This window comes from Streptomyces sp. NPDC033177 (assembly GCF_055577715.1).
In genome coordinates, this window is sequence record NZ_JBVIPS010000002.1 from 737210 (window position 1) to 794880 (window position 57671).

The 57671-nt window shown below is 71.1% G+C and carries 46 protein-coding genes (2 of these 46 running past the window's edge); 24 read left to right on the forward strand and 22 right to left on the reverse strand.

The genetic code is table 11. The features are described from left to right. Both pepN (ACZ5U5_RS09350) and ACZ5U5_RS09355 read left to right on the forward strand, forming a co-directional pair. On the forward strand, positions 1 to 1230 hold the final stretch of the coding sequence (gene pepN, locus ACZ5U5_RS09350) for an aminopeptidase N (RefSeq protein WP_469018464.1). It extends 1347 nt beyond the left edge of the window; only the last 1230 of its 2577 coding nucleotides appear in the window; its start codon lies off the left edge, out of view; its stop codon occupies positions 1228 to 1230. Between the two features lie 184 nt (positions 1231 to 1414). Beyond that, positions 1415 to 2470, forward strand: a complete 1056-nt coding sequence (locus ACZ5U5_RS09355; protein WP_469018467.1) for a hypothetical protein — start codon at positions 1415 to 1417, stop codon at positions 2468 to 2470. A gap of 49 nt (positions 2471 to 2519) precedes the next feature. Here ACZ5U5_RS09355 and ACZ5U5_RS09360 read toward each other — a convergent pair whose 3' ends face one another. From ACZ5U5_RS09360 to ACZ5U5_RS09380, 5 genes are all read right to left on the reverse strand, one after another. Further along, positions 2520 to 3668 (reverse strand): serine hydrolase domain-containing protein, encoded by a 1149-nt coding sequence (locus tag ACZ5U5_RS09360; protein ID WP_469018469.1) that lies wholly within the window; start codon positions 3666 to 3668, stop codon positions 2520 to 2522. 90 nt (positions 3669 to 3758) lie between these two features. Next, entirely contained in the window at positions 3759 to 5540 is a 1782-nt protein-coding gene (locus ACZ5U5_RS09365) for a TIGR03767 family metallophosphoesterase (protein ID WP_469018472.1), read from the reverse strand. 247 nt (positions 5541 to 5787) lie between these two features. Beyond that, positions 5788 to 6243 (reverse strand): NUDIX hydrolase, encoded by a 456-nt coding sequence (locus ACZ5U5_RS09370; RefSeq protein WP_469018476.1) that lies wholly within the window; start codon positions 6241 to 6243, stop codon positions 5788 to 5790. Positions 6244 to 6252: 9 nt separating this feature from the next. After that, positions 6253 to 7146: a pyridoxamine 5'-phosphate oxidase family protein gene (locus ACZ5U5_RS09375; protein WP_469018480.1), complete on the reverse strand. Its 894-nt coding sequence runs from the start codon at positions 7144 to 7146 to the stop codon at positions 6253 to 6255. Positions 7147 to 7381: 235 nt separating this feature from the next. Beyond that, a complete protein-coding gene (locus ACZ5U5_RS09380; RefSeq protein WP_469018483.1) occupies positions 7382 to 7834 on the reverse strand; it encodes a VOC family protein in 453 nt (150 codons plus the stop codon). A 126-nt stretch (positions 7835 to 7960) separates the two neighbouring features. Here ACZ5U5_RS09380 and ACZ5U5_RS09385 point away from each other — a divergent pair, with 126 nt between their 5' ends. Together ACZ5U5_RS09385 and ACZ5U5_RS09390 are read left to right on the forward strand one after the other, a co-directional pair. Beyond that, positions 7961 to 8515 carry a CGNR zinc finger domain-containing protein gene (locus ACZ5U5_RS09385; RefSeq protein WP_469018485.1) on the forward strand — a complete coding sequence of 185 codons (555 nt, stop codon included), beginning with the start codon at positions 7961 to 7963 and terminating at the stop codon, positions 8513 to 8515. A 193-nt stretch (positions 8516 to 8708) separates the two neighbouring features. Further along, entirely contained in the window at positions 8709 to 12002 is a 3294-nt protein-coding gene (locus ACZ5U5_RS09390) for a S8 family serine peptidase (protein WP_469018488.1), read from the forward strand. A gap of 72 nt (positions 12003 to 12074) precedes the next feature. Here ACZ5U5_RS09390 and ACZ5U5_RS09395 read toward each other — a convergent pair whose 3' ends face one another. Both ACZ5U5_RS09395 and ACZ5U5_RS09400 read right to left on the reverse strand, forming a co-directional pair. Then, on the reverse strand, positions 12075 to 12827 hold the full coding sequence (locus ACZ5U5_RS09395; protein ID WP_469018490.1) for a hypothetical protein: 753 nt from the start codon (positions 12825 to 12827) through the stop codon (positions 12075 to 12077). Between the two features lie 2 nt (positions 12828 to 12829). Next, entirely contained in the window at positions 12830 to 13357 is a 528-nt protein-coding gene (locus tag ACZ5U5_RS09400; RefSeq protein WP_469018493.1) for a sigma-70 family RNA polymerase sigma factor, read from the reverse strand. Between the two features lie 184 nt (positions 13358 to 13541). Between ACZ5U5_RS09400 and ACZ5U5_RS09405 the strand changes: the two genes are divergently transcribed. Beyond that, positions 13542 to 14558, forward strand: a complete 1017-nt coding sequence (locus tag ACZ5U5_RS09405; RefSeq protein WP_469018496.1) for an aspartate-semialdehyde dehydrogenase — start codon at positions 13542 to 13544, stop codon at positions 14556 to 14558. Here ACZ5U5_RS09405 and ACZ5U5_RS09410 read toward each other — a convergent pair. Continuing rightward, positions 14548 to 15807, reverse strand: coding sequence for an MFS transporter (locus tag ACZ5U5_RS09410; protein WP_469018498.1), 1260 nt, complete (start codon positions 15805 to 15807; stop codon positions 14548 to 14550). The genes ACZ5U5_RS09405 and ACZ5U5_RS09410 overlap by 11 nt on opposite strands. A 57-nt stretch (positions 15808 to 15864) precedes the next feature. Here ACZ5U5_RS09410 and ACZ5U5_RS09415 point away from each other — a divergent pair, with 57 nt between their 5' ends. Beyond that, positions 15865 to 16767 carry a LysR family transcriptional regulator gene (locus tag ACZ5U5_RS09415; RefSeq protein WP_469018501.1) on the forward strand — a complete coding sequence of 301 codons (903 nt, stop codon included), beginning with the start codon at positions 15865 to 15867 and terminating at the stop codon, positions 16765 to 16767. A 16-nt stretch (positions 16768 to 16783) separates the two neighbouring features. On the opposite strand, the gene ACZ5U5_RS09420 is transcribed toward ACZ5U5_RS09415, so the two are convergent. Both ACZ5U5_RS09420 and ACZ5U5_RS09425 read right to left on the reverse strand, forming a co-directional pair. After that, the gene (locus ACZ5U5_RS09420) at positions 16784 to 17290 is read right to left on the reverse strand and encodes a DUF1203 domain-containing protein (RefSeq protein ID WP_469018504.1); all 507 of its coding nucleotides are present in this window, start codon (positions 17288 to 17290) and stop codon (positions 16784 to 16786) included. Positions 17291 to 17525: 235 nt separating this feature from the next. Next, a complete protein-coding gene (locus tag ACZ5U5_RS09425; RefSeq protein WP_469018507.1) occupies positions 17526 to 18773 on the reverse strand; it encodes a flavin-dependent oxidoreductase in 1248 nt (415 codons plus the stop codon). Positions 18774 to 19000: 227 nt separating this feature from the next. Here ACZ5U5_RS09425 and pepN (ACZ5U5_RS09430) point away from each other — a divergent pair, with 227 nt between their 5' ends. Next, positions 19001 to 21568: an aminopeptidase N gene (pepN, locus tag ACZ5U5_RS09430; protein WP_469018510.1), complete on the forward strand. Its 2568-nt coding sequence runs from the start codon at positions 19001 to 19003 to the stop codon at positions 21566 to 21568. Between the two features lie 758 nt (positions 21569 to 22326). On the opposite strand, the gene ACZ5U5_RS09435 is transcribed toward pepN (ACZ5U5_RS09430), so the two are convergent. The 3 genes from ACZ5U5_RS09435 to ACZ5U5_RS09445 all read right to left on the reverse strand — a co-directional run bounded on the left by ACZ5U5_RS09435 (position 22327) and on the right by ACZ5U5_RS09445 (position 25883). Next, positions 22327 to 23247, reverse strand: a complete 921-nt coding sequence (locus ACZ5U5_RS09435; RefSeq protein WP_469018513.1) for a LysR family transcriptional regulator — start codon at positions 23245 to 23247, stop codon at positions 22327 to 22329. A gap of 50 nt (positions 23248 to 23297) precedes the next feature. Beyond that, positions 23298 to 24248, reverse strand: a complete 951-nt coding sequence (locus ACZ5U5_RS09440) for a DMT family transporter (RefSeq protein ID WP_469018516.1) — start codon at positions 24246 to 24248, stop codon at positions 23298 to 23300. A 159-nt stretch (positions 24249 to 24407) separates the two neighbouring features. Beyond that, positions 24408 to 25883 (reverse strand): FAD-dependent monooxygenase, encoded by a 1476-nt coding sequence (locus tag ACZ5U5_RS09445; RefSeq protein WP_469018519.1) that lies wholly within the window; start codon positions 25881 to 25883, stop codon positions 24408 to 24410. 130 nt (positions 25884 to 26013) lie between these two features. On the opposite strand from ACZ5U5_RS09445, the gene ACZ5U5_RS09450 reads away from it, so the two are divergent. Beyond that, entirely contained in the window at positions 26014 to 26625 is a 612-nt protein-coding gene (locus ACZ5U5_RS09450; protein WP_469018521.1) for a TetR/AcrR family transcriptional regulator, read from the forward strand. Positions 26626 to 26716: 91 nt separating this feature from the next. Here the strand turns inward: ACZ5U5_RS09450 and ACZ5U5_RS09455 are convergent, their stop codons facing one another. Genes ACZ5U5_RS09455 through ACZ5U5_RS09465 form a run of 3 tightly spaced genes read right to left on the reverse strand, consistent with a single transcriptional unit; the run spans position 26717 to position 29481 of the window. Then, positions 26717 to 26956, reverse strand: coding sequence for a hypothetical protein (locus ACZ5U5_RS09455; protein WP_363309541.1), 240 nt, complete (start codon positions 26954 to 26956; stop codon positions 26717 to 26719). A 20-nt stretch (positions 26957 to 26976) separates the two neighbouring features. Further along, positions 26977 to 29244, reverse strand: a complete 2268-nt coding sequence (malQ, locus tag ACZ5U5_RS09460) for a 4-alpha-glucanotransferase (protein WP_469018525.1) — start codon at positions 29242 to 29244, stop codon at positions 26977 to 26979. Further along, the gene (locus tag ACZ5U5_RS09465) at positions 29245 to 29481 is read right to left on the reverse strand and encodes a hypothetical protein (protein ID WP_469018528.1); all 237 of its coding nucleotides are present in this window, start codon (positions 29479 to 29481) and stop codon (positions 29245 to 29247) included. A gap of 392 nt (positions 29482 to 29873) precedes the next feature. Here ACZ5U5_RS09465 and ACZ5U5_RS09470 point away from each other — a divergent pair, with 392 nt between their 5' ends. Then, the gene (locus ACZ5U5_RS09470) at positions 29874 to 32822 is read left to right on the forward strand and encodes a beta-N-acetylglucosaminidase domain-containing protein (RefSeq protein ID WP_469018531.1); all 2949 of its coding nucleotides are present in this window, start codon (positions 29874 to 29876) and stop codon (positions 32820 to 32822) included. Between the two features lie 66 nt (positions 32823 to 32888). Here ACZ5U5_RS09470 and ACZ5U5_RS09475 read toward each other — a convergent pair whose 3' ends face one another. Beyond that, positions 32889 to 33425: an HNH endonuclease gene (locus tag ACZ5U5_RS09475; protein ID WP_190080400.1), complete on the reverse strand. Its 537-nt coding sequence runs from the start codon at positions 33423 to 33425 to the stop codon at positions 32889 to 32891. Positions 33426 to 33694: 269 nt separating this feature from the next. Between ACZ5U5_RS09475 and ACZ5U5_RS09480 the strand changes: the two genes are divergently transcribed. The 14 genes from ACZ5U5_RS09480 (at position 33695) to ACZ5U5_RS09545 (ending at position 52624) form a co-directional block, all read left to right on the forward strand. Beyond that, on the forward strand, positions 33695 to 34774 hold the full coding sequence (locus tag ACZ5U5_RS09480; RefSeq protein ID WP_469018534.1) for a mechanosensitive ion channel family protein: 1080 nt from the start codon (positions 33695 to 33697) through the stop codon (positions 34772 to 34774). A 188-nt stretch (positions 34775 to 34962) separates the two neighbouring features. After that, positions 34963 to 36120 (forward strand): ROK family transcriptional regulator, encoded by a 1158-nt coding sequence (locus ACZ5U5_RS09485; RefSeq protein WP_469018537.1) that lies wholly within the window; start codon positions 34963 to 34965, stop codon positions 36118 to 36120. Between the two features lie 62 nt (positions 36121 to 36182). Beyond that, the gene (locus tag ACZ5U5_RS09490) at positions 36183 to 37523 is read left to right on the forward strand and encodes an extracellular solute-binding protein (protein ID WP_469018539.1); all 1341 of its coding nucleotides are present in this window, start codon (positions 36183 to 36185) and stop codon (positions 37521 to 37523) included. 18 nt (positions 37524 to 37541) lie between these two features. Next, positions 37542 to 38477, forward strand: a complete 936-nt coding sequence (locus ACZ5U5_RS09495; RefSeq protein WP_469018542.1) for a carbohydrate ABC transporter permease — start codon at positions 37542 to 37544, stop codon at positions 38475 to 38477. Between the two features lie 9 nt (positions 38478 to 38486). Beyond that, positions 38487 to 39404 carry a carbohydrate ABC transporter permease gene (locus tag ACZ5U5_RS09500; protein WP_469018545.1) on the forward strand — a complete coding sequence of 306 codons (918 nt, stop codon included), beginning with the start codon at positions 38487 to 38489 and terminating at the stop codon, positions 39402 to 39404. 8 nt (positions 39405 to 39412) lie between these two features. Then, positions 39413 to 40678, forward strand: a complete 1266-nt coding sequence (locus ACZ5U5_RS09505; protein WP_469018548.1) for a 6-phospho-beta-glucosidase — start codon at positions 39413 to 39415, stop codon at positions 40676 to 40678. A 2-nt stretch (positions 40679 to 40680) separates the two neighbouring features. Next, a complete protein-coding gene (locus tag ACZ5U5_RS09510; RefSeq protein WP_469018551.1) occupies positions 40681 to 41658 on the forward strand; it encodes an N-acetylglucosamine kinase in 978 nt (325 codons plus the stop codon). A gap of 258 nt (positions 41659 to 41916) precedes the next feature. Continuing rightward, positions 41917 to 43416: a hypothetical protein gene (locus ACZ5U5_RS09515; RefSeq protein ID WP_469018553.1), complete on the forward strand. Its 1500-nt coding sequence runs from the start codon at positions 41917 to 41919 to the stop codon at positions 43414 to 43416. A 17-nt stretch (positions 43417 to 43433) separates the two neighbouring features. Continuing rightward, positions 43434 to 44453, forward strand: a complete 1020-nt coding sequence (locus ACZ5U5_RS09520; protein ID WP_469018556.1) for a glutamate ABC transporter substrate-binding protein — start codon at positions 43434 to 43436, stop codon at positions 44451 to 44453. 39 nt (positions 44454 to 44492) lie between these two features. Beyond that, positions 44493 to 45812, forward strand: a complete 1320-nt coding sequence (locus tag ACZ5U5_RS09525) for a hypothetical protein (protein WP_469018558.1) — start codon at positions 44493 to 44495, stop codon at positions 45810 to 45812. Next, the gene (locus ACZ5U5_RS09530) at positions 45809 to 48421 is read left to right on the forward strand and encodes a serine/threonine-protein kinase (RefSeq protein ID WP_469018561.1); all 2613 of its coding nucleotides are present in this window, start codon (positions 45809 to 45811) and stop codon (positions 48419 to 48421) included. The genes ACZ5U5_RS09525 and ACZ5U5_RS09530 overlap by 4 nt, the downstream gene beginning before the upstream one ends. Before the next feature lie 2 nt (positions 48422 to 48423). After that, positions 48424 to 49797 carry a PP2C family protein-serine/threonine phosphatase gene (locus ACZ5U5_RS09535; protein ID WP_469018564.1) on the forward strand — a complete coding sequence of 458 codons (1374 nt, stop codon included), beginning with the start codon at positions 48424 to 48426 and terminating at the stop codon, positions 49795 to 49797. 92 nt (positions 49798 to 49889) lie between these two features. After that, complete coding sequence (locus ACZ5U5_RS09540; protein WP_469018566.1) at positions 49890 to 51233, forward strand: VWA domain-containing protein; 1344 nt, start codon at positions 49890 to 49892, stop codon at positions 51231 to 51233. An 89-nt stretch (positions 51234 to 51322) separates the two neighbouring features. Further along, entirely contained in the window at positions 51323 to 52624 is a 1302-nt protein-coding gene (locus ACZ5U5_RS09545; protein ID WP_469018569.1) for an FHA domain-containing protein, read from the forward strand. A 21-nt stretch (positions 52625 to 52645) separates the two neighbouring features. On the opposite strand, the gene ACZ5U5_RS09550 is transcribed toward ACZ5U5_RS09545, so the two are convergent. Continuing rightward, the gene (locus ACZ5U5_RS09550) at positions 52646 to 53620 is read right to left on the reverse strand and encodes a methyltransferase domain-containing protein (RefSeq protein ID WP_469018572.1); all 975 of its coding nucleotides are present in this window, start codon (positions 53618 to 53620) and stop codon (positions 52646 to 52648) included. 147 nt (positions 53621 to 53767) lie between these two features. Between ACZ5U5_RS09550 and ACZ5U5_RS09555 the strand changes: the two genes are divergently transcribed. Next, a complete protein-coding gene (locus tag ACZ5U5_RS09555) occupies positions 53768 to 54181 on the forward strand; it encodes a globin (RefSeq protein ID WP_469018575.1) in 414 nt (137 codons plus the stop codon). 36 nt (positions 54182 to 54217) lie between these two features. Here ACZ5U5_RS09555 and ACZ5U5_RS09560 read toward each other — a convergent pair whose 3' ends face one another. The 4 genes from ACZ5U5_RS09560 to ACZ5U5_RS09575 form a co-directional block, all read right to left on the reverse strand. Next, entirely contained in the window at positions 54218 to 54904 is a 687-nt protein-coding gene (locus ACZ5U5_RS09560) for a DUF8185 domain-containing protein (RefSeq protein WP_469018578.1), read from the reverse strand. After that, the gene (locus ACZ5U5_RS09565; protein WP_469018581.1) at positions 54901 to 55347 is read right to left on the reverse strand and encodes an acyl-CoA thioesterase; all 447 of its coding nucleotides are present in this window, start codon (positions 55345 to 55347) and stop codon (positions 54901 to 54903) included. The genes ACZ5U5_RS09560 and ACZ5U5_RS09565 overlap by 4 nt, the downstream gene beginning before the upstream one ends. Positions 55348 to 55379: 32 nt before the next feature. After that, complete coding sequence (gene ettA / locus ACZ5U5_RS09570) at positions 55380 to 57044, reverse strand: energy-dependent translational throttle protein EttA (RefSeq protein WP_469018583.1); 1665 nt, start codon at positions 57042 to 57044, stop codon at positions 55380 to 55382. A 151-nt stretch (positions 57045 to 57195) separates the two neighbouring features. Further along, on the reverse strand, positions 57196 to 57671 hold the 3' end of the coding sequence (locus ACZ5U5_RS09575; protein ID WP_469019388.1) for a Cys-Gln thioester bond-forming surface protein. 967 nt of this gene lie beyond the right edge of the window; only the last 476 of its 1443 coding nucleotides appear in the window; the start codon falls outside the window, past its right edge; it ends in the stop codon at positions 57196 to 57198.

A 57671-nucleotide genomic window follows, 5' to 3' on the forward strand; every position in this document is an offset into this window, starting at 1 on the left:
TCCTGGCTGCAGACGGCGGGGGTCAACTCCCTGACGCCGCAGGTCATTCTGAACGCGGAGGGCCGGATCACCGAGCTCTCCGTGCTCCAGGAGGCCGCCGAGTCGCACCCTGAACTGCGCCCGCACCGCGTGGCGGTGGGCCTGTACCGCCGTACACCCGAGGGTGAGCTGACGCGGTACGCACGCGCGGAGCTGGACGTCGAGGGGCCGCGCACGGTGGTGTCCGAGCTGGCCGGCGAACAGGCCCCGGACCTCGTCCTGGTCAACGACGACGACCTGACGTACTGCAAGATCCGCTTCGACGAGAACTCCCTCGACACGCTGCGGGCGCACCTCGGCGACATCACCGACCCGCTCGCCCGCGCGCTGTGCTGGTCCGCGCTGTGGAACCTCACGCGGGACGCACTCATGCCCGCCCGGGACTTCATCGGTCTCGTGCTGCGCTTCGCGGGGCGCGAGAGCGACATCGGGGTGCTGCAGATGCTGCACACCTGGGCGGACTCGGCCCTCACCTTCTACGCAGCCCCCGAGTGGCGCGAGGAGGGCGGGCGCGCGCTCGCCGAGGGCGCGCTGCGGGAGCTGCGGATCGCGGAGCCCGGCAGCCAGAACCAGCTGACGTGGGCAAGGTTCTTCGCCGCGGTGGCCTCGTCCGCGGCCGATCTGCAGCTGCTGCAGGGCCTCCTCGAAGGCACCGCGAAGATCGACGGCCTGGACGTCGACCAGGAGCTGCGCTGGTCCTTCCTCGGCCCGCTGGCCGCGCACGGCGTCGCCGACGAGCGGGTGCTCGCCGCCGAGCTGGTCCGGGACGACACGGCTTCGGGCAAGCGGCATCAGGTGCGGTGCCTGGCGGCGCGGCCCTCCGAGGCGGTGAAGGCGCAGGCGTGGGCCTCCGTGGTGGAGTCGGACTCCCTGTCGAACGCGCTGGCGGGGGCGACGATCTCGGGCTTCGCGCAGTCGTCGCAGCGGGAGCTGACCGCTCCGTACGCCTCCCGGTACTTCGCCGCCATCGAGCGGGTGTGGGCCGAGCGGTCCATCCAGATCGGGATGGACGTGGTGAGGGGTCTCTTCCCGCACCTCCAGGACAACCAGGGGACGCTGGACGCGACGGACCGGTGGCTCGCGTCGCACGAGGATGCGGCGCCCGCCCTGCGGCGACTCGTGCTGGAGGCCCGGGACGACCTGGCGCGGTCGCTGCGGGCGCAGGGCTGCGACGCGGCTGCCGCTTCCTAGGCCGAATTCCTGGGCCGACCTGGTGCGCCGCCCGCCGCGGGGCGGGCGGCCACCGGAACGTACCGAACACAAACGGACCTTTTCGGCAGTCGAACGTCTGCACTTTAGTGCAGGGTTGTCCGGTTATGTCGACGGGCGTGTAACAGCGGTTAGGGGGCGGATCGACAGCGGGAATGGCCCGGTCATGAACCACAACACCCCGCTCTCCCCCCGCCCCCTCCGCCACCTCGGCGACGTCCAGCGCCGCGTGATGAGCACCGCCCAGCTCCGCGCCCACGGCATCTCCCCCGCCGACGTCGCCGCCCACTGCCGCCCGGAAGGCCCCTGGCAGCAGCTGCTCCCGGGGGTCTGCCTGCTGCACCCGGGGCCGCCGACCAGTGAAGAGCGCCTGCACGGCGCCCTGTTGTACGCCGGACGGCCGCCGGCCAAGGCCGCCAGGACCGTGCCCGCGCAGCCCGGCGCCGGCGATCCCCACGCCCCCTACGCCGACGCCCTGATCACCGGGCTCGCGGCGCTCGCCCTGCACCGCTTCTCGTCGGCTCCCCCGCTGCTCTCCCTGGACCGCATCGACGTCCTGGTCCCGCGCACCCGGCGGCTGCGCTCCACCGGCTTCGCCCGCCTCGTGCGGACCCCGGCTCTGCCGACCGCCGTACAGATCGGCGGAGTTCCGGTGGCCCCGGTGCCGCGAGCGCTCGCCGACGCCGTGGCGGGGCTGACCGAGGCGGCCGCCGTGCGCAGACTGCTCACCGAGGCGGTGCGCGGCGGCCACTGCGAACCGGCGGCCGTCGTACGGGAGTTGAACCAGGCGAAGCTGCTCACCCGCCCGCATGTGGTGGACGCGGTGGACTCACTGCTTGCCGAGGGCCGGGCCATCGCCGAGGACCGGCTGTACCGGATGGTGACCGAGCACGGACTGCCCGATCCGCTGTGGAACGTCGACCTCCGATTGCCCGGCGGGCCGCACCTCGGGGGCGTCGACGCCTACTGGCCGGATCTGGCCGTCGCCGTCGAGCTGGACACCCGGGCGCCCCGGCAGGGGTTCCGGCAGGACGACGACGCCCTGTGGTCCGAATACGCCCGTAAGCGGGAGCACTTGGAGCGGCTCGGCATCACCGTCGTGCACCTGACGCCGAAGAAACTGCGCGAGTCCCTCGAACAGCAGGCGACCGTCGTACGGACGGCGTTGATGGCGTCGGGTGCTCGCGACCCGGCGGCGTATGTGGTCGTGCTACCGCGATAGCCGCCGCAGGAAGGGGGCGGGACCCGCACGCCGGGCCCCGCCGGCCACGTCACTTGCCGCAGAACTCCGCGTCCCGGATCGTGAACAGATCCCCCTCCAGGCTGTTGAAGTTCGCCGAGAGCGCGTGGCCGCCGCGCTCGGTGGCCAAGGTCATCGACGTCGAGCCCTGGACGTCGCCGCCGTTGCCCCAGAGCACGGTGCCGCAGGAGGTCTCGCGGCTCACCAGGCCGAGCCCGTACCCGTCGTTGGGCTTGTCCGGGTCCCGGCCGACGGTCGTCTTCATCTCGGCGAGCTGCTTCTTCGGCAGGAGCCTGCCGCGCAGCAGGGCCGTGTAGAAGCGGTTCAGGTCATCCGCGTCGGAGATCATCCCGCCCGACGAGCCCGCCATGCTCGGATTGAGCTCCGTCACGTCGTGCAATGGGGCGTCCGGGTCCTTCGACAGCTTCATGTATGCCCGTGAACTCGGTTCCGGCATCGAGGGGTCCGTCTTCGGCACGCTGGTGGCGTCCAGGCCGAGCGGCTCGATGATGCGGCGCTCGATCTCGTGCGCGTACGACTTCCCGGTCACCTTCTTGATGATCATGCCGGCGAGGATGTAGTTGGTGTTGGAGTAGTTCCAACCCTCGCCGGGATCGAAGTCCGGCTCGTGGCTCATGGCGATGGCGACCTGCTGCTCGGGGGTCCAGGTGTCGTAGCGGTGCGCCAGGAACTTCTCGGTGAACATCTTCTCCTGGTAGCCGGGGTCGGCCAGTACGTCGTAGATGCCGCTCGTGTGGTTGAGGAGTTGGCGCACCGTGATGGTGTCGCCGTCATGTCCGTTGCCCTCGACCACGCCCGGCAGCCACCGGCCCACCTTGTCGTCGAGGCTCAGCTCCCCCTCGGCCACCAGCTGGAGTATCACCGTCGAAACGAACGTCTTGGTGATGCTGCCGACGCGGTAGCGGTCGTGGGCGCCGCGCGGGCTCTGCCGTCGGAGGTCGCCGATGCCCGCGGCCGCGTTCCAGGTCCCGTGTTTGTCCCTGACCTGCGCGGTCACGCCGGGAGCGTTCTCGTTGACGGCGGCCTCCATCGCCTTCCGCGTCGCCGCATGCCGGTCGCCGGGCTGCGCGGCCGACGCGGGCGCCGCGAACGCTCCCGCCGTCACCGTCATGGCCACCCCCGCGGCCACGCCCATCAGGCCTCTTCTGCGCACAGACATGTCTCCCCCTCCGCTCACCACGTGCTGTTGGCCGGAGGGACCCACGGGCCTGGTGTGAAGGTTGACCGCCTCGCACGGGTTGAGCGGATTTCAGCCCTTCTTGAGGATGAGTTCGGTGTTCCGGTCGCCCGGCTCCCCGCCCAACGCGGGCTTCGCACCAGGGGCGTTGAAGGACAGCTCGCGGTAGAGCGCGGCGAGGCCGGTCTGGGAGAGATCGGCGTAATCCGTGCGGTGCGGGGCCGACGACTCGATGAGGGTGGTGAAGAGGGAGATCGTGCCGTCGTGGTTGTCGCTCAGCTCCACGACACGGGCCAGTTGCGGGAAATCGATGTGCGAGGCCGTGGATATCTCCCAGAAGGAGCCGTCCGGGGTCTCGCGCGCGGTGATGTCGTTCTTGTGGCTGTGTCCGTTGACCCAGGCCAGGACGGAACGGTGGCGGCCGAGCAGGGCGATGATCTCGTCGCCGCCGTGCCTGCCCTCGCGCGGGCGCGCCGGGTCCTGGCGCAGATTGCGCATGGTCCGGCTGGTGTGGTGGCTGAAGACGATGACGTACGACCCGCCGCCGTCCCTCTCTTCGTTGGCTTTCAACTCGCGTTCCAGCCAGTCCATTTGAGACGTGCCGAGCGATCCTTCGTAGTGGCCGCCGGGGTCCGTCGAGTCCAGGCTGATGCCGAGTACGTCGTCGCTGATGCGGAAGGAGTAGTACTGCGTTCCCGCGTCCAGGTTCTCCTGGGTGTAACCGTGCCCGGCGGGACCGTGGCCCTTGTACGCGGGGTCCAGGTGCGCCTCGACGTACTCGGCGGGCGTGAAGGGTGCGCGGCTCTCGTCCGGGGTGACCGAGCGCATCCGGCGCGCCTCGCTCTTCAGAAGCTCCTTGAACTGCGCGCCCTTGGGATCGCGGCCCTTCTTGACGGCTTTCCACAGGGCGGCGCCGCGCGACTCGTCCAAGGACATCAACTTCCGCCCGCCGACGGCGAATTCTGAGAAGTACGAGTCGCCGGGCCCCCAGCAGCCGCCGGGCAGCGCGTCATGGTTGCCGACGGTCGAGTACCAAGGGAGCCCGAGGCCGGGGCTGTTGACCTCACGGAGCGCGGCTTCGAGAAAGCCGTCGACCCGCGGGAAGCCGAGGGCCTTGTCGGAGTCGCGGAGGTCGTCGTCCGGGTGCCAGTACAGCTTCAGACCGCTGTCCTGGACGCCTTCGTAGCGGCGCGGGTCACCGGTGTTGGGGTTGATGCGCCCGCCGCTCATGGTCTTGAGGAACCAGTCGAGTTCGGAGCGGGAGTTGTTGTCCGTGTTGTCGCCCGTCGTGACCACGCAGTGCAGCGGCGATCCGGTGGCGGGCGCGCCGCGCAGCGCGTTGACCCGCTCGACGAGCGCGACCGCGCCGGCCACGGAGAGGGCCTCCTGCGGGCGCCAGGCGCTCGCGGTCTGGGCGCGCAGGTACTCGTACCGCAGCGGATGCTGTACGTCGACCAGGTGCAGGTCGGTGAACTGGACGAACGCGGCGAGGGGGGTGCGCCGCCCCTCGCGGCCATTCTTGGCGGCGGCCAGGTCACCGCGGACCACCCGGCCCCAGGCGGGCCCGTCGCCGAGCCGCCGGTAGCCGGAGGTGCCGCGCGGGGCGGCGACGGCAGCCAGCGTGGTGCCGCCCCGGTAGGGCATCAGGGGTGCGGCGGGCGCCTGGCGGGAGAGTGCGACGGGGGCGGGTCTGCTGGGGGCGGCATGGCTGGTGCCGGGCCGCAGGGCATAGCCGATGCCCGCGGAGAGGGAGACGGCTCCGGTGGTCGCGAGGAAGGCCCGGCGGTCCACGGCGGACAGGGCGGAGTGGGCGGCGGTCTGGGCGGCGGTGGCGACAGAGCGTGTGCGCGGCATGGCGCGGTCTCCCCGATTGCGAACGCGTCGGCAGTGGTCGCGGGAGCTGCGCACCAGGCGAATTTCCCGCTCGTACTGGATCGTTGGCATCCGGGATGACCTGCACGTTAACGAGACCGCAACGGGCAACGCCGATCACCGTACGTGGATCAGCCCGTACCCTCCGCGGTCACACACCCCTCTCCGGGGCGAGAGGAGGCGGTCACTCCATGTTCACCTTTCGGGGAAGGGGAGGCGCTGCGGAGCCTCAGGAGGGCGCCGCCAGGTGTCCGTCGGCGGGCCGGGTCCGCCACAGGTCGAGCCCGATGTCGACGAGGCCGACCCGGTCGAGTCCGGCGACGGCGTCGAGCGCGTGCCAGGCCGCGAGATCGGTGGAGCCGTCCTGCTCGTGACGCAGCTCGCCGCCGGTGATCCGCGCCTCGTAGACGATCCGCAGGCCGTGGAAGTCGGCGACGGCTCCGAGCTTGCGCGGGTAGCGGCGGCGCAGCGAGTCGACGCCGAGCAGCGCGCCGGGCTCGATGACGTACCCCGTCTCCTCGTCGGCCTCGCGGATCACCGTGTCGTACGGGTCCTCCCCGTGGTCCATCCCGCCGCCGGGCAGCGTCCAGCGCTTGCTGCCGTCGCCCGCCACCCAGCGAGCGAGGAGCAGCCGCTCGTCCTGCACGCATACGGCGTAGGCCGCCACCCGGAGCTCTTTGTGCACAGAGTGACGCTAGTCCTCCTGGGCGGGATTGGCAGGGGAGAACTCAGGGGTGGACCACCGCCAGGGGCTCGCGGAGGGCGTCTGGAGCGCTTCGGTGAGGGTGAAGCGGACCGTGCGGGACCCGTCGTCGGCGTGGGTGGTGCGGGCCGTGCCCGTGAGCTGGAGCGTGGTGCCGGTCGTCCAGTCGAGGAAGAGGAGGCCGGCGCGGGGGTCGGCGGTGAGATTGCCGAGGGTCAGGAACATGGAGTTGCCGGGGTAGTCCCGCCAGGTGAGTTCGGTGGGCGAGAGAACCCGGACGAAGCCGGGGTTGCCGCCCCGGTGGCTCGCGTCCGCGCCGTGCGCGTGGACGGTGGCGATGAAGAAGGTGTCGGCAGCGGCGACGAAAGCGCGCTGGTCCGGGGTGAGCGCCGCTGCCCGGGTGGTGGCGTCGGGGCCTTTCGCACTCCTGCCGGGCAGCACCTCACGCTTCTGCAGGTACTTGGGGCAGTTGGAGAAGACCTGGTCGGCCTCGATCGCCAGGCCGCGCGGCGTCGGGCGGGCCCTGCCGTTGAGCCGCATGCGGCGCCGGGTGCGCGGGTCGAGGGCGATGGTGCCCACGGGGGTGCCCTCCTGGGCGAGGGCGGTCGCGAGCGGGTCGGCGGCGCCGAAGCCGCCCGCGACCGACACCTGGCGCGGCCCCGTGGCCCGCACGAACCCGGGGTTGCCGGTGAGCAGCGAGGCCCATACGGCGCCCGCCCGGTCCACCCCGCCGATCACCAGCATGGGCTGGAGTTCGAGGAAGGCGGCGGCGACGGGGCGGATGCCGTCGCCTATGGACCGGCCCACGTGGTCGGCCAGTTCCCGCACGCCGACAAGATCCTGAACGGCGCGGGAGCCGTGGTGGTATGGGCCGTTCGGGGTCATGTCACTCCTGCCGGGAGAGCGCCCGAGGGGCGCCGGGTAAAGGCGCCCGAAGGTGCGCGGAGAAAGGCGCCCAAAGGGGCGCGAGGAACTGCGCGACCAACCAGAGACAACCCGCGGACGACACACACCATTCCGCCGGGTGAGCGCCCCGAAGGGGCGCGGGGAACTGCGCGATCGGCCAGAGACAGGCTGCAGACGACCACACTCCGCCGCGAAGCGGGCCGGGGGGCAGAACCTAGAAGAACCCGCAGGTAGGCGCAGCCGCCACCGGAGCCGACCCCGAGGCGCCCACGCCAGAAAAGATCTCAAGGCGGGTGCCGTCCGGGTCGTGGAAGAAGATGCCGCCGGACGCGGCGCCTTCGCCGTGCGGGACGACTCCGTCGTAGGCGAACTCCACGCCGTACGCGCGCAGGGCGCTCTCGTACGCGCGGACCTGATCGATGTCGTCCACCTCGATCGCCAGGTGGTGCAGCCCGGCGTTCCCCGCCGCGTACGCCGCGTCGGCCTGCTGCCAGAGCGTGAGGGCGAGCGTTCCGTCCTGCCCCAGGAAGGCGAATCTGCGGCCTTCCTCCTTGCCTTCGCCGAGCACGCCGTAGCCGATGACGTCGCGGTAGAAGGCGAGCGAGCGCTCGATGTCCGTGACGTTCAGACCGACGTGGCCGGTGCGGAGTGTGCTGGTCGCGGTCATGACTCTCCCCTTGTCGACGGTGGCCCGCCCCACGCGGGCTAACCGTTGAATGTGACGTTAGTGGTTAGAAGCAGGAGCGTCAACCGGTCACGTACCCTTTGCTGGTTAGCCTCGAAGGGAGTCACCATGACCGCCACGCCCCGCGACCCCCGCCCGCTCGTCGGCGAGCCGCTCTCCCTCGACCTGCTCAACACCCGGTGGATGGCGGACGGCGTACGCCAGGACCTGCTGACCGGCACCGAGGGCCTTGCCGTCTGGCTCGCCGCCAACGGACTCGACGGCCGGTTCGGCGCGGACGAGGCCACGCTGCAGAACGTGGTGCGGACGCGTGACGCGCTCTCCACCGTCGTGGACGGCCCGGACACCGCCGCGGGAATCGCCCGCGTCAACAAGATCCTCGGGCACGGGCGGATCCGGGCGACCCTGTCCGCCGAAGGGCCGGGCGAGGAGCCCGAGTTCAAGGACGCGGCCTGGGGCGCCGCCTGGCTGGCGGCACGGGACTATCTGACGCTGCTCGCCGCCGCGCCGGACCGGATCAGGCCCTGCGCCCACGAGGCGTGCATCCTGCACTTCTTCGACACGTCGCGGAACGGCACGCGCCGGTGGTGCTCCATGGCCGCCTGCGGAAACCGGGCGAAGGCCTCGCGCCATTACGCGCGCGGCCGTGAGGCCTGGACCTAGCCCCTCTGCCCCCTCTGCCCCCTCTGCGGCTGAGGAAATCACCCGCTATGTCGACGATGGCGCATGGCGGGATTGCGTCACGCGACGATCGCGGCCCGACAACTCTCCCCAAACAGCTGTCACTTACGTAAAGCTGAGCGGTCATCCGGTTCCGGATTCCGGACCTTTTCGACCTTTACGTACAGGGATGCTGATGCACAGATCCAGTGCTAGACGCACGACCCGTCTCGCGATAGCCGTCGGCCTGACCGCCGCGCTCTCCGCCGCCGGGCCCATACCCATGGCCCTCGCGGCCGACGGGGGCCCGGGCGACCCGGGGGGCCAGACCACCCCCAAGTCCGCCGCGAAGAAGCTGGGTTCGGCCGACGCCGACCTCCTCGCCGAAGCGCAGGCGGGCGGCGAGAAGACCGTCACGATGATGGTCGCCACCGCGCCCGGCGCCACCGAGCAGGTCGCCGACCAGCTCGACGCCGTCAAGGGCGGTTCCGTCGGCCGGACGTACGACAAGCTCGGCTACGTACGCGCTACCGTGCCCACGGGCAAGGCCGAGGCCGCCATCGAGGCGGCGGGCAAGCTGTCCTCCGTGCAGGGCATCGACCTGCGGCACGAGATCGAACTGGACGACCCGACGCCCGCCGCGGACCGCGCCAAGGGCGCGAAGAAGGCGGCCGAGGGGACATACGCCGGGCCCGGCAAGAACACTCCGGCGAAGAACCCGTACAACCCGTCCTTCGAGACGGGCGCCGTCGACTTCGTGAAGAAGCACCCGAAGGCGGACGGCCGCGGCACCACCATCGGCATCCTGGACTCCGGCGTCGACCTGGGCCACCCGGCGCTCCAGAAGACCACCACGGGCGAGCGGAAGATCACCGACTGGGTGACCGCGACCGACCCGATCGTGGACGCGGACGGCACCTGGCGGCGCATGACCAACCCCGTCACCGGCCCCGTGTTCACCTGGGACAGCGAGACCTGGAAGGCCCCCGCGGGCTCCTTCCAGGTCAACCGCTTCCGCGAGTCGGCCACTGTCGGCGGCGACGCCAACGGCGACATCAACCGCGACGGCGACACCACCGACAGCTGGGGCATGCTCTACGACCCGGCCGCCGGCACCATCCGTGTCGACCTGAACGACAACAACGACTTCACCGACGACGAGACGATGAAGCCGTACAAGGACGGCCACCAGGTCGCCTACTTCGGCAAGGACGACCCGGCGACCGACGTCGTCGAGCGCGTCCCGTTCGTCGTCGAGATCCGCAAGGACGTGCCGACCGACCCGTACGGCGGCGACTGGGTCGGCAAGAAGGCCGACTTCGTCAACATCGGCGTCATCGAGTCCGAGCACGGCACGCACGTCGCGGGCATCACCGCGGCCAACGGCCTGTTCGGCGGCAAGATGAGCGGCGCGGCGCCCGGCGCCAAGCTGGTCTCATCTCGCGCCTGCACCTGGAGCGGCGGCTGCACGAACGTCGCGCTCACCGAGGGCATGATCGACCTGGTGACGAAGCGCGGCGTCGACATCGTGAACATGTCGATCGGCGGCCTCCCGGCGCTCAACGACGGCAACAACGCGCGCGCCGCGCTCTACACGCGCCTCATCGACACCTACGGCGTGCAGCTGGTGATCTCCGCGGGCAACTCGGGCCCCGGCGCGAACACCATCGGCGACCCCAGCCTCGCGGACAAGGTCATCTCCGTCGGCGCCTCCATCTCCAAGGAGACCTGGGCCGCCAACTACGGCTCCGCCGTGGAGAAGAAGTACGCGATGATGCCGTTCTCCTCGCGCGGACCGCGTGAGGACGGCGGCTTCGCGCCGATCATCTCGGCGCCCGGCTCGGCCATCAACACCACGCAGACCTGGCTGCCGGGCTCCCCGGTCGCCGAGGCGGGCTACCAACTGCCCGCCGGTTACTCGATGTTGCAGGGTACGTCGATGGCGTCCCCGCAGGCCGCGGGCGCCTCGGCGCTGCTGCTCTCCGCCGCGAAGCGCGAGGACGTCGACCTGACCCCGGCGAAGCTGCGCACGGCGCTGACCTCGACCGCGGACCGCATCAGCGGCGAGCAGGCGTACGCGCAGGGCACCGGCCTCATCAACGTGGTCGACGCCTGGAACGCCATCGAGGACGACGCGAAGGCGCACACGTACACCGTGAGCGCCCCGGTCGACACCGCCCTGGAGCAGGAGCTGAAGAAGCCCGGCACCGGCATCTACGACCGTGAGGGCGGCCTGAAGACCGGCCAGAAGCGGACGTACGACGTCGCGATCACCCGCACCTCGGGCCCGGACCGCGGCATCCGCCACGAGCTTGACCTCGTCAACAACCACGAGCGCACCTTCGAGCTGCTCGGCAAGGGCGCGGTGACGCTGCCCCTGAACAAGCCGGTCACCGTCAAGGTCCAGGCGAAGGCCAAGTCCGCCGGTCTGCACAGCGCGATCCTTACCGTCGACGACGAGCGCTCCGAGGGCATCGACCAGCAGATCATGTCGACGGTCGTCGTCTCGAAGCCGCTCGCCAAGCCCGCGTACACGTTCTCGGCGTCCGACTCCGTGCAGCGCAACAGCACCGAGTCGTACTTCGTGACCGTCCCCAAGGGCGCCAAGTCCCTTGAGGTGGCGCTCGGCGGCCTGAAGGGCAAGAGCCAGACGCGGTTCATCGCGGTGCATCCGTACGGCGTTCCGGTCGACTCGACGTCGTCGCTGACGTGCTACGCGAACTACGACAACCCGGCCAACACCTGCCGCCCCGACCTGCGTTCGTACCCCGAGCCGCAGCCGGGCGTGTGGGAGATCGAGGTCGAGTCGCGCAGGACGTCCCCGCTCCTGGACAACCCCTACAAGCTGGACGTCTCCGCGCTGGGTGTCGCCTTCGACCCCGCCGTGCAGACCGTGCCGGAGGCGAAGGTCGGTACTCCGGCGCCCGTCTCCTGGAAGGTCACCAACAACTTCGCCGCGGTGGACGGCAAGTTGAAGGGCGGCCCGCTCGGCTCCGCGAAGGCGGCGAAGCCGTCGATCAAGCAGGGTGAGACGCAGACGACGACCGTGGTCGTGCCCGAGGGCGCGGACCGGCTCGACGTCGCCATCGGCTCGCCCGCGGACTCCGCCGCCGACCTCGACCTGTCGGTCTCCAAGGACGGGGCGGTCGTCGGTTCGTCGGCGGACGGCGACTCCGAGGAGTCGGTCAGCATCACCAAGCCCGAGGCAGGCACGTACGAGATCGAGGTGGCCGGCTACTCGATCCCGTCCGGCACCACCGCGTACGACTACCGTGACGTCTTCTTCTCGGGCGCGCTCGGCTCGGTGAAGGTCGACGAGTCGGCGCCGGTGAAGCTGGCGAACGGCGCGTCGGCCCAGGTGTCCGCCGAGGTCGCGGCGGACGCGCCCGCGGCCGAGGGGCGTCAGCTGTTCGGCGAGGTGTCGCTCCTGAACGGGCGCGGCACGGTCGCCGGCACAGGCAGCGTGCTCATCGAGAAGGTCACCCCGTAGCGGTCCCTTCCTGCCGAGAACGTCGGCCGGGCCGGAACTCTCCGGCCCGGCCGACGTGCGTTCAGCTCCCGCTCAGCACGTCATCTCCTTGCCCTTGCCCCGGTCCTTCTCCTGGCGCAGCTCGCGCTCGATCCAGGCCCGGTCCCGGGCGATGTCCGCCTTCTTGTTGGACCAGATGTCCGGCGACGCCGCCCCCTTGGGAATGCCGATCAGCGTCGGGTCGCCGGGCCGCAGGCGCGGGTCCACGTCCACGTCCATCACGAACGTGATCTGCTCGGCCCCTCGGCTCGGCTTGTAGTAGCGGGTCACGTCCAGGACGATCCGCTCCTGTACGCCGCCAGGGATCGGCTCGACGCTCTTCACCCTGCCCTCGACGATGAGCCGGGCGCAGGGCACGTAGACCCCGGACTTCTGGTCCTTGTCATCGCCCCCGCTCCCGGCCCCGTTCCCGGCCTCCGGAGCCGCCCCCTTCGCCGCGTCGGAGTCGGCGCTCTTGCTGATGCCGCCCCCGCTCTCGATCGCGAGCCAGGCGGCCCCGCCCACCAGCGAGACGGCGGCCGCGGCCGCGGCGAGGCCCAGCGCCATCGTGTGGCGCCGCCGGGCCCCCGCGGGGCGTACCGCCGCCGTCCTGCCCGGTTCCGGCACGGGAGCGGCGAGCGCGCGGCCGGCCACCCCGATGTGCTCCCGCAGCAGCGCGACATCCGCCACGGCCGCGGCGTGCTCTGCCGCGAGCGCCGGGTCCTGCCCCGAGGCGTCAGGCAGGGGCTCGTCCGTGAGGACGAGCATCAGAGCGTCGTCTTCGTAGGCGTACTCGTCCTCGGACACCCTCACACCACCTCGCCCTCATGCAGCCGCGTCCGCAGGACCCGTACCGCCGTGTGCAGCCTGCTCTTGACCGTGCCCTCCGGAATGCCCAGTTCGTCCGCTATCGCCCGGACCGGCAGATCGGCGTAGAAGCGCAGGACGACGACCTGCCGCTGAGTGTCGGGCAGGGTGTCGAGGCCCTGGGTCACGGCCATCGAGAGCGCCCGTGACTCCGCCCCGTCCTCGTCCGTCGCCTCCCGCCACAGCACGGCGAGCCGCTCCCCGAGCCGCTCCTGCCTGCGGCGCGCCCGGTGCCAGTCCATGGCGAGGTTGGAGGCGACCACCGCCGCCCACGCGGACACGTCACGCGGCGCGTCGCGCCCGTCCGCCGCCCGTTCCAGGAGCTTGAGCCTGACCTGCTGGACGCCGTCGGGCAGGTCCGCGTGCGGCACACCACCGAGCGCGAGCACCGCCCGCACCCGGTCCTCCTGGGCCGCGTCGAGCGGATCGGCTCTCTCCCGCCGGTCCCGTCGCGTCTTTCCGCGCAGCAAGACACCCCTCCCGTCCCCACGTTTCCCCTAGGACGCCGGGGCGGCCCGAAACGTTCGGCGGACGGCCGCGGGAATGTGACATCCCGAACTTCGGACAATGGATTGGACAAGGCGGCCGTGGACAGACGCATGATGGAACGCACAGGCCAACGCCTATGCCCATGCACATACGGAGGACATCCCTGTGAAGGTCGGAATCGTCGGAGCCACCGGTCAGGTCGGCACGGTCATGCGCAAGATCCTCGTCGAGCGGGACTTCCCGGTGGACGAGCTGCGTCTGTTCGCCTCGGCCCGCTCGGCCGGTTCACAGCTCGACGGTGTCACGGTCGAGGACGCCTCCACGGCCGACTACAGCGGCCTCGACATCGTCCTGTTCTCGGCGGGCGGCGCCACCTCCAAGGCGCTGGCCGAGAAGGTCGCCTCGCAGGGCCCCGTCGTGATCGACAACTCCTCGGCCTGGCGGATGGACCCCGAGGTTCCCCTCGTCGTCTCCGAGGTCAACCCGCACGCGATCGCGAACCGCCCCAAGGGCATCATCGCCAACCCGAACTGCACGACGATGGCCGCGATGCCGGTCCTGAAGCCGCTGCACCTTGAGGCCGGGCTCACCGCGCTCGTCGTGGCGACCTACCAGGCCGTGTCCGGCTCGGGTCTCGCCGGTGTCGACGAGCTGTTCGACCAGGTCAAGAAGGTCGGCGACGACGCCCCCAAGCTCACGCACGACGGTTCGGCCACCGAGTTCCCGGCGCCGAACAAGTACGTCGCGCCGATCGCGTACAACGTCCTGCCGATGGCCGGCTCCATCGTCGACGACGGCCTGAACGAGACCGACGAGGAGCAGAAGCTCCGCAACGAATCCCGCAAGATCCTCGAGGTCCCGGACCTCAAGGTCTCCGGCACCTGCGTCCGCGTGCCGGTCTTCACCGGGCACTCCCTCCAGGTCAACGCCCGCTTCGAGCGTCCCCTGAGCCCCGAGCGCGCCACCGAGATCCTCGCCGAGGCCGAGGGCGTCGTCCTCACCGACGTCCCGAACCCGCTGGTCGCCGCGGGCAAGGACGACGCCTTCGTGGGCCGCATCCGTAACGACGAGACGGTGGAGAACGGCCTGGCCTTCTTCATCTCCGACGACAACCTCCGCAAGGGCGCCGCGCTGAACGCGGTGCAGATCGCGGAGCTGGTGGCGGCCGAGCTCAAGGGCTGACGCGCTTCCCGTCACGTACGCCGCTGGGGGCGGGCACCGGCTTCTGGTCGGTGCCCGCCCCTTCGCGTACGCCACGAACCGCGTACGCCACGACGAGCAGCGCGAGCGCCGCGAGTCCGCCCCCGAGCCACAGCACGTCCGTGGTCCCGAGGCCGTCCGCGACCAGGCCGCCGGACAGCGCGCCCAGGGCGATCGCCGCGTTGAACACCCCGGCGAAGAGCGCCGACGCCGCCTCGCGGGCGCGGGGCGCGGCGGCCAGCACCCACTCCTGTGCGGAGACGGAGACCCCGCCGTAGGCCAGGCCCCACCCGACGAGCAGCGCCACCGACGCGAGGAGCGAGCCGCCCGCGGGCCCGAGCAGCAGGACCACGGCGGCGAGTCCCGCGGAGATGGCGAGCAGCGCCCGGCGCGGGTCGCGGGCCGCGAGCGCGCCGCCCGCGAAATTGCCGACGATGCCCGCGATCCCGTAGACGAGGAGCAGCCCGCTGATCAGTCCGGCTCCCAGGTCGGGCACCCGCTCCAGGACGGGACGCACGTAGGTGTACGCGGCGAAGTGCCCGGTCACCAGGAGCAGCACCACAAGCAGCCCCGCCCGCAGCCGCGCGTTCCGCAGCAGCCCGGGGAACGTGCCGAGACGTACGGCCGCCGACGCGGGCAGCGGCGGAAGCACGGCGGCGAGCAGCCCGGCGACCGCGAGCGCGAACGCCCCCATCGCCGCGAACGCCCAGCGCCAGCCCGCGAGTTCACCGAGGAACGTACCGGCCGGGACGCCGAGCACGGACGCCACCGCGATCCCACTGAAGATCACCGTGGTGGCCCGCCCGGCGGCCTCCTCGCGCACGAGCCTCGGACCGAGCCCGGCAGCGATAGCCCACACGCCCCCGATGCAGACCCCCACCAGAACCCGCGCGGCGAGCAGCACGCCGAAGGCGGGCGCGAGCGCGGAGAGGAGATTGGCGGCGGCGAGCAGGACCATCAGGACGCACAGCACCGTCCGCCGGTCGGCGCGCCGCACGGCGACGGGCAGCAGCAGGGCGGCGAGCGCCGCGACCACGCCGGGCAGCGTGACGGTCAGGCCCGCGGTCCCGTCGGAGACGCCGAGCCCCGAGGAGAGGGAGGTGAGGAGGCCGACCGGCAGCAGTTCCGTGGTGACGACGGAGAAGGTGGTGGCGGCGACGGCGAGGACGGACAGGGGCACGGAACGCTGCGGCTGGGCAGGTTCGGGGCGTGGGGTCGAGGTGGCTTTCATGAGCTCAAGCCTTCGCCGGGGCCCGGCCGGGAACAACGGCGAAGATCTCATCCTTGAATGAGCGAGGCTTATCGACGAGTGGGCGAGATGGGGGTGCCGGTGCTGGAGACACGGGAGCTGGAATGCTTCATCGCACTCGCCGACGAGCTGCACTTCGGCCGCGCGGGCGAGCGGCTCTACGTCTCGCAGAGCCGTGTCAGCCAGCTCCTGCGTGACCTGGAGCGGCGGATCGGCACCCGGCTCGTGGAGCGGTCGAGCCGCCGGGTGCGGCTGACCCCGGCGGGCGAGCGGTTCCTCGCCGACCTGCGCCCGGCGTACGAGGCGTTGAGCGCCACGGTGGACGCGGCGCGGGAGGCGGCGCGCGGGGTCAGCGGGCGGCTGCGGATCGGCTTCCAGGGGACGGCGGACGCCCGGCTGATGCGGGCGATCGCCGACTTCCAGGAGCGGCATCCGGGCTGTGTGACGGAGATCGTGGAGATCCCGTTCTCCGACCCCTTCGGGGCGGTGCGGCACGGGGACGTGGACACGGCGATCGTGCTGCTGCCCGTCGAGGAGCCCGACCTGGTGCTCGGCCCGCTCTTCTCCCGCCAGCAGCAGACGGTGGCGGTGTCGGTACGCCATCCCTTCGCGGGCCGCGTCTCACTGCACGTGGCCGAGCTGTCCGTGACCCCGCTGATCTCGGCGAGCGCTCCGGCACCCGCGTACTGGCGGGCGGCTCAGGCTCCGTCCTCCGTAGCGGCACCGGAGGTGCGCACCCTCCATGAGGGCCTGACGCTGGTGGCGGCCGAACGCGGGGCGATGCTGCTGTGCCGCCCCACGGCGGAGTACCACGGGCGGCGTGACGTCACGTTCGTGCCGGTGGAGGGCGTGCCGGACTCCGTCCTCGGGATGGTGTGGCGCGGGGACGCGGAGACGGAGCGGGTGCGGGCGTTCGCGCGGGCGTTGGGGGAGATTTCCTGACCGCTTCTGGTCGCCCCTAGGGTCGGCGGACCTCGAAGTGGAAGCAGCCGTACTCCACGGCCCTGACGTGCACGAGGGCGACCTCCGGGTCGGCGAAGGCCTCCGCGAAGGCGGTGTCGAAGCCTTGCGTCGCCGGGTCCGGGATCTCCATCAGGCGGCCACCGACGATGCGGCCGTCGGCGTTGTAGCGGCGGATGGTGCGCAGGGCTCCGGGCCGGGCGAAGGGGTACTCGGCGCCGCCCGCCGCCGGGCCCTCGCACTCCTCCGCGTGGATGAAGACGGGGCCCTGCTCGTCGTAGGCACCGGGGGTGGCGCCGGTCTCCGCTGCCCAGCGGCGCAGGGGCGCGTACGAGACGAGGGCGACGTTCTCGCCGGGGGCGACGGGGCGCAGGCAGCAGCGGAGGGGGTCGCCGCCCTCCTGGTCCACGTAGGGGAGGCAGGGGTTGCCGGCGTCGTCGGTGGTGCGGAGTTCTTTGAGGGCGGCGGGGTCGATCGGGAGAGGGGCGTAGGTCGTTGCGGTCATGGGTCGAGGGTCGCGCGTGGGGGTGGGTGAGGGCTGGCGCATTTCAGACGTTAAATTTCCCCAACCCCGCCCCTTCCCGAAAACTCGCTGCGCGAGGGCCTCCTCAATTGCCGGAGGGGCTGAAAGATTCAGCCCCTCCGGCAATTGAGGAGCGGGGTCTGGGGCGGAGCCCCAGGTAGGCCCCCGCGCCGAGCGGGTTTTCGGGAAGGGGCGGGGTTGGGGACGAAAAAGGCCACTACCAAGCCCCCCGCATACGCCGATACCCCTCCCCCAACCCCGCCAACTCCTCCCCCGTCAACACGTCCTCCACCCGCGCAAACCCCTCCGGCGCCCTCTCCGCGACGGCCCGGAGGACCTCGTCCACCGGCATCGCCCGATTGGCCAGGGCCACGGCATTGGCGGGGCCCCACCGCTCCGCCTCGTACGCGCGCAGCCCCGCCACCCGGTCCCCCCCGGCAAGGGCCACGCACCGCGCAAGCGCCCGCGCATCGAGCACCGCCTCCGAGCCACCGCTCGACCCCACCGGGTACATCGGATGAGCCGCGTCACCCAGCAGGGTCACGGACCCGCGCCCCCACCAGGGCAGCGGGTCCCGGTCCACCATCGGGTACTCGAGGATCCGTGCCGTCGACCCGGTCGCCGCAAGCAGCGCGGGCACGTCCAGGTCCCCGATCCGCCACCCGGAGAAGTGCGGCAGGACGTCGGAGAGGCGACCCGAGCGGTTCCAGTCCACCGGACCGGGCGCCCCGTGGTGATGGACCGGGAAACGCACCTCCGCCACCCAGTTGAGCAGCGCACGCCCCCGCGTCTCGGCCTCCCGCGAGATCGGGTAGACGACGAGCTTCGCGGTCGCGTTGCTGCCCGCGAACGCCATCGACCGGCCGCCGAGCACCGGATCCCACTCCGCGACGCCCCGCCACATCCGGATGCCGTTCCACAGCGGCGGCCCCTCCCCGGGATGCAGCCGGGCCCGCACCGCCGAGTACAGGCCGTCCGCGCCGACCAGGGCCCGCACGGGCACCGCGAACTCCCGCCCGCGCCGCACGTCCCGCAGGGTCACCCGCAGCGCCCCCGACCCCTCCGGCTCCGCGTACCGCACGAAGGCGATGCCGGTCTGGACGGCGTTCTCGCCGAGGCGGTCGCGCACCGCGTCGAGGAGGATGAGCTGCAGCGCCCCGCGGTGCAGGGAGTACTGCGGCCAGTGGTGGCCGCGCGCGAGGCCGAGCGGCTCGCCCCAGATGTAGTTGCCGTGCCGGTCGAAGTGCAGCGTCTCGGCGGTCGGCACGGCCGTGGCGGCCAGCTCGGCACCGAGGCCGAGCTCCGTCAACTCCCTTACCGCGTGCGGCAGGAGGTTGATGCCGACGCCGACGGGCCGCAGCGCGTCCACCGCGTCGATGACCCGTACCCCGATGCCCGCCGCGTGCAGGCTGAGCGCGGTGGTGAGCCCGCCGATACCCGCTCCCGCGACCAGTACGTCGATCATGCGGCGCACCCCGCACCGGGTAATCGCGCAGAGCGCGGTGGCCGTCGGTTTCCCATGGACGCTCCCCCCGGGGCGTGTGTCGACGCGCGGATGCTAGCGGCACCCCGGCCCGCGAACAATGCCGCATGGCGGTCCATGGACCATGCCCGGTCACGTTCGGGGACCCACGTGGAAGGATGGCCGGAAACGCCACAAGTCGTACCTGACGTTCCTGAGGAGATGACCGCGTGCCCGGCACCAATCTGACCCGCGAAGAGGCGCAGCAGCGGGCGAAGCTGCTCACCGTTGACTCGTACGAGATCGACCTCGACCTCTCCGGCGCGCAAGAGGGCGGCACCTACCGGTCGGTGACCACGGTGCGCTTCGACTCCGCGGAGGCGCACGCCGAGACGTTCATCGACCTGGTGGCCCCCGCCGTCCACGAGGTCGTCCTGAACGGCCACGCGCTGGACGTCGCCGCCGTCTTCCGTGACTCGCGCATCGCACTGAAGCACCTGGCGGCCGGGCCCAACGAACTGAAGGTGGTCGCCGACTGCGACTACACCAACACAGGCGAGGGCCTGCACCGTTTCGTCGACCCGGTCGACGAACAGGCCTACCTCTACACGCAGTTCGAGGTGCCCGACGCGCGCCGTGTCTTCGCGTCGTTCGAGCAGCCCGATCTCAAGGCCACGTTCCAGTTCACCGTGAAGGCGCCGTCCGGCTGGACGGTCATCTCGAATTCGCCGACCCCCGAGCCCAGCGGTGACGTCTGGGTCTTCGAGCCCACGCCGCGGATGTCGACGTACATCACGGCGCTCATCGTCGGTCCGTATCACTCGGTCCACAGCTCGTACGAGGGTCCTGGGGGCCAGTCGGTTCCCCTCGGCATCTACTGCCGTCCCTCGCTGGCCGAGTTCCTCGACTCGGACGCGATCTTCGAGGTCACCCGGCAGGGCTTCGACTGGTTCCAGGAGAAGTTCGACTACGCGTACCCCTTCGCGAAGTACGACCAGCTCTTCGTGCCGGAGTTCAACGCGGGCGCGATGGAGAACGCGGGCGCGGTGACCATCCGCGACCAGTACGTGTTCCGTTCGAAGGTGACGGACGCGGCGTACGAGACGCGCGCGGAGACCATCCTCCACGAGCTGGCCCACATGTGGTTCGGCGACCTGGTGACGATGGAGTGGTGGAACGACCTGTGGCTGAACGAGTCGTTCGCCACGTACACGTCCATCGCCTGCCAGGCGTACGCGGAAAACTCGCGCTGGCCGCACTCCTGGACGACGTTCGCCAACTCCATGAAGACGTGGGCGTACCGCCAGGACCAGCTTCCCTCGACGCACCCGATCATGGCGGACATCCGCGACCTCGACGACGTCCTGGTCAACTTCGACGGCATCACGTACGCCAAGGGCGCGTCGGTGCTCAAGCAGCTGGTCGCGTACGTCGGCATGGACGAGTTCTTCCGGGGCGTGCAGGCGTACTTCAAGGCGCACGCGTTCGGCAACACGCGCCTGTCCGACCTGCTCGGCGCGCTGGAGGAAACCAGCGGACGCGATCTCAAAACCTGGTCGAAGAAGTGGCTGGAAACGGCCGGCATCAACGTCCTGCGTCCGGTGGTGGATGTCGACACATCCGGCAGGATCACGTCGTTCGCGGTGAAGCAGGAGGCGCCGGCGCTGCCTGCGGGCGCGAAGGGCGAGCCGACGCTCCGCCCCCACCGAATCGCGATCGGCCTGTACGACCTCGACGACGCGTCCGGCAAACTGCTCCGCACGGACCGCGTGGAACTGGACGTGGACGGCGAACTGACCGCGGTGGACGAGCTGGTGGGCCGCAAGCGCCCCGCGGTGATCCTCCTGAACGACGACGACCTCTCGTACGCGAAGGTCCGCATGGACGCGGAGTCGCTCGCGTTCGTGACGGAGCACATCGGTGACTTCGAGGCGTCGCTGCCGCGGGCCCTGTCATGGGCATCGGCGTGGGACATGACGCGCGACGCGGAACTCCCCACACGGGAGTACCTCTCCCTCGTCCTCTCCGGCATCGGCAAGGAGTCGGACATCGGGGTCGTCCAGTCGCTGCACCGCCAGGTGAAGCTGGCCCTTGAGCTGTACGCGGCTCCGGCACGGCGGGACGAGGCGCTGGCCCGCTGGACGGAGGCGACACTCGAACACCTCCGCTCGGCGGCGCCGGGCAGTGACCACCAGCTGGCGTGGGCGCGGGCGTTCGCGTCGGCGGCGCGTACGGACGAGCAGCTGACGCTGCTGGAGGACCTCGTCTCGGCCAAGCAGTCGATCGAGGGCCTCGCGGTGGACACGGAGCTGCGCTGGGCCTTCGTGCACCGGCTCGCGGCGACGGGGCGGCTCGACGAGGCCGGGATCGCGGCGGAGCTCGACCGCGACAAGACGGCCGCGGGCGAGCGGCACGCTGCCGCGGCGCGGGCTGCGCGGCCCACGCCGGAGGCGAAGGCGGAGGCATGGGCCTCCGTCGTGGAGTCCGACAAGCTCCCGAACGCGATCCAGGAGTCGGTCATCGGCGGCTTCGTCCAGACGGACCAGCGCGAACTCCTCGCCCCGTACGCGGAGAAGTTCTTCGCGGCGGTCAAGGGGGCGTGGGACTCCCGTTCGCACGAGATGGCCCAGCAGATCGCGGTGGGCCTGTACCCGTCGCTCCAGATCTCCCAGGCCACGCTGGACACCACGGACGCGTGGCTCTCCTCGGCGGCCCCGTCAGCGGCCCTCCGCCGCCTGATCACGGAGTCCCGAGCGGGCGTGGAACGGGCGCTGCGGGCGCAGGGGGCCGACGCGTAGCCCTTGCCGGGCGGGGGCGGGGCGGGGGTCGTCGGGGCCGGGGGCTATCGCACCCCTGCCCCGCTCCTCCTCGGCCGAGGGGGGGCCATCCACCCGACGCCGGGGCCGGCCTTCCCCGCTCCGCGCGCGTTGCCGGACCGCCGGGAGCGCGCCCGTCCGGCCGTATTCGCCGTCGTCGCGCTTCGCGCAATTTTTTCCCACCCACCCACCCGAGCGCCCCGTAGCTGCGGGGCAATACGGGGGGCCGCATGGGAAAAATCTGCGCGGAGCACCCCCACCCACTGCCGGCCAGTCGCCCCCCGTCCACTGCCGGGCAAACGGGCGGGCGGGCGGGAAAGACCCGCGCGAAGCGCGGAAAGGGGCGCTACGGCCCGCCGACAAAAACCCACCCCCACCCGCCACCGGCCAATCGATCCCCTGGTCCGCTACCGGGCAAACGGGCGGGCGGGCGGGCGGGAAAGACCCGCGCGAAGCGCGGAAAGGGGCGCTACGGCCCACAGACAAAAACCCACCCCCACCCACCACCGGCCAATCGGCCCCCTGGTTCGCTACCGGGCAATCGGGCGGGTGGGTGGGGAAAAATCCGCGCGAAGCGCGGGAAGGGGCACCGCGGCCCGCAGACAACAGGCCCGCCCCCACCCCCCACCGGGCAATCGGTCCCCTGTCCGCCGCGGGGCAAACGGGCGGGTGGGTGGGGAAGACCCGCGCGGAGCGCGGGAAAGACGACGCAGGCTACCGGCGCCCAGGGTCAAGGCCCCCTACTCCGCCCCAGCCCCCCGCAGGGGAACCGCCCCCCGCAACGCCGACAAGACCCTGCTGACCCCCGCACCCCCCGCCGCCCCCCGACGAACCGCCGCCACGACATGCCGCCGGGGCCGATCCGCGGTCAAGTCCCGCATCACCACACCGTCACGGCGGACCGCCGCCATCCGTGGGACGAGGGCGACCCCCATCCCCGCCTCCACCATCGCGAGGATCGCCGTCCAGCCGGAGGCGGAATGCGCCTGCTCAGGCGTGAACCCCGCCCCCTCGCACGCCGCCCGCGTGATCTCCGACCAGGGCCCACTGCCCCCGAAGATCCACGGCTCCCCGGCCAGATCAGCGAGCCTGAGCCCCTCCACCGCCGCCAGCGGATGGTCCCCGGGAAGCGCCACGTCCAGCGGATCGGCGAGCAGCGACTCCCGCGTGAAGCGCGTGTCCGCGTCCGCCGCGACCGGCGCCGTCACCGCGAGCGAGAGGGCCACGTCCACCTCCCCCGCGGCAAGCAGCTCGTACGCCTCCGCCGCCTCCACCTCACGGACCCGCACCGAGATCCCCGGCGCCGCCGCCCGCAGCTCCCGCACCGCCGGCACGACGAGCGCGGGCACCGCCGTCGAGAAGGCCCCGACCCGCACCTCCCCCGCCTCACCCTGTGCGTACGCAGCCAACTCGGCGTCCGCTAGCTCCAGTTGGGCGAAGACCGCCTCCGCGTGCCGCAGCACGAGATGCGCCGCGTCGGTCAGGCGCACCCGCCGCCCGTGTGCCTCAAGGAGCGGTACCCCCAGCTGCTTGGCGAGGTTGGACAGCTGCTGCGACACCGCCGACGGCGTCATCCGCAGCGTCCGCGCCGTCTCCGTGACCGTGCCCCGCTCGCTCAACGTACGCAGGATCTGCAGCTTCTTGATGTCCCACTCGCTCATGGAGTCAACGTACCCAGAGGTCAGAAGCCCGGAGCCCCGCACCCCACGCGTCACCGCTTCGAGCGCGCCGCGCCCAGCACGACCCCGCCCAGGATCAGCCCCATGCACAGCACCTGCAGCCACCCCATCGCCTCACCGAGCACCGCGAAGGAGAGCAGGGCGACGCACACCGGCTGGAGGTAGTAGATGACCCCGGCGCGGGCGGCGCCGATGATCGAGATCGCCTTGTTCCAGGCGAAGAAGGCGATCGCGGACGAGACGACACCCACGTAGAGAAGCGGCGAGACCGTCCCGACGGTCGGCGTAAAGCCGCCCTGGAGCACAAAACTCGCCACGAACACCGGGAGCAGCATCAACGCGCCGAGCACGAACGTCGCGAAGAGGAACGGCAGTCCGCCGATCTCCGCGGGCTTCCGCTTGAGCAGCGCGCTGTACGAGCCGAAGGACAGCGCCCCCGCGATCACCCACAGGTCACCCACCGCGAAGTCCATGGAGAGCGAACCGCCCGACACCAGGATCAGGACGCCCGCGCAGGCGATCAGCATGCCCGTGACCCGGCGCGCCCCGAGCCTCGCGCCGCCGAGGCGTTCGTACACCGCCATCAGGACCGGCGACGCCGCCATGATCATGCCCATGTTGCCCGCGGTGGTGGTGACGCCCGCCTGGTTGACCAGCGTGTTGTAGATGGTGACGCCGAGGAGCGCGGCGAGGAGCAGGAAGCGGAGGTGCTTGCGGAGCACGGCCCGCTGCCGCCACGCCTGACGTGCCGCGAAGGGTGCCACCGCCACGATCGCGATGATCCACCGCCAGAACGCGTGCTGGACGGGGGGCACGCTGTCGGCGAGGGCACGCGAGGTGACGAAGCTGCCCGACCAGACGACGGTGGCGAGCGCCGCGAGCGCGAGACCGAGGCCGATGGGGCCCGCGGCCCGCTGCGCCTTGCTCGCCGCCGTCGGCCTCGACGCGGTGGGGGTGGGGGTCGTCCGGTCCAGGACAGTCACTGATATCCCTTGTCTCTCTCCCGGGGGTCCCGGGAACGCACGATCCCCGCCGGGGTGCACACCACCCGGCGGGGATCTCTTGGTTGGTTGCGGGACCACTTTCACACCCGCACACCCATCAGGTCCATCGAATCTTTTCGAGGCCTCTTTTCACTTTTGCTAAACATTCGCCTCCACGCCCCACCCCTCCAGCGCCACCCGCACGTCCCCCGGCTCCGCCTCGTCCGCCGCCCACGCCACGTACCCGTCGGGGCGTACCAGCACGGTCGTACGCCGGTCACTCGCCCAGTGCGCCACCACCGCGCGCCCCGCCCCGTCACTCTCCTTGTACTCCGCGCCCTCCGGAGCGATCAGCACGAACCTGCCCTCGCGCAGAGCCTCGTAGAGCCGCCCCTCCCTGAGCGCGATGTCCGGCGCGCGGCGACCGGTCATGCGGTGGGCGCCCTTCGGGGCGGGGTAGTTGTAGCCGATGCCGGTGATCTGGCCGATCGCCTTCTCGCGCACCGGGCGCACGACGTTGATGAAGGACGCGAGGACGGCGCGGCCCGCGATCGACCACGGCCGTTTGGCCATCGCGAGCCGCACGATCCCGCCGCTGCTGCGCAGGACCGCCTTGCCGATGGGGTGCCGCTCGGCCTGGTAGGTGTCGAGGAGGTCGTCCGAGGCGCGGCCCTGGACCGCCGCCACCAGCTTCCAGCTCAGATTCACTGCGTCCTGCAGTCCGGTGTTCATGCCCTGCGCGCCCGCCGGGGTGTGGACGTGCGCGGCGTCCCCGGCGAGGAAGACCCGGCCTACCCGGTACGCCGGTGCCTGGCGCTCGTCGCTGTGGAAGCGGGACATCCAGCGGGCGTCGTGCATGCCGTAGTCGCGGCCGAGCGCGAGCCGGGTGATCTCCTTGACCTCTTCGAGGTCGAGGGGCTCGCTGTCCGGGACGTTGCGCGAGCGGTTCCAGCCGATGACGCGGTAGTAGCCGTCGGCGAAGGGTGCGATGAAGGCGAAGGCGTCCCCGGCCGCGTTCACCGTGAGGACCGACGCGGGCTTCTCGGCGAGCTTCACGTCGGCGAGCACGAGCGAGCGGATGGCGGACTTCCCGGGGAAGGGCAGGCCGATGGCCTTGCGGACCGGGCTGTGGAGGCCGTCGGCGCCGACTGCGTACGCGGCCCTGTGCGTGCTCGACTCCCCGTCGGGGCCCCGGACTTCGAGGCTCACGCCGTCCGCGTCCTGGGCGAGTCCGGTGACCTCGCTCTCGTAGCGGAAGTCGACGCCGGCCGCGATCGCCCGCCGCTCCAGGACGCGCTCCACCTCGTACTGCGGCAGGACCAGGAGGTGGTTGTAGCGCGAGGGCAGCTTGTCGAGGCCGACCTCCAGGTGCGCGAAGAGGCGCAGGCGGTCCAGGGGCTTGCCCTTGGCCTCCAGCTCGTCGGCGAGACCGCGCGCGTCGAGCTGTTCGAGGGTGCGGGCGTGCAGCACCAGGGCGCGCGAGAGGTTGCTGATCCCGTGCGGCCGCTTCTCCAGCAGGGTGACGGGGACGCCCGCGGCGGCCAGGTCTCCGGCCAGCAGGAGCCCGGTGGGCCCGGAGCCGACGACGATCACGGCGGGGCTCGCGGTGCTGGTCGCGTCCTGTGTTCCGTTCATGACGGCCTCCTCGGCTCCCTTGTGCCAACAACTGTTGGTCTACGTGCCAACAACTGTTGGTCAACGCTTGTTGGCTAACGTAGGACCGCCGCCATGGACTGTCAACACATGTTGGCCTACGCTTGTTGGCATGACCGAAAGCGCACCCGATCCAGCGACCCGGACCACCGTCCGGGAACCCCCGCCACCGCCACGCCGCTCCGACGCGACCCGCGGCGCGATCCTCGCCGCCGCCCGCGAGCGGTTCGCCGCCGAGGGCTATGAGCGGGCCACCATCCGTGCCATCGCCAGGGACGCGCGCATCGATCCGTCGATGGTGATGCGCTACTACGGCAACAAGGAGGGCTTGTTCGCCGCGGCCAGTGCCATCGATCTGCGCCTGCCCGATCTCACCTCGGTGCCGCGCGAGGCCGTGGGCCGCGCCCTGGTGTCGCACTTTCTGGAGGTCTGGGAGAAGGATGACGTGCTGACGGCGATGCTCCGCGTCGGCGTCACCAACACGGCGGGCGCCGAGCGGATGCAGGGCATCTTCAGGGATCAGCTGCTGCCGGTCGCGCGCCGCGTCTGCCCCGATCCGGCCGAGGCGCCGACGCGGGCCGGGCTCTGCGCCTCCCAGATCCTCGGCATGGCGCTGACCCGTTATGTGCTGCGGTTCCCGCCCGCGCTCGCGCTGTCCGCCGAGGAGATGGCGGACTGGGTCGGACCGACGGTGCAGCGGTATCTCACGGCCGAGCGGCCGTGACACACGTAGGGGCTCTTTGCCGGCGCACGCATTGCGCGCGCCGGCAAAGAGCCCCTACGGAGAAATCCGGAAGTGCGGAAGTGAAGTGGCGTCAGCCCTTCTTCACCGGCTTGCGGGACTTGTCACCGACCATGACGAGACCCGCGATCACCAGGAACAGCACGATGGGCGCCACGACATAGAGGCCGAGCGTGTCGATCACACTCAGGCCGGGACCCGGGTCGTCGCCGTCGTCACGCGTGAGCGCGAGCGCGGGGGACGACATGAGCAGCATCATCAGCGTCGTACCGGAAGCCAGGGCGCCGGCGCGCAGGGCATTCTTCTTGTCCACGGTGCCAACGTAGCGAACAGCTAAACGGGCCGCGCGCCCGGGGGTGCCGTACGGGGCCTTTCGCGCGTACGGAACACCTCCATGAACGCGTGGACACGGGGTGAGGCGGCAAGCTCCTCCAGGGTGACGGGGCGGCCCGCGGCGTCGGCGACCGGCAGCCGCCAGTTCGGATACTGGTCCCAGGTGCCGGGGAGATTCTGCGGGCGGCGGTCGCCCACCGCGTCCGGCAGCCAGACGCCGACCATGCGGGCCGGGGTGGCGAGCAGGAAACGGTGGACGGCGCGGATCTCCTCCTGCTCGTGTCCGCCACCGCCGGGCAGCATCCCGAGGCGGGAGAGCAGCGCGAGCCACTCCGACACATCGGCCGCCGCCTCAGCCCGCTCGACGGCCACCGGGCGCGTCAACAGGTCCAGTCTGTCGCGGAGTTGCACGTGCTCGCCCGTGATGCGGGCCGCGGTGGAGGGCAGGTCGTGGGTGGTGGCGGTGGCCAGGCAGTCCGCGCGCCATCGCTCGGGCGGCAGCGGCCGTCCGGTGCCGGCCCAGTCCCGCTCGAACCAGAGCACGGAGGTGCCGAACACACCCCGCCGCTGCAGGGCCTCGCGGACGCCGGGCTCGACGGTGCCGAGATCCTCGCCGATGACGAGGGCCCCCGCGCGGTGCGCCTCCAGGACGAGGACGGCGAGCATCGCCTCCGCGTCGTACTGGACATACGTTCCCTCGGTGGGCGCGCGGCCCTCCGGGACCCACCAGAGCCGGAAGAGCCCCATGACGTGGTCGATGCGGATCGCGCCCGCGCGGCGGAGCAGGGCGCGCAGGAGGGCGCGATACGGGGCGTAGCCCGACGCGGCGAGGCGGTCGGGGCGCCAGGGCGGCAGGCCCCAGTCCTGGCCGCGCGCGTTGAACGCGTCCGGCGGCGCGCCGGTCGACATGCCCGCGGCGAAGTGCCGCCGCTGCGCCCATGCGTCGGCCCCGGCCGGGTGTACGCCGACCGCGAGGTCGTGCACGAGGCCGATGGCCATGCCCGCGTCCCGCGCGGAGCGCTGCGCGGCGGCGAGCTGGGCGTCGGTGAGCCAGGCGAGGCGGGAGTAGAAGTCCACGCGGTCCATCAACGCGCGGCGGGCACGGGCGACTTCGGGGGACGCGGGGTCGCGCAAGGGCTCTGGCCAGGTGTGCCAGTCGGGGCCGTGCCGCTCGGCGAGCGCGCACCACGTGGCGTGGTTTTCGAGGTCCTCGCCGTGCTCGGCAAGGAAGTCGTTGTAGGCGGCGCGCCGGCCGGGGCCGAGCGGAACCGCCCGGATCAGCTCCAGGGCCTGGACCTTGAGCGCCCAGACGGCGTCCCGGTCGATCAACTGGCCCTGCTGGAGGACGGATTCACGCAGCGTGGCGGCCCGACGGGTGAGGTCGGCGGCCAGGTCACGGGCCTCGCCGTCCAGGTGGGCGTACTCGGGGATGTCCTCGATCCGGAGGTGGACGGGATCGGGGAAGCGTCGCGAGGAGGGGCGGTACGGAGAGGGGTCGGAGGGCCCGTCCGAAGGCTTCGGAACCGCCGCGTGCAAGGGGTTGACCTGCACGAACCCGGCACGCAGGGCCCGCCCGGACCAGGCGGCGAGCTCGGCGAGGTCACCGAGGTCGCCCATGCCCCAGGAGCGGCGGGACAGGAGGGAGTAGAGCTGGACGAGAATCCCGTACGTCTTCTCGCGTGGGGGCGGCAGACGGTGCGGGGCGGCGATGAGGTGGGCGGTGGCTGTTCGGTTGTCCGGGGTCTTGGCTCGGAGCCGGTGTACGCCCAGTGGCAGGGCGGGCGCCACCCGTGGCTCTGTCTTTTCGCCGCTTCGCGGCGATGTCTCCCGCCTGCCCATCCGATTGCCCCGCGGCGCGTCAGCGAAGCCGGAAGGGTCCGCATCAGACGACGGCACATCCCACTCCAGCCGCTCCCCCTTCTCCGTCTCCACGCACACCCGCGTGCCCGGCGGCAGCACGGCCCAGGGTGGGGCCGCCTCAGGATCGCCGCCCTGCCACACCACCACCGTCGGAGGCAGCAGGCGGGCGCTCAGCTCGGCCTCGCGGGCCGTGAGGGCGCGCCGCACCGCCTCGGGAGTGCTCGCGTCCACGTCCAGGGCGGCCAGGGCCGCGATCACCGCGGCGTCAGTGGCCGGAACCGTGCGCTCCGGGGACGGGGAGTAAGAAGTCGCCACGCCGTGCAAAGCGGCAAGGCGGGAAAGTCCGGTGGGATCGGTGGGGCCCGTGGTGGGCCCGGAGGCGGGGCCGGTCGCTCCGGATGGGGCCATCTAGACCCCCATGTAAACCAGGCCCGACGCGGTGCCGGTGGAGGTGGGCTCGCTGGTCAGCGGGGCGGCGTCGGCGAGCGGAGGCTCGCTGGTCAGGGGTGCTGCGTCGGCCAGCGGGGGCTCGCTGGTCAGGGGCGGCTCGAGGCAGCCGCAGGAGCAGGATCCGTCCAGGCCCGAGTCCGGGCCGGAGACCTGTTTGGAGAGAGCGGAGAGAAGAAGATTCGCGGAAGCGGGCACGTAAGGCTCCATTGTCAGGGGGCAGGTGTCAGGGGCAGGTCTTCGGCAGCCCTACCCAATGCACGGGGTCGCAGACATATCCGTTGTATGAACGTGCGCGCACTCACATTCGTTTCCCTGAGTGGGGGGTCGAACGCAAGATCTTCCTTCCCTCCACCTTCGGTCCCCCCGTCCCTGCCCCCTTCCGGGCGATACATTCCGGCCCCGCCGATCTCGACACACGAATCCGCACGCGTGCCCGAGGGCGAACGGCCCATGTCACAGGGAAGAAAACCCCCACAACACCCACGCCCGTTGACACCCCCACCACGTGAGTGGTGGGCTCAGTGACACCCTGAGACAACTGAAGCACCACACGTGATCACCGGCACGAAGGACACGAGGAGAGGGCCGTGCAACTGCGGCGCAGGAAAGGCGCGGCGGCCATCGCCGTCGCCGTCATCGCGGGCGCGCTTTCCGGCGCCCCCGGCGCCGTCGCCGCCCCCGGCCTCCCCGGAAAGCCCGGCGCCCCCGCCACCTCCCCGGACGACGACCGGGAGAGTGACGGCACCCTCCCCCCGGTCTGGCCCCGCCCTCAGTCGATGACCGCGGCCGGGGCCCCGGTCACCGTCACCGAAGAGGTCGTCCTTGCCACCGGCAAGGACCCCGATCCGTACGCCATGGACGCGCTGCGCGCCCTTCTGCGCGACGCGGGTGTCCGCGAGACCACTGAGGTCAGGGACGGGGGGCAACTCCCCACCGGCGCCGGGAAGCTCGTCATCCGCGTCGAAGGCGCCGCCGCCGACCAGGCGCTCCGCACCCTCGGCGCCCGCCCCCGCGGCGACCTCCCCTCCGGCGGCTACCGCCTCGCGGTGGGCCGGATCGACGGCCAGGACACCGTCGCCCTCGCGGGCGCGGGCAGCGACGGCCTCTTCCACGGCGTGCAGACCCTGCGCCAGCTGCTCACCAAGGGCACCGGCGGCACCACCGTCCCCGGGGTCCAGATCCGCGACTGGCCCGGCACCGCGGTCCGCGGCATGACGGAGGGTTTCTACGGCACTCCGTGGACCCGCGAGCAGCGCCTGGACCAGCTGGACTTCATGGGGCGCACGAAGCAGAACCGCTACCTGTACGCCCCCGGCGACGACCTCTACCGCCAGGCGCGCTGGCGCGAGCCGTACCCCGCCGACCAACGCGCCGACTTCCGCGCCCTCGCCGAGCGGGCCAAGCGCAATCACGTGACGCTCGCCTGGGCCGTCGCCCCCGGCCAGGCCATGTGCATGTCGTCCGACAAGGACATCAAGGCCCTGAACCGCAAGATCGACGCGATGTGGGCGCTTGGCGTACGCGCCTTCCAGCTGCAGTTCCAGGACGTCAGCTACAGCGAGTGGCACTGCGGGGCGGACGCCGAAGCCTTCGGTTCGGGGCCCGATGCCGCCGCGAAGGCGCAGGCGCGCGTCGCCAACGCGGTCTCCGCGCATCTGGCCGAGCGCCACCCCGGCGCGAAGCCGCTCTCCCTGATGCCCACGGAGTACTACCAGAACGGCTCCACGGAGTACCGCGACGCCATCGCCGCCCGGCTCGACGAGCGCGTCGAGGTGGCGTGGACCGGCGTCGGCGTCGTCCCCAAGACCATCACCGGGCGTGAACTGGCCGGGGCCCGCAAGGCGTTCGGCTCGCATCCGCTCGTGACGATGGACAACTATCCCGTCAACGACTTCGCGCAGGACCGTATCTTCCTGGGCCCTTACACCGGCCGCGAACCCGCCGTGGCCACCGGCTCGGCGGCGCTGCTCGGCAACGCCATGGAGCAGCCCTCCGCCTCCCGCATCCCCCTCTTCACAGCCGCCGACTACGCCTGGAATCCGCGCGCTTACCGCCCGCACGAATCCTGGCTCGCCGCGATCGACGACCTGTCGGGCGGTGACGCGAAGGCCCGGGGCGCCCTGCGGGCCCTCGCGGGCAACGACGCCTCGTCCGTCCTCGGCGCCGACGAGTCGGCGTATCTGCGCCCGCTCATGGCCGACTTCTGGCGTGCGCGTACGACGACGGACTCCGCCCGCGTCGAGAAGACAGGACAGGCCCTGCGGGACGCCTTCACCGTCATGAAGGAGGCTCCGCGGCGCCTCGCCGACAGCGACCTCGACACCGAGGTGGGGCCCTGGGTCGAGCAGTTGGCGCGCTATGGGGAGGCCGGCGAGACAGCGGTCGACATGCTGCGCGCGCAGTCCACCGGCGACGGCGCGGCCGCCTGGCGCGCGTCGCGCACCCTGTCGGGGCTCCAGAAGGACCTGAAGGCCTCCCGGGTGACCGTCGGCGAGGGCGTCCTCTCTCCCTTCCTGACGCGGGCCCAGAAGGCGTACGGGTCGTGGGCGGGGCTCGACGGCGAGCAGGCGTCGGACCGCGCGACGGTCCGTTCCCCCCGCGCCCGCCCCCTCACGGCGGTGACGGCCCTGACCGACCCCGGCACCAAGGGCAGCATCGAGGCCCACGTCCCCGGCGAGGGCTGGCGCCGCGTCGGCGCCCTGTCCGGCACGGGCTTCACCGAGGCCAGGCCCAAGGACACCGGAGCCCCCCGGGCCGACGCCGTCCGCGTCACGGTCACCGAGGGCACCGTCCGCCACGTCGTCCCCTGGTACGCCGACTCCCCCGCCGCGCGCTTCTCCCTGGCCCGCACCGAGGCCGACGTGGAGATCGGCGGCGGCCCGCAGCGGATCACCGCGGAGCTGACGTCCCTGCGCCCCGGTGACGTACAGGGCAAGGTCACGGCGAAGGCGCCCAAGGGCGTCCAGGTGCGCACCCCGGAGAAGTCGACGCTGCCGCGCGGCACGCGCGTGGACGTCCCGGTCGACGTCACGGTCCCCGCGGGCACGCGCGCGGGGACGTACGAGATCCCGGTCACCTTCGACGGCCAGACCCGCACGGTGTCGGTCCGCGCCTACCCCCGCACGGACGGCCCCGACCTGGCGCGCGGCGCGAAGGCGTCGTCATCGGGCGACGAGACGAAGGACTTCCCCGCGTCGGGCGCCAACGACGGCGACCCGAAGACCCGCTGGTCGTCACCGGTCGAGGACGGCGCCTGGTGGCAGCTGGAGCTCGCGGAACCGGTCAGGCTCGGCCAGGTCGTCCTGCGCTGGCAGGACGCGTACGCGGCGGGCTACCGCGTGCAGACCTCCGCCGACGGCAAGACATGGCGCACGGCGGCCACCGTCAAGGACGGCGAGGGGGGCCGCGAGTCGATCCGCATGGACGCCCGCGACACCCGCTACATCCGCATCCAGGGCGACAAACGGGCCACCCGCTTCGGCTACTCGCTCTGGTCCGTCGAGGCGTACGCCGTGGCCGCGGCCGCCGGGGACTGACGGCGGCCGACGGCCACGCTCAGGCCCCGTGCGGGCGGCCGCGTACAACAGAGCCCGGATCGATTCCTAGGCGGAAATGCCGTCGATCCGGGCCATCGCGTCGTCCGCGCCGAACGGCTGCAAGTACGGCAGCCAGCGCGGATCCCTGTGCCCGGTCCCGATGATGCGCCACGCGAGCCCCGAGGGCGGCGCGGGCTTGTGACGCAGGCGCCACCCCAGCTCCAGGAGATGACGGTCCGCCTTGGTGTGGTTGCAGCGGCGGCAGGACGCCACCACGTTCTCCCAGGCGTGCTGACCGCCACGGCTCTTCGGAATGACGTGGTCGACGCTGGTTGCGACGCCACCGCAGTACATGCACCGACCGCCGTCACGGGCGAAGAGCGCCCGCCTGGTCAGAGGAACGGGCCCCCTGTAAGGGACCCGGACGAACCGCTTGAGGCGGACCACGCTGGGTGCGGGGACAGTGCGCGTTGCGCTGTGCATGAAGGCGCCGGATTCCTCGAGGCAGAGAGCCTTGTTCTCCAGGACGAGGACGAGCGCGCGGCGGAGCGGTACGACGCCGAGTGGCTCGTACGACGCGTTGAGGACCAAGACATGCGGCACGGCGGATGCCTCCTTGTACGCCGGCGGCGCGTGGCTCGCGCCGGGACGATCTGTAGCCAGTCTCCCCTCATGCCTGGTCCAAGCGCCACCATGTGCTGGTAACGGGCTCGGAGTGTTTTCGACCACACATGTACGACACCCTGTTCTTCCCCAGGTGAGCACCGTCTCTCCCTCGAACATCACAACGATCCACACACAATGCCCCGTTAGTGTGGTGTCTCTGCCCGGTGCATCTCCTGGGCAGGCCGCTATGCCTGGAGGTACCTGCCGTGTTCCTGTCCGCTCTGTCAGCAGCCGGAACGGACCCGGACGACAAGTCGACGCCGAAGCCCCCGACCCTGGAAGACGCCCAGGAGCACGCGACGAACGCCGCGAGCTGGGTGGAGCAGAACTGGTCGGCGTGGCTGGGCATCGGGCTCCGCATCCTGCTGATCGTCGCCGTGGCCGTCGTCCTGCGCGTGGTCATCCGGCGCTCGATCACCAAGCTCATCGAGCGCATGAACCGCACGGCCCAGTCCGTGAACGGCACCGCGCTCGGTGGTCTTCTTGTGAACGTGGAGCGCCGCCGCCAGCGCTCGCAGGCCATAGGTTCGGTGCTGCGCTCGGTGGCGTCGTTCCTGATCCTCGGCACCGCCGCGCTCATGATTCTCGGCACATTCCAGATCAACCTCGCCCCGCTGCTCGCCTCGGCGGGTGTGGCGGGCGTGGCGATCGGTTTCGGCGCCCGCAACCTGGTCACGGACTTCCTCTCCGGCGTCTTCATGATCCTGGAGGACCAGTACGGCGTGGGCGACTCGATCGACGCGGGCGTGGCGTCCGGCGAGGTCATCGAGGTCGGCCTGCGCGTGACCAAGCTGCGCGGAGACAACGGCGAGATCTGGTACGTCCGCAACGGCGAGGTCAAGCGCATCGGCAACCTCAGCCAGGGCTGGTCCACGGCGGGCGTCGACGTCACCGTCCGCCCGGACGAGGACCTGGAGAAGGTCAAGGCGAAGCTGGTCGAGGTCGGCGAGACCATGGCCAAGGAGGAGCCGTGGAACGAGCGCCTGTGGGGCCCGGTGGAGGTCCTCGGCCTGGACAGCGTCCTGCTCGACTCGATGGTCGTACGGGTCTCCGCGAAGACGATGCCCGGCAACGCCCTCAGCGTGGAGCGCGAGCTGCGCTGGCGCATCAAGCAGGCCTTCGACGAAGCGGGTATCCGCATCGTGGGCGGCCTCCCGCTCCAGGCCATGGAGGAGGCGGCGGACCCGTCGGCAGCCGTGGCGGCCCCGTCGGCGTACGCGTCCGCGACCTCCCCGCAGTCCCTGGCGGCCTCCCCGATCACCCCGCCGCCGAACCTGGCGAAGTAGCTCCCGCCGAGGAGATCCACCCCCTCAGACGCACCCCGTGCAACAGCATGCCCCCGCAGGTAACGACTTGGTTGCCGCGGGGGCGTTCGCTATTGACGCCTTATTCACGCCAGCCTTACCGTCCTCACGAATTGGAAAGTTTCCTAACAGTTAGCGGCCGACCGAGCCGACCAAAGTAAGGTGACGTCATGGCAGCAGCGGGCAGCACTCCGGGCACCCCGAGTGTCCTGCGTGCCATGAACGACCGGGCCGTCCTTGACCTCCTCGTCGCGCACGGACCCCTCACCCGCACCCGCATCGGTGAGCTGACCGGGCTGTCCAAGCCCACCACCTCCCAGCTCCTCGGGCGTCTCGAAGCGGCCGGGCTCGTGCACACCACCGGCAGCCTGAGCGGACGGCCGGGGCCCAACGCCCTGCTGTACGAGATCGATCCGGGCGCCGGACACGTCGCCGCGCTGTCCGCCGACCCCACCGGGATCACCGCACTCGTCGCCGACATCACGGGCACCGTCCTCGGCAAGGAGCGCGTGGAGGCCGAAGCCGTCGCCGAGGACGTGCGCCACCGCACCGCCCAGCTCGTCGCGGAGGCCGTCGACGGCGCCCTGCGCCAGGCGGGCCTCGGGCACGAGGATCTGCGGGCCGCCGTCATCGGCACCCCGGGTGCCATCGACCCGCACACCGGCGCCCTGCGGTACGCCCCACACCTGCCGGGCTGGCACTCACGGACGCTGCGCGACGATCTCGCCGCCGTCCTCGGCACCCCCGTCGTCATCGAGAACGACGTGAACCTGGCCGCCGTCGCCGAGCAGTACGAGGGCGCCGCCCAGGACCACGACAACTACGTGCTGACCTGGCTGGACGAAGGCGTCGGCGCCGCCATCGTGCTCGGCGGCACCCTGCTGCGCGGAGCGACCGGCGGCGCGGGCGAGATCGGCTACATGCCGCTGCCGGGTGCTCCCCTGCTGCGCGGAGACACGCGGGGCGGGGGCAGCGGCGGCTTCGAGAGCCTCGTCTCCGCGTACGTCGTGCGGGAACTCGCCGGCGGCGGGGCCACGTTGGCGCAGGTCATGGCCGACGACGCGGCGCTCGCCGAGGTCGCACGGCGGATCGCCACCGGCATCGCCGCCGTGGTCGCCGTCGTCGACCCCGAACTCGTCGTCCTCTCCGGCTCGGTGGCCCAGGCGGGCGGCGACAAGCTGCGCGCCCGGGTCGAGGAAGAACTGAGCGGGCTCGCACTCCCCCGCCCGCAGATCCGTATCAGCGAACTCGACGGCGACCCGATCCTCACCGGCGCCCTGCGCTCGGCCCTCACCCAGGCCCGCGACCAGGTCTTCGACACGGCCTGAGCGGGCCCCACCCCTCGCCCGGCCCCCCATCCCAACTCCCCTCCCCGTAAAGGAAGTCCGCCATGCCGCGATGGCGCATGCCCACCTGCGCGTCAGCGGCGCTCGCCGCAGCCGGTCTCCTGCTCTCCGGCTGCGCCAACCCGAGCGTCGGCAGCGCGAACGACGACCCGAGCAAGCCCGTCACCCTGAAGTTCTGGCACGGCTGGGCGACGCCCGGCGAGGTCAAGGCCGTCAACGACAGCATCGCCCGCTTCGAGAAGCTGCACCCGAACATCGACGTGAAGGCCACCGGCAACGTCTCCGACGAGACCGTCAACCAGGCCCTGCGGGCGGGCGGTGACAAGGCCCCGGACGTGGTGTCCTCCTTCACCACCAACAACGTGGGCCAGTACTGCGACTCCGGGATGTGGGCGGACCTCGATCCGTTCATGAAGAAGACCGGCCTGGACAAGGAGAAGGTCTTCCCCAAGACGCTTCTCGACTACACCAGTTACCGGGGCAGCCAGTGCGCCCTGCCGCTGCTCGCGGACGCCTTCGGCATGTATTACAACAAGGACGCCTACAAGAAGGCGGGCATCGAGCGGCCCCCGCGCACGATGTTCGAGTTCAAGGAGGTCTCCGAGAAGCTGACCGTGCGCAGCGGCAGGAACTCGTACAAGCAGGTCGGGTATCTGCCCAACTTCCGCTTCTACCAGAACAGTCCGGACCGCCTCTTCGCCCAGTGGGGACCGAAGTACTTCGACGCCGAGGGCAACGCGCGGCTCGCGGACGACCCCTCCACGTACGACTTCTTCAAGGCCACCGGGCAACTCGCTGCCGCGCAGGGTGGGTTCAACGACCTGGAGCGGTTCCGGCTGACCTTCGGCGACGAGATGTCCAGCCAGAACGCGTTCTTGACCGGCAAGGTCGCCATGCACCTGGACGGTGAGTGGCGCGGCCTGATGCTGGACGAGGCGAAGGCGAAGTTCGACTGGGGCGTGGCCCCGCTGCCCGTCCCCGACGACCAGGCCGACACCTACGGGCGCGGCTTCATCACCGGCACCGTCGCCGGCATCGCGCACAGCAGCAAGCACCAGAACGCCGCGTGGGAACTGGTGCGGTTCCTGACCGCTGACACCAAGCAGGTCGTGAACTTCGCGAACGCCATCCACAACGTGCCCTCCACGTTCGCGGCGCTCAAGTCCCCCGACCTGGACGCCGATCCGACCTTCCGGACCTTCTTCGACATCCTGGAGAACAAGCACAGCGAGGCCCTGCCGCCCTCGGTGAACGGTGGCGCCTACGTCGTCTCGCTGCAGGACTTCGCGTACTCCGTCGAGGCCGGGCGCATCGGTGACCTGCGCAAGGGCCTGAAGAAGCTCGACGAGCAGATCGACGCCGACACCCTCCAGTCGAAGAGCTGAAGAGCTGAGGACCCCGCCATGGCCATGACCCTCTCCAACCCCGCACGCCGCAGACTGCGCACGCTCGGCTTCCTCTCCCCCTGGCTCGTCGGCTTCAGCGTCTTCTTCGCGTACCCGCTGATCGCCACCGTCTACTTCTCGTTCATGCACTACAACCAGATCAAGGAGCCCTCGTACGTGGGCCTCCGCAACTGGAAGTACGTGTTCGAGCAGATGCCGCTGTTCGGCCCCGCCCTGTGGAACACCCTGTGGCTGGTCGTGATCATGGTGGCCCTGCGGGTGGTCTTCGGGCTCTCGCTCGGGCTGCTGATCACGAAGATCAAGACAGGCCCCGGGCTCTTCCGCACCGCCTTCTACCTCCCGTATCTCGCCCCGCCGGTGGCCGCCACCGTGGCCTTCGTCTTCCTGCTCAACCCGGGCACGGGCCCGGTGAACGAGATCCTCGGCGCGGTCGGGATCTCCGGGCCCAACTGGTTCAACGACCCGGACACCGCCAAACCCTCGCTCGTGCTGCTCTCCCTGTGGGGCATCGGCGACCTCATGGTCATCTTCATGGCGGCGCTGCTCGACGTACCGAAGGAGCAGTACGAGGCCGCCGATCTCGACGGCGCCGGGGCGTTCGCGAAGTTCCGTTACGTCACCTGGCCCGCGATCACGCCCATCGTGATGTTCGCGGTGGTCACGGGCGTCGTGCAGACCATGCAGTACTACACACAGGCCCTGGTCGCGGGAAAGGTCGCCTCCGGCGTCAACATCGGCCCCGGGTCGGTCATCCAGCCCGGCTATCCCGACCACTCGACCCTCACGGTCCCCCAGCTCGTCTACCAGATGGGCTTCCAGAACTTCAACACCGGCGCCGCGTGCGTGCTCTCGCTCGTGCTCTTCGCCATCGCCATGGCCGTCACGCTGCTCCTGATGCGCAAGCGCTCCGGGCTGCTCTCGGCGGAGGACTGAGGACTTTCGATGACTTCCACGACTCTCAGCGCGCCCACCGCGCCCACCGCGCCCGCCCCCGCCCCGCACAAGCAGCGCGGACCCGCCGCCGCCCGCGCCCGCCGCAAGCGGGCCCTGCACTGGATCGCCGTGCACAGCGTGGCGATAGCCGTGGCGCTCCTTTTCGTCCTGCCGTTCGTCTTCGTCTTCCTGACGTCGGTGATGAGCGATTCGCAGGCCATGAGCGGCGACCTGTGGCCCGACTCCTGGCACTGGTCGAACTACAAGGCCGTGTTCGAGACGCCGGGCTTCCTGGACTGGTGGCGCAACTCGCTCCTGTACGCGGGCCTCGGCACCCTCTTCACGGTCTGCTCGGCGATCCCCGTGGCGTACGCGCTCGCCAAGTTCCGCTTCCGCGGCCGGCGCACCGCGATGCTGCTCGTCATCTCCACGATGATGCTGCCGCCGCAGGTCATCGTGATCCCGATGTACCTGGTGTGGGCCCAGCAGTTCCACCTCTCGGGCACGCTGTGGCCGCTGATCATCCCGATGGCGTTCGGCGACGCGTACTCGATCTTCCTGCTGAGGCAGTTCCTCCTCACCATTCCCAAGGAGTACATCGAGTCGGCCAAGGTCGACGGGTGCGGCGAGTTCCGCACGATGGTCAAGATCGTTGTCCCGATGGCCAAGCCCGGCATCGCCGCCATCGCGCTCTTCCAGTTCTTCTACTGCTGGAACGACTACTTCGGACCGCAGATCTACGCCGCGCAGAACCCGGGTGCCTGGACGCTGAGTTACGGCCTGGAATCCTTCAAGAGCGCCCACAGCGTCAACTGGAACATGACCATGGCAGCGACCCTGCTCGTCATGGCGCCGGTCATCATCATCTTCTTCTTCGCACAGAAGGCCTTCGTCGAAGGCGTCACCCTCACCGGAGTAAAGGGCTGAGAACCGATATGAAGCTCGCAGTGGTCGGCGGAGGGTCGACCTACACACCCGAACTCATCGACGGATTCGCGCGGTTGAGGGACACCCTGCCGATCGAGGAGCTCGTCCTCGTCGACCCCGCCGCGGACCGTCTCGAACTCGTCGGGGGCCTGGCACGGCGCATCTTCGCCAAGCAGGGACACCCCGGCCGCATCGTCACCACGTCGGACGTGGACGCGGGCGTCGCGGACGCCGACGCGGTCCTGCTCCAGCTGCGCGTCGGCGGGCAGGCGGCCAGGCAGCAGGACGAGACGTGGCCGCTTGAGTGCGGCTGCGTCGGCCAGGAGACCACCGGCGCGGGTGGCCTGGCGAAGGCCCTGCGCACGGTCCCGGTCGTTCTCGACATCGCCGAGCGCGTACGCCGTACGAACCCGAACGCGTGGATCATCGACTTCACCAACCCCGTGGGCATCGTGACGCGGGCGCTGCTCCAGGCCGGGCACAAGGCGGTCGGCCTGTGCAACGTGGCGATCGGCTTCCAGCGGAAGTTCGCCAAACTGCTCGATGTCGCGCCGGGCGAGGTGCACCTCGATCACGTGGGCCTCAACCACCTCACCTGGGAGACAGGCGTACGACTCGGGGGTCCGGGCGGCGAGGACATCCTGCCCAAGCTGCTCGCCGAGCACGGTGACGCGGTCGCCGCCGACCTGCGCATGCCGCGCGAGATCGTCGACCGCCTCGGCGTCGTGCCCTCGTACTACCTGCGCTACTTCTACCAGCACGACGCCGTGGTCGAGGAGCTGAAGACGAAGCCCTCACGCGCCGCCGAAGTGGCCGCGATGGAGCGCGAGTTGCTGGAGATGTACGGCGACCCGACGCTCGACGAGAAGCCGGAGCTGCTCGCCAAGCGCGGCGGCGCCTTCTACTCGGAGGCGGCCGTGGACCTGGCGGCCTCGCTGCTGGGCAACGGCGGCAGCCCTTACCAGGTGGTGAACACCGTCAACAAGGGCACGCTGCCGTTCCTGCCGGACGACGCGGTCATCGAGGTGCAGGCCACGGTCGACGGCACGGGCGCCAAGCCGCTGGCCGTGCCGAAGCTGGACCCGCTGTACGCCGGGCTCATCGCCAACGTCACCGGCTACGAGGACCTGGCCCTCCAGGCCGCGCTGCACGGCGGCCGCGACCGCGTGTTCAAGGCGCTGCTCGCCCACCCGCTGGTCGGCCAGTACGCGTACGCGGAGCAGCTCACCGACCGCCTCATCGCGCACAACCGGGAGCACCTGGCGTGGGCGTAGGCATGAGCGTGCTCGCGATCGACGCGGGCAACAGCAAGACCGACGTCGCGGTGGTCGCGGCCGACGGCGCCGTCGTCGGCGCGGCCCGCGGCGGCGGGTTCCAGCCGCCCCAGGTCGGTGTCGAGACCGCGGTGGACATCCTTGAGGAGGCGGTGACGCGGGCCCTGGCCGAGGCGGGGACCGACTCCGTGGGGCATGTGTCCGCCTGCCTCGCGAACGCCGATCTCCCGGTGGAGGAGCGGGAGTTGGCGGCGGCCCTGCGCCGCCGCGCGTGGGGCCCTTCCGTGGACGTACGCAACGACACCTTCGCCATCCTGCGCGCCGGACTCCTGGAGGACGCCGAGCCGCGGGGCGTCGCCGTGGTGTGCGGGGCCGGCATCAACTGCGTGGGCATGCTGCCCGACGGGCGCACGGCACGCTTCCCCGCAATCGGCCGGATCTCCGGCGACTGGGGCGGCGGTGGCGGCCTGGCCGAGGAGGCGCTCTGGTACGCGGCGCGGGCCGAGGACGGCCGCGGCGACGCGACCGCGCTGCGGGAGACACTGCCCGCGCACTTCGGCCTTTCCTCCATGTACGCGTTGATCGAGGCCCTGCACCTGGGCTCCATCGCCCCCGTACGCCGGCACGAGCTGACGCCGGTGCTCTTCGCGACCGCGGCGGCCGGCGACCCGGTGGCGCGCGCCCTGGTGAACCGGATGGCGGACGAGGTCGTCGCCATGTCGACGGTGGCCCTGGACCGCCTCGACCTGCTCGGCGAGGAGACCCCGGTGCTCCTCGGCGGCAGTGTCCTCGCCGCCCGCCACCCGCAACTGGACGACCGGGTGAGGGCGTTGCTGGCCGATCGCGCACCCAAGGCGGTGGCGAGGGTGGTGGTGGCCCGTCCCGTGCTCGGCGCGGCGCTGCTCGGCCTGGATCAGGTGGGAGCGCCCACCGAGGTGCACGCGCGCGTGCGGGAGCACTACGAGACGGGGGCTTCCTGAAGGACGGCCGAGCCCATCCGCCCGGAGTTCATCGGCCCGGCAGGGAACCGATCCGCACGAAATCGCGTATTCAAGGGCAGGGGTGGTGTGCGATCTTCGCTTGATCCGGACAGGATTCGCATGATCCGGACAGGTCTCCCGACGCAGTGATCAGAACAAGATCCAGTCAAGACCTGTGCGGATGTCGGTCCCTGCGGCGATACTTGCCGCCGTGCACTTCTTCCCGCACCGCGCACGCCGGGCGGAAGTGAACGTCCGATGACCAAGGGGGAGGTCGAGGTCGAGGTGACATACCCGCCGAAGGGCAGCGCCGCGCCGCCGGGACAGGCCGCGCCGACGATGCCCGTCGTCCCACCGCAGGCAGGGCCGGACTCCGCGGCATCCGCACAGGCCACACCGGCCGTGCCGGGCGCGGCGCCCCGCAGGCCCGCGTGGATCGAGGGCCGGGACCGGCTGCGCGCGGCGGCGACGACGGAACCGGGAAAGCTGCGGATCATCGGCGCCTTCCTTGCGCTGCTCGTCGTGGCGTTCGGCGCGATCACCACCTGGCAGATGTCCGACCGAGCGGCCGCCGCGGACAGCGTCCTGAACCGCAGCCAGCCGCTGAGCGACGACGCCGCCGCCATCTACCGCTCCCTCGCCGACGCCAACACGGCCGCCTCCAGCGGCTTCCTGGCGGGCGGTCAGGAACCCGCCGAGGTGCGCGACCGGTACAAGGCCGACATCGAGCGGGCCTCCGAGAAGCTGGCGAACGCCGCGTCGAACGCGGGCTCGGGCTCGTCGGCCGCCGCCTCGGTCAGCAAGCTGAACAAGCTGCTCCCCGAGTACACCGGCCTGATCGAGCGCGCCCGCGCGAGCAACCGCCAGGGCCTGCCGCTCGGCGGCGCCTATCTGCGGTACGCGAACGACAAGATGCAGACCGAGATGCTCCCGGCCGCCGAGCAGCTCTACACCGCGGAGAAGCAGCGGCTGAACAGGGACTACGACGACGCGAAGCCGTATCCCTGGTTCGCCATCGCGCTCGGCCTGCTCGCGCTCGGCGCCCTGGTCTGGGCCCAGCGCCGCAACTACCACCGCACGAACCGTGTGTTCAACCACGGTCTGGTCGCCGCGACCGCCGCGGCCACGGTGGTCCTGCTGTGGCTCGTCGCCGGTCACACCTTCGCGCGCTCGGGCCTCAACGACTCGTATGACAACGGCGTGCAGTCCCTGAACGTCCTGAACGACGCCCGCATCAGCTCCCTCAAGGCCCGCAGCAACGAAAACCTCACGCTGGTCAGCCGGGGAGCGGAAACCGTAGAGGTAGGCGCGGACAAGACGGTCAAGGACAAGTTCGACGTCGCCTACCAGGCACAGATGAAGCAACTCGGCAGCGCCGACAGCGGCCTGCTCGGCAAGGCCGTCGCCGTCGCCGACAACGCCGCGGGCAAGAACCCCGTCGAGGAGGCCGCGAAGAACGTGTCGGTCTGGAAGGACCGGCACAAGACCGCGCGGGACAGCGACGACGCGGGTGACTACCAGGGCGCGCTCGCCAAGGTCGTCGGCGACAAGGACGACGAGCCCACCGGTGAGTGCTTCGACAACGTCGACGAAGCTCTCGAAGCAGCGCTGACGCACGAGCGGGCCGAGTTCAAGCAGGCCGCGAAGGACGGCAAGGGAGCCATGAGCGGACTCCCGGTGGGCGCCGCCGTCCTCGCCGTGCTCGCCGCGGCGGGCGCCGTGCTCGGCGTCGGGCGCAGGCTGTCGGAGTACAGGTGAGAGGGGGCGAGCGGACGATGCGTACGCGAGGACTGGCGAGGATGCGCGGCTGGGGCGGAGCTGCCGCCATGGCGGTGGCCTGCGCGCTCACGGGCTCCCTCGTGCTCGTGCTGCCGGAGGCCGGCGGTGCGGCCGAGTCCGGCAAGGACGAGAGCCGGGCCGTCCACGGCTCGTCGGCGGCCGCACCCGCGCGCGCCGAGGAGTGCAAGGCGCCGGAGGAGAGCCTCTCGCCGGACGACAAGGACGGCCCGACGATCGAGGCCATCCGCAAACGCGACGTCAAGAAGCTCATCGTCGGCGTCGACCAGAACAGCTACCGCTGGGGCTATCGCGACCCGAACAAGAAGACGGGGACGCTCGAAGGCTTCGACATCGACCTCGCACACAAGATCGCCGAGGAGATCCTCGGCGACCGCGACGCCGTCCTCTTCCGCGCCATCCCCACCAACCAGCGCGTGCAGGCGATACAGAGCGGCCAGGTCGACATGGTCGTACGGACCATGACGATCACCTGTGAGCGGGAGGAGGACGTCACCTTCTCCACCGCCTACTTCAAGACGGGACAGCAGGTCCTGGCCCCCAAGTCCTCGGACATCACCGGGTTCGACGACTCGCTCGACGGCAAGAAGGTCTGCTCCGCGAAGGGTTCCACGGCGCTCGCCCAGCTGGAGGAGCTCAAGAAGAAGGGCCTGGATGCCGACATCGGTACGACGGTGCCGAACCAACTCGACTGCCTGGTAAGGCTCCAGCTCGGTGAGGTGGACGCCGTCGTCACCGACAGCGCGCTCGCCGCGAGCCAGGCCGCGCAGGACCCGACGGTCGAACTCAAGGGCGACGCACCGCTCAACACCGAGTACTACGGCGTGGCGATGAAGAAGCCGGAGAACGGCGCGGACGACCTGGTGCGACGGGTCAACCAAGTCCTGGAGGACTACCGCGACGACGACAAGAACGGCTGGCAGGAGTCGTACGACAAGTGGCTGAAGCCGGGCCTCGGCACATCGGCGGGACCGCCCGCACCGAAGTACAGCGACTGATCCTGACATGCACGGCAACGCAGAGCGGAGAGGTGATCGATGAGCGTCGCGGGACCCGCCGGTCCTGTGATGGACCGGGACGAGGTGGACCGTGCGCTGGCGCGGCTCGACGCCGAGCACGAGGCGATCGAGACCTCGCTCCTCGCCCTTCAGGATCACGCCGGCCGCCGACTCCTCGAAGGTGCCGGCCTGACCGGCACCACACAGGAGCGCTGGCAGTCCACCGAACAGCGGATCACACTGCTGTGGGCCTACTTCGACGCGTACGCCGCCGCCCTGCGCGCGGCGCACGAGGTGCGAGCCCGCAGACGCTGGCCCAACCGGGACGATCTGGTGGAGCTGACCGAGCTGTTGCGCGGTGAGAGCGTCACCGTCGCCGGCGGCGCCGCCCCCGCGCCGTCGGCTTCGCTCACCGGGCCCGCCAAGCTCACCGAGCGCTTCACGCTCATCGACCTCGTCTCCCGGATGAACGACCTGTACGCGCACTCGCTCGACATGGTCGTCGCCGCCGACGCGGTCTGGTCCGCGCTGCCCGCCCGGATCGACCTCCTGGCCGCCGAGCTGCACCGCACTCGTCGGCTCGCCCACTCCGTGGGAGTGCGCCCGGGTGAGCACCCGGCGGGCGACGACCTGGAGCGCATCACGTCGGAGCTGACGCTGCTGCGCGAGCAGGTGGTGTCCGACCCGCTGGCCTTCTGGCAGCCCGCGAAGGGCAGTTCGGCCCCTGGCGGCGGCCGTCCGCACACCGAGCGGTACGACCGCGAGGCCCGCGCCCTGGAGGACGTACGCCGCGAGATCGACGCGGTGCTCACCGTCCGGCAGGACGCGGAGCTGCGGCTCGGCAGGCTGCGTGACGTGCTCTCACGCGCCGACCGCACCCTGGCCGAGGCTCGCTCGGCGCGCGGCGAGGTCCTCGCGAAGATCGCGGCGTCCGAGGTGCCCGCCGTCAGCGGCCCCTCGACCGCGCTGCAGGAGCAGCTCGCGATGGCGTCCGACTACCGCAGACACGCCCAGTGGCACCGGCTCTCCCCGCTCCTGGAGTCACTCGAGGAGAAGGCCGAGGACGAACTCATGCGCGCCCGTGAGTCGTTGACGGCCGTCACCCAGCCCCTCGCGGTCCGCGCGGAGCTACGCGGCCGCCTGGACGCCTACAAGGCGAAGGTCTCCCGCCTCGGCCACGCGGAGGACCCGCTCCTGGTCGAGCGGTACGACGCGGCGCGCCGGATGCTGTGGAGCGCGCCCTGCGATCTGCGCGTCGCCGAACAGGCGGTGCTTCGTTATCAGCAGGCGGCGGCCGAAGTCCTTGCATCGAGGGTCCCGCAACAGGGCGGTCCCACCGACCGGAGGGGGGAAGCATGAGTGAGCAGCAGAAGTGCCAGCGACCCGGATGCACGGGGTCGTACGAGGACGTGGGCGGCGGCGAGCTGTACTGCGACACCTGCGGCCTGGCCCCGGTCGTCTCCCCGACCGGCCTGGTGTCCTCTCCCCCGACCGGCATCACCGGCGGCGGCAGAGGTTCGGGCAGCAGCAGCTCCCGGTCCAGTTCGCGTGCCTCGTCCCGCTCGTCGCGCTCCCAGTCCTCGCGCAGATCGGTGTCGGGGCGGCTCTCGCGCTCGCTGTCCGGCAGCTCCACCTCCCGCTCGGTCTCGGTGCGCAGCTCAGGCCCCTCCGCCGGCACGTCCGCCCGCAGCAGGCTCGGCGTGGGCCTGGTCCTCGTGCCCGAGGTGCCGCGCCCCGATCCGCGCCAGGCGGTGCAGAAGAACCCCGAGGTTCCCGAGCGGAAGCGGTTCTGTTCCCGTTCCGACTGCGGGGCGCCGGTGGGCCGCGCGCGGGGCGACCGGCCGGGGCGCACCGAGGGGTTCTGCACCAAGTGCGGCCACCCGTACTCGTTCGTGCCGAAGCTGAACCCCGGCGACATCGTCCACGGTCAGTACGAGGTCGTGGGCTGCCTGGCGCACGGCGGCCTCGGCTGGGTCTATCTCGCCGTCGACCGCGCGGTGTCCGACCGCTGGGTGGTCCTCAAGGGCCTGCTCGACACGGGTGACCAGGACGCGATGGCCGCCGCGATCTCCGAGCGCCGCTTCCTCGCCGAGATCGAGCACAGCAACATCGTCCGCATCTACAACTTCGTCGAGCACCTCGACCAGCGCACGGGCTCCATGGACGGCTACATCGTCATGGAGTACGTCGGCGGCAAGTCCCTCAAGGAGATCGCCAACGAACGCCGTACGGCGCAGGGCAAGCGCGACCCGCTGCCCGTGGAGCAGGCCTGCGCGTTCGGCATCGAGGCCCTTGAGGCCCTCGGGCATCTGCACAGCCGCAATCTCCTGTACTGCGACTTCAAGGTCGACAACGCCATCCAGACCGAGGACCAGCTCAAGCTGATCGACATGGGCGCGGTCCGCCGCATGGACGACGACGAGTCGGCGATCTACGGCACGGTCGGCTATCAGGGCCCCGAAGTCGCCGAGCTGGGCCCGTCGGTGGCCTCGGACCTGTACACGGTGGCGCGCACCCTGGCCGTGCTCACCTTCGACTTCCAGGGCTACACGAACGTCTTCGTGGACTCCCTGCCGGACCCCGACAACATCGAGGTCTTCCGTACGTACGAGTCGTTCTACCGCCTCCTCGTGCGCGCCACCGACCCGGACCCGGCCCGCAGGTTCGCCTCGGCGCAGGAGATGGCGGAGCAGCTCACGGGCGTCCTGCGGGAGGTCGTGGCCCTCCAGACGGGGCGGCCGCGTCCCGCGCTCTCCACGCTGTTCGGGCCCGAGGTGAAGGTCACGGACACGGAGCTGTTCGCCGAACTGACGGGCGATGTCTCGCACTTCGGGGTACGAGTGCTACCCCCGGGGCGGCGCAAGGGGCGCGCGGAGCTGACAGCGGGCAACGGCCAGGGATCGGGCAATGGCCAGGGCACGGGCAACAGCACCCCGGCGATCGCCGCGCCGCCCGTGCCGCCCGCCGCGCCGCCGGCCCGGATCGTCCGGCCGCTCGACGCCCCCGCGACGGCGCTCGCCCTGCCGGTGCCGCGCGTCGATCCGGCCGACCCCAACGCCGGGTTCCTCGCCGGGCTCATGGCGTCCGCGCCCGCCGAGCTGATCACCGCGCTGCGGGCCGCGCCCTCCGACTCGGTGGAGCTGCGGCTGCGCGGGCTGCGGGCCCGCCTCGCCATGGGTGAACCGGAGCCCGCCGCGCAGGCGTTGACGGAGCTGGAGATACAACACCCGGACGACTGGCGGGTGGTCTGGTATCGAGGCGTCGCCTCACTGGCGTCCGGCGACCACGAGAGCGCGGCGCTGTCCTTCGACGCGGTGTACGACGCGTTCCCCGGCGAGCCCGCCCCCAAGCTGGCCCTCGGCGTCTGCGCGGAGGTCCTGGAGCAACTGGACAACGCGGCCGAGTACTACCGCCTCGTGTGGGCCACCGACCCGAGCTATGTCAGCGCGGCGTTCGGCCTCGCCCGGGTGCAGCTCGCCGCGGGTGACCGGCGCGGTGCCGTGCACACCCTGGAGTCGGTGCCGGAGGCCTCGATCCACTACACCGCGGCCCGCGTCGCGGCGGTGCGGGCGAGGCTGCGGCACCGTATGACGTTGGACACCGCGCCGTCTCCCGGCGCGCTTTTCCTCGACGACCTGACGGCAGCGGCAGGGCAGGTGGAGGCCCTGGCGGGCTTCGGCCTGGACGCGGTGCGCCGCGAGCGGCTCTCCACCGAGGTCCTCGGCACGGCGCTGGACTGGGTACTCTCCGGTAGGCACCCTGGTCACGCTTCCGCCCCGCCGGCAGCACCCGCTGCACCGGCGAGCGGCTCGCGGACCGTGCTGCTCGGCAGCGACCTGGACGAGCGCGGCCTCCGGTTCGGCCTGGAGCGCTCGTACCGAACGCTTGCCCGGCTCGCACAGGGTGGCGAGGAAAGGATCGAACTGGTGGAGCGGGCCAACCGTTTCCGCCCTCGGACGTGGGTGTGAAGATGTCGCAGATGCACCAGCAGACTGCCGGGGCAGGTTCCACGTGCCCCGGCTGCGAAGAGCCGCTGGAAGCGGGTGACCTGTTCTGCGGCGCGTGCGGTCACGACCTGTCGGCGCAGCCAGCCGGGTCCGACGACCGCCCCACCGTCGCGATGAACGGCTCGCCGTCGGCGCCGCCTTCCGGCGCGTCGTCGCAGTGGCCCGTCGCCCCGGACGTGGACAGCTCCGACATGCCGGTGCCCGCGCACCTGCCCACCGATCTGCCGGTCACGGAGTCGTCGGGCGGCGAGCTCTCCCCGAACGCGGGGAACGTACAGGGCGCCGCGGACGTACGGACGGACGCCCCCGCGGCCCGCCCCGCCGAGCCGGACGAGTACCCCCTGCCGGCCCCCGGCGCCCCGCCGGAGCCCGAGCCCGCCGACCCCCGCACGGCCCTGCCCGACCCAACGCCGCCCGCGGGCACCAAGCTCTGCGTGGCGTGCCGTTCGGGCCGCGTGGACCCGGACGGCTACTGCGAGAACTGCGGGCACGCCCAGCCGCGCGAGCGCGACCACATGGAGCAGGAGCTCGACGCGGTCGCCGCGGTCAGCGACCGGGGTCTTCGCCACCACCGCAACGAGGACGCGTTCGCCATCTCGTCGACCGCGCTGCAGGACGGCTCCCCCGCCGTCGTCGCGATCGTCTGTGACGGCGTCTCGTCCGCGACCCGCCCCGACGAGGCCTCGCTCGCCGCCTCCCGCGCGGCGAACGAATCGCTGCTCGCCGCCCTGCCGCGCGGCACGCACCCGCAGCAGGCCATGCACGACGCGATCCTCGCGGCGTCCGACGCCGTCAACGCCCTTGCCGCCGAGCCCACTCAGGCCAGGGAGCACTCCCCGCACCAGAACGCCCCCGCGTGCACCCTCGTCGGCTCGATCGTCGCCGGTGGTCTGCTGGTCGTCGGCTGGGTCGGCGACAGCCGTGCCTACTGGGTCCCCGACGACCGCAGCGGCCCGGCGGCCCGCCTCACCGAGGACGACTCGTGGGCCGCGCAGATGGTGGCCGCGGGTCTGATGAACGAGGCGGAGGCGTACGCCGACGAGCGCGCGCACGCCATCACGGGCTGGCTCGGCGCCGACGCGTACGAACTGGAGCCGCACACCGCTTCCTTCAAGCCGGACCGTGCGGGTGTAGTGGTCGTATGCACCGACGGGCTCTGGAACTACGCGGAAGCGGTGGAGGACATGGCACGGGCCGTGCCCGTCGACTCCGCCCAACGCCCGCTGCACAGCGCCCAGGTCCTGGTCGGCCACGCACTGGACGGCGGGGGCCACGACAACGTAACAGTGGCGATTCTGCCGTTCCGTGTCGTGCCGCAAGGGGCAGGATCCGCCTAGTGAAGGCCCCCGTAACGGGGTGCCGGCCACGCGCACTTGTCACCCACCGGCTTGGGGAAGCCGGTGGGAACGTCTAGGGGGAGCAGAGATCCATGGCCAATTTCTCGAAGTCGAACGTGCCTCAGTTCTCGGTCGACGTCTATCAGAACGAGTACCTCCCGGAGGGCGGCCGCGAGGTCAACGCGATCGCCACGGTCACCTCGACGGGCGGTGGCACGGTGGGGTCCGCGGTGAGCGCCCCGCACCTCTACTCGGCGGGGCAGACCCCGGACGCGGCCGTGGCGATCATGGTCGACTGCTCGGGCTCGATGGACTACCCGCCGACGAAGATGCGCGGCGCCCGTGACGCCACGGCCGCCGCGATCGACGCCGTACGTGACGGAGTCCACTTCGCGGTGATCGGCGGCACCCATGTCGCCAAGGAGGTCTATCCGGGCAACGGCCGCCTCGCGGTCGCGGATACGGCCACCCGGGAGCAGGCCAAGCAGGCGCTGCGCAAGCTCAGCGCGGGCGGCGGCACGGCGATCGGCACCTGGCTGCGCCTGGCCGACCGGCTGCTCGCCTCGGCCGATGTCTCGATCCGGCACGGGATCGTGCTGACGGACGGCCGCAATGAACACGAGTCACCCGAGGATCTGCGGGCCTCCCTGGACGCCTGCGCGGGCCGCTTCACCTGCGACGCCCGCGGTGTCGGCACCGACTGGGAGGTGAAAGAGGTCACGGGCATCGCCTCCGCCCTCCTCGGCACCGCAGACATCGTCGCCGACCCCTCGGGCCTGGCCGCCGACTTCACGCAGATGATGGAGGCGGCGATGGGCAAGGAGGTCGCCGACGTCAGCCTGCGGGTGTGGACGCCGCTCGGCTCCGAGATCAAGTTCGTCAAGCAAGTGGCGCCCACGGTCGAGGAGTTGACGGAGCGCCGCACGGAGGCGGGGCCGCGCGCGGGCGACTATCCCACCGGGTCCTGGGGCGACGAGTCCCGCGATTACCACATCTGTGTCGAGGTGCCGAACGCCGAGCTCGGCCAGGAGATGCTCGCGGCCCGTGTCTCGCTGATCGTGCCGCAGCCGGACGGCAGCGCCCAGACGCTCTCGCAGGGCCTGGTGCGGGCGGTGTGGACGGATGACATGTCCGCCTCGACGTCGATCAACCCGCAGGTGGCGCACTACACGGGCCAGGCGGAACTGGCCCAGGTGATCCAGCAGGGCCTCGATGCGCGCAAGTCGGGAGATATGGACGGAGCCACGGCCAAACTGGGCCGCGCCGTGCAGCTCGCCAGCGCCTCGGGCAACGAGGACACCGCGAAGCTGCTTTCGAAGGTGGTCGACGTGGTCGACGCCGTGGCAGGTACTGTTCGATTGAAAGCGAGGGTCGCCGAGGCCGACGAGATGACTCTCGAGACACGGTCGACGAAGACTGTTCGCGTGAAGAAGTAGCAGCACCCGTACTGATCCGTACTGACAAACAGCCCCACAGCAGCACGTACGGCCCTCAGGGCCGGAGAAGGAGAGGGGGAAGCGCCGACATGCCGACCTGCCCGAACGGACACCAGTCGGGTTCCGACGACTGGTGCGAGGTCTGCGGTCACCGCATGGCCGGTGCCGTGCCCCCGCCCCCGCCGCCTCCGGCCGCTCCCGGATACGGCTACCCGCCGCCGGGGCCCGGCCAGGACGCCGGATACGGATACCCCCAGCAGGCCCCGGGGCACCCGCACCTGTCGGCCGTGCCGGACCAGGGCGCCGAGCCCGAGCTCTGCCCGCAGTGCCGCACGCCCCGCGAGGCGAACGCGCCGTTCTGCGAGGAGTGCCGCTGGAACTTCCTGACGAACACGGCCACCTCGTACACCCCGGCCGCCCCGCACCCGCCGACGCCGAACCCGGCGCAGCAGTTCCAGCAGCCGCCCGGCCGGCAGCCGCACGGCACCCAGCCCGGTCAAGACCCGTTCGGCTACCAGGGCTCGCGGCCCTCGCAGATGAACCGGCCCGCCGAGCCGATCCCGCCGTTCGGCAACGGCAACCCCTCTGGTCAGGTGCCCCCGCCGTACGGTGGCGAGGCGCCCCCGCCGCCCTACAGCGGTGACCCGTCGGGCCGGCCCCCGCAGTCGTTCCAGCAGCAGGGTCCGCCGGCTCCGCCCGCGTTCCCGCAGGAGACGGGGACCCCGCCGCCTCCCGGTCCGGGTCCCGGCGGCCCGTCCTTCGGCGGCGGCAACGACGACTGGGTGCTTCCGCCGCCCTCGTCGTCCACTCCGGGTCCGGGTGCTGCGGGTCCGGGTGCTGCGGGTCCAGGTGCTCCGCAGGCTCCCGAGCAGGGCGAGTGGGGCCAGCAGCAGGGCCATCAGCAACAGGGCCAGCAGCCTCAGCAGACGCAGGCGCCTCAGGGTCCCCCCGGCTATCAGGCCGTCCCCGGACCCAGCACCGGCACGGTCACCTGGTCGGCGACGATCGGCCCCGACCGCGAGTACTTCATGGCGATGATGCACCGCAGCGGCCCCGAGGCTTCGGGCCTGAACCTGCCCGCGTACTCGCCCGAGCAGCAGCGCCCGCTGGCCGGCAACCAGATCACCATCGGCCGCCGCCGGCACTCCACCGGTGACACCCCGGACATCGACCTGTCGGTGCCGCCGGAGGACCCGGGCGTCTCGCATCAGCACGCGGTCCTGGTCCAGCAGCCGGACGGCAGCTGGGCGGTCGTCGACCAGAACTCGACCAACGGCACCACGGTCAACAACGGCGAGGAGCCCATCCAGCCGTTCGTCCCCGTGCCGCTCCAGGACGGCGACCGGGTGCACGTGGGCGCCTGGACGACGATCACGATCCGGCACAGCTGAGCCGGGCCCGTCAGGGCTTTTTCACGCGAGTGGCCAGGCGTACGGCCCTTCGGGGTCGTCCAGCCAGGCCCACTCGTGCGGCCCGCTGACGGTGACGCCGAACCGCTCGCGCACCGGCCGGCCCTCGCGCTGCCACAGGGCGAGGGCCTCATAGGGGTCGAGGCTGCCCGCGGTCAGCTCCAGCAAGAAGCGGAAGAGCTCGTTCTGCAGGGCCCTGCGCGGCAGCCCCCCGAGGTGCTGCTCGTGCGGGGCCTTTCTGCCGCCGCCCCGCAGCGGCACGAAGTACGCGGGGGTGTGCAGGAAGCGGCCCTCCGCGTGCTCGGCGTCCCGCACCGTGAGGGCGATCAGGCCGGTGGCCAGCGGGGCCAGGATGCGGGCGCCGGGGCGGCACTGGGCCAGCCAGGGCCGCGGCACCGAGCCCAGCGTGCAGGTCGCGATGATCCGGTCGTACGGAGCACGCTCGGGGCACCCCGCGGTTCCGTCACCGGTGACCACGGCCGGGTGGTACCCGGCGGCCGTCAGATGCCGCCGTGCGGACTCGGTGATCTCCGGGTCCAGGTCGACGGTGGTGACGTGCTCCTGGCCGACCCGGTGGGCGAGCAGGGCCGCGTTGTAGCCGGTTCCCGCGCCGATCTCCAGGACGTCGCAGTCCCCGTCCCGCAGATCCAGCTCGTCCAGCATCTTCGCCATCAGGGAGGGCTGGCTGCTGGACGAGAGGAGCTCTCCGTCCCGTACGCGGGTGGCGAGCGGGACGTCCGCGTAGGCACCGCGCAGCCAGCGTGCCCGGTGTCCGGGGTCGGGGTCCTCGCCCCAGAGGCGTTCGTATCCGCCGCCCGATGACGCGACGTAGTAGTACGGCACGAACAGGTGCCGCGGGACCTGTTCGAAGGCCGCGCGCAGTCCGGGGTCCCGCGCCCAGGCACCGCCTGCCTCGATCTCGCGCACCAGGGCGGTTCCCGCCTCGGCGGCGAGGAGCGGGTCGACTGTGGGTCCCATATAGCCACTGTGCTGCGGTATGGCCCGCGATGCGAGCCGCAGGACGTACCGATACGGAGGAGATCGGTCCCGGCCCGGAGGCCGGCGATCGCGTATCGGTGGCCGGCGGTCCTAAGCCTTCCGTCCTCGGTCGCCCCGTCTGAGACCATGGACGGTGTGATAGAGATCCCGCGCGGCACGCTTCAGGAGCAGACCTTCTACGAACAGGTCGGCGGCGAGGAGACCTTCCGGCGCCTGGTGCACTTCTTCTACCAGGGGGTCGCGGAGGACCCGCTGCTGCGACCGATGTACCCCGAGGAGGACCTGGGCCCTGCCGAGGAGCGCCTCGCGCTGTTCCTGATGCAGTACTGGGGCGGCCCCCGCACGTACAGCGACAACCGCGGCCACCCGAGGCTGCGGATGCGCCACGCCCCGTTCACCGTCGACAGGGCAGCGCACGACGCCTGGCTGAAGCACATGCGTGCCGCCGTGGATGAGCTGAAGCTCTCCGAGGAGCACGAGCGGACGCTGTGGAACTACCTGACGTACGCGGCGGCGTCCATGGTCAACTCCGAGGGCTGACGGCCCTCGGCGCGTTCTTCTCCGGTGGCCCGGCCCTCAGGCCGGCGTCACCGAGAGGCCGCCGGCACCGGCCCGGCGTACGGCGATCGACCCGTAGTTCGTGCGCAGCCGCAGCCACGGTCCGGAGGACAGCAGGTCGAGCGTGTCCCCCCGCAGGAACCCCAGGGCCTGCGCGGCGTGCGCGGCGCGCACGGGCAGGCCCGTGTCCCCGATGGTCCGGGACCAGATCTCCCGTCCCAGCTGATCGAGCTCGGCCCGGATCCGCCGCTCCTGCGGCAACTCCTCGACCCGGGACTTGAATTCGGCGACCGCGGCGGCCACGAGGCCCCGCACCGCGTCCACGTGCGGAAGCCCTTGCTCGGGCTGCCAGCCGCCGCGCGGCGGAAGGACCCCGGCCCACGGCGGCCCGGTCACGGCCTGCGGCACGCGGACCACTCCGGCCGACTCGACGGACTCCGCCGACTCCCCCACGGATTCGAGGAGTTCACCGGCGGAGACGGTGACGTCGAGGGTGGAGTCGAGCCCGTGCTCGTACGGCTTCGCGAGGCGCGCCGTACGGATGGCGAGCACCTCGAACGACGGCGGCCTGCCGAACACGGCGAGCGTGTCGCCGGCCGCCTGGAGACGGACCGCGGCGGCCTTGTCGTAGTGGATGAGCCGGGCCAGGAAGGCGGCGAGATCTCCCGCCTCCCCGGCATCGGCCAAGTGCAGCTGCGCCGTCATGCGACGAGCGCCTCCGAACTCCCGGCGTCATCGCCGTCGTCGTCCATGAAGGTCAGGAGAACGGCCTTCTCCTCGGCGGTGATCCGCCGCGGCCGCTGTGCCTCCAGGTTGAACGGAACAACGATCGTCGAGGCCCGCACGTACACCTGCTCGGGGTCCTTGACCTCGTACGAGATGGTGAGCGATGCCGCGCCTATCTTCGTCACCCACGACTCGATGGTCACCGGCGAGTGCCGGTGGACCAACGGCCGTACGTAGTCGATCTCATGGCGGGCCACGACGGACCCGCCCGAGAACGACGGGCTGCCGTCCCCCGGTGCGAGCCGGAACATGAAGTCGATCCGCGCCTCTTCCAAGTACCGCAGGAAGACGGCGTTGTTGACGTGCCCGAAGGCGTCCATGTCCGACCACCGGAGGGGGCAGCTGTAGATATGCCGACTCATGTAAGTCTCAGTCCCAGTCCCAGCCCTCGGTCTCAGCCTCGGGTGAGCTTCTTGTAGGTGGCACGGTGCGGACGGGTGGCGTCCGCACCGAGGCGCTCGACCTTGTTCTTCTCGTACGACTCGAAGTTGCCCTCGAACCAGTACCACTTGGAGTCACCCTCGTAGGCGAGGATGTGCGTGGCGACTCGGTCGAGGAACCACCGGTCGTGGGAGATGACCACGGCCGCACCGGGGAACTCGAGCAGCGCGTTCTCGAGCGAGGAGAGAGTCTCGACGTCGAGGTCGTTGGTCGGTTCGTCGAGGAGGAGCAGGTTGCCGCCCTCCTTGAGGGTCAGCGCCAGGTTGAGGCGGTTGCGCTCACCACCGGAGAGCACGCCGGCGGGCTTCTGCTGGTCCGGACCCTTGAACCCGAAGGCGGAGACGTACGCCCGCGAAGGCATTTCAACTTGCCCGACATTGATGTAGTCGAGCTCGTCGCTCACGACGGCCCAGAGGGTCTTCTTCGGGTCGATGTTGGCCCGGCCCTGGTCGACGTAGCTGACCTTGACCGTGTCACCGATCTTGATGCTGCCGGAGTCCGGCTCCTCAAGACCCTGGATCATCTTGAACAGCGTGGTCTTGCCCGCGCCGTTCGGACCGATGATGCCGACGATGCCGTTACGAGGCAGCGAGAAGCTCAAGTCATCGACAAGCACCTTGTCGCCGAAGGCCTTCGAAAGGTGCTCGACCTCGACGACGATAGAACCAAGCCGCGGGCCCGGCGGGATCTGGATCTCCTCGAAGTCCAGCTTCCGCATCTTGTCCGCCTCGGCGGCCATCTCCTCGTAGCGCGCCAGACGCGCCTTGGACTTGGCCTGACGCCCCTTGGCGTTGGACCGCACCCACTCGAGCTCGTCCTTGAGCCGCTTGGCGCGCTTCTCGTCCTTGCGGCCCTCGACCTTGAGACGGGTCTGCTTCTTCTCCAGGTAGGTGGAGTAGTTGCCCTCGTAGGCGATGGCGCGACCACGGTCGAGTTCGAGGATCCACTCGGCGACGTTGTCGAGGAAGTACCGGTCGTGAGTGACGGCGATGACGCAACCCGCGTACTTCGCGAGGTGCTGCTCCAGCCAGTTCACCGACTCGGCGTCGAGGTGGTTGGTGGGCTCGTCGAGGAGGAGCAGGTCGGGCGCCTCGATGAGGAGCTTGCAGAGCGCGACGCGGCGCTTCTCACCACCGGAGAGGGTGGTGACGGGCCAGTCGCCGGGCGGGCAGCCGAGCGCGTCCATGGCCTGCTCGAGCTGGGCGTCGAGGTCCCACGCGTTGGCGTGGTCCAGGTCCTCCTGGAGCTTGCCCATCTCTTCCATGAGCGCGTCGGAGTAGTCGGTCGCCATGAGCTCGGCAACTTCGTTGAAGCGCTTGAGCTTGCCCATGATCTCGGCGGCGCCGTCCTGGACGTTCTCCAGAACGGTCTTGCTCTCGTCGAGCTTCGGCTCCTGCATGAGGATGCCGACGCTGTAGCCGGGCGAGAGGAAGGCGTCACCGTTGGACGGCTGCTCAAGACCGGCCATGATCTTCAGCACCGTGGACTTACCGGCGCCGTTGGGACCCACGACACCGATCTTGGCGCCAGGCAGGAAGCTCAGGGTGACGTCATCAAGAATCACCTTGTCGCCGTGCGCCTTGCGCGTCTTGCGCATGGTGTAGATGTACTCAGCCAAGAGAAACCGTCCGGCAATCAGTGAGTGGGCAGATACACCCCATCTTGCCTGACAGCCACCTACCGGGGGAAACCAGTATGGCTGGGGGGCCATGACCTGGACGTTCGTAAGGCGTTTGGGTAATCGATCTGTCACCGCCTGTGGCTATTGGTCAGTCCTCGGGGGACGGCTCCGGGTCCGTGGTGGTCGGGGTTGGCTTTTTGCGGAGGAGGAACATTGCCGCTGCGCCCAGTACCACCATCAGGACCGCTATGCCGGCGATCATCGGGGTCGCGCTCGAGCCGCCCGTTTCCGCGAGGTCGCCGCCGCCCGTGCTGGTGCCGCCTGCCGATGCGGGGCTCGGGACGGACACCGGTTCCGTCTTGTTGCCGATCGCGCTGGCCTCCGTACGGCAGTCGAGTACGCCCTTGAAGCGCTTCTCGTAGCCGTTCGGGCCCTTGATCGTGAAGTCGTAGGCCTGGTCCTCCTGCAGCGGGATCGTCACCGTCCGCGAGGTGCCGGCCTCGATGGTGTGCTTGAGGCCCATGAGGCGGAAGGTGAACGGCCGGTCGCCCTTGTTGCTCGCCGTGATGTCCACGCCGCTCTCGGCGCAGTTCTTCTCGGCGGACAGCGCCGGTATCGCGCCCT

What these genes read in the sequence shown, in the direction of transcription:
- ACZ5U5_RS09355 (WP_469018467.1), top strand. Translation starts at nt 1,415, where the DNA reads ATGAACCACAACACCCCGCTCTCCCCCCGCCCCCTCCGCCACCTCGGC.
- ACZ5U5_RS09360 (WP_469018469.1), bottom strand. Translation starts at nt 3,668, where the DNA reads ATGTCTGTGCGCAGAAGAGGCCTGATGGGCGTGGCCGCGGGGGTGGCC.
- ACZ5U5_RS09365 (WP_469018472.1), bottom strand. Translation starts at nt 5,540, where the DNA reads ATGCCGCGCACACGCTCTGTCGCCACCGCCGCCCAGACCGCCGCCCAC.
- ACZ5U5_RS09375 (WP_469018480.1), bottom strand. Translation starts at nt 7,146, where the DNA reads ATGACCCCGAACGGCCCATACCACCACGGCTCCCGCGCCGTTCAGGAT.
- ACZ5U5_RS09380 (WP_469018483.1), bottom strand. Translation starts at nt 7,834, where the DNA reads ATGACCGCGACCAGCACACTCCGCACCGGCCACGTCGGTCTGAACGTC.
- ACZ5U5_RS09385 (WP_469018485.1), top strand. Translation starts at nt 7,961, where the DNA reads ATGACCGCCACGCCCCGCGACCCCCGCCCGCTCGTCGGCGAGCCGCTC.
- ACZ5U5_RS09390 (WP_469018488.1), top strand. Translation starts at nt 8,709, where the DNA reads ATGCACAGATCCAGTGCTAGACGCACGACCCGTCTCGCGATAGCCGTC.
- ACZ5U5_RS09410 (WP_469018498.1), bottom strand. Translation starts at nt 15,807, where the DNA reads ATGAAAGCCACCTCGACCCCACGCCCCGAACCTGCCCAGCCGCAGCGT.
- ACZ5U5_RS09415 (WP_469018501.1), top strand. Translation starts at nt 15,865, where the DNA reads ATGAGCGAGGCTTATCGACGAGTGGGCGAGATGGGGGTGCCGGTGCTG.
- ACZ5U5_RS09420 (WP_469018504.1), bottom strand. Translation starts at nt 17,290, where the DNA reads ATGACCGCAACGACCTACGCCCCTCTCCCGATCGACCCCGCCGCCCTC.
- ACZ5U5_RS09425 (WP_469018507.1), bottom strand. Translation starts at nt 18,773, where the DNA reads ATGATCGACGTACTGGTCGCGGGAGCGGGTATCGGCGGGCTCACCACC.
- ACZ5U5_RS09435 (WP_469018513.1), bottom strand. Translation starts at nt 23,247, where the DNA reads ATGAGCGAGTGGGACATCAAGAAGCTGCAGATCCTGCGTACGTTGAGC.
- ACZ5U5_RS09445 (WP_469018519.1), bottom strand. Translation starts at nt 25,883, where the DNA reads ATGAACGGAACACAGGACGCGACCAGCACCGCGAGCCCCGCCGTGATC.
- ACZ5U5_RS09450 (WP_469018521.1), top strand. Translation starts at nt 26,014, where the DNA reads ATGACCGAAAGCGCACCCGATCCAGCGACCCGGACCACCGTCCGGGAA.
- malQ (WP_469018525.1), bottom strand. Translation starts at nt 29,244, where the DNA reads ATGGCCCCATCCGGAGCGACCGGCCCCGCCTCCGGGCCCACCACGGGC.
- ACZ5U5_RS09485 (WP_469018537.1), top strand. Translation starts at nt 34,963, where the DNA reads ATGGCAGCAGCGGGCAGCACTCCGGGCACCCCGAGTGTCCTGCGTGCC.
- ACZ5U5_RS09490 (WP_469018539.1), top strand. Translation starts at nt 36,183, where the DNA reads ATGCCGCGATGGCGCATGCCCACCTGCGCGTCAGCGGCGCTCGCCGCA.
- ACZ5U5_RS09495 (WP_469018542.1), top strand. Translation starts at nt 37,542, where the DNA reads ATGGCCATGACCCTCTCCAACCCCGCACGCCGCAGACTGCGCACGCTC.
- ACZ5U5_RS09500 (WP_469018545.1), top strand. Translation starts at nt 38,487, where the DNA reads ATGACTTCCACGACTCTCAGCGCGCCCACCGCGCCCACCGCGCCCGCC.
- ACZ5U5_RS09505 (WP_469018548.1), top strand. Translation starts at nt 39,413, where the DNA reads ATGAAGCTCGCAGTGGTCGGCGGAGGGTCGACCTACACACCCGAACTC.
- ACZ5U5_RS09510 (WP_469018551.1), top strand. Translation starts at nt 40,681, where the DNA reads ATGAGCGTGCTCGCGATCGACGCGGGCAACAGCAAGACCGACGTCGCG.
- ACZ5U5_RS09515 (WP_469018553.1), top strand. Translation starts at nt 41,917, where the DNA reads ATGACCAAGGGGGAGGTCGAGGTCGAGGTGACATACCCGCCGAAGGGC.
- ACZ5U5_RS09520 (WP_469018556.1), top strand. Translation starts at nt 43,434, where the DNA reads ATGCGTACGCGAGGACTGGCGAGGATGCGCGGCTGGGGCGGAGCTGCC.
- ACZ5U5_RS09525 (WP_469018558.1), top strand. Translation starts at nt 44,493, where the DNA reads ATGAGCGTCGCGGGACCCGCCGGTCCTGTGATGGACCGGGACGAGGTG.
- ACZ5U5_RS09530 (WP_469018561.1), top strand. Translation starts at nt 45,809, where the DNA reads ATGAGTGAGCAGCAGAAGTGCCAGCGACCCGGATGCACGGGGTCGTAC.
- ACZ5U5_RS09535 (WP_469018564.1), top strand. Translation starts at nt 48,424, where the DNA reads ATGTCGCAGATGCACCAGCAGACTGCCGGGGCAGGTTCCACGTGCCCC.
- ACZ5U5_RS09540 (WP_469018566.1), top strand. Translation starts at nt 49,890, where the DNA reads ATGGCCAATTTCTCGAAGTCGAACGTGCCTCAGTTCTCGGTCGACGTC.
- ACZ5U5_RS09545 (WP_469018569.1), top strand. Translation starts at nt 51,323, where the DNA reads ATGCCGACCTGCCCGAACGGACACCAGTCGGGTTCCGACGACTGGTGC.
- ACZ5U5_RS09550 (WP_469018572.1), bottom strand. Translation starts at nt 53,620, where the DNA reads ATGGGACCCACAGTCGACCCGCTCCTCGCCGCCGAGGCGGGAACCGCC.
- ACZ5U5_RS09555 (WP_469018575.1), top strand. Translation starts at nt 53,768, where the DNA reads ATGGACGGTGTGATAGAGATCCCGCGCGGCACGCTTCAGGAGCAGACC.
- ACZ5U5_RS09560 (WP_469018578.1), bottom strand. Translation starts at nt 54,904, where the DNA reads ATGACGGCGCAGCTGCACTTGGCCGATGCCGGGGAGGCGGGAGATCTC.
- ACZ5U5_RS09565 (WP_469018581.1), bottom strand. Translation starts at nt 55,347, where the DNA reads ATGAGTCGGCATATCTACAGCTGCCCCCTCCGGTGGTCGGACATGGAC.